53 protein-coding genes and 1 pseudogene are annotated in these 51605 nt (G+C 54.6%); 22 read left to right on the top strand and 32 right to left on the bottom strand.

The genetic code is table 11. The features are described from left to right. Positions 1–218: 218 nt before the first annotated feature. Together ACYVRB_RS09255 and ACYVRB_RS09250 are read left to right on the top strand one after the other, a co-directional pair. Positions 219–1676, top strand: a pseudogene (locus tag ACYVRB_RS09255) (MDR family MFS transporter). After that, positions 1673–2155, top strand: coding sequence for a DUF4811 domain-containing protein (locus tag ACYVRB_RS09250; RefSeq protein ID WP_461214983.1), 483 nt, complete (start codon positions 1673–1675; stop codon positions 2153–2155). The pseudogene ACYVRB_RS09255 and the gene ACYVRB_RS09250 overlap by 4 nt, the downstream one beginning before the upstream one ends. A 44-nt stretch (positions 2156–2199) precedes the next feature. On the opposite strand, the gene arsC is transcribed toward ACYVRB_RS09250, so the two are convergent. Beyond that, positions 2200–2610 (bottom strand): arsenate reductase (thioredoxin), encoded by a 411-nt coding sequence (arsC, locus tag ACYVRB_RS09245; RefSeq protein WP_461214981.1) that lies wholly within the window; start codon positions 2608–2610, stop codon positions 2200–2202. Between the two features lie 118 nt (positions 2611–2728). On the opposite strand from arsC, the gene ACYVRB_RS09240 reads away from it, so the two are divergent. Then, positions 2729–3184 (top strand): hypothetical protein, encoded by a 456-nt coding sequence (locus ACYVRB_RS09240; protein WP_461214980.1) that lies wholly within the window; start codon positions 2729–2731, stop codon positions 3182–3184. 67 nt (positions 3185–3251) lie between these two features. Here ACYVRB_RS09240 and ACYVRB_RS09235 read toward each other — a convergent pair whose 3' ends face one another. From ACYVRB_RS09235 to ACYVRB_RS09165, 15 genes are all read right to left on the bottom strand, one after another. Next, positions 3252–4463 carry a phthiocerol/phthiodiolone dimycocerosyl transferase family protein gene (locus tag ACYVRB_RS09235; RefSeq protein ID WP_461214979.1) on the bottom strand — a complete coding sequence of 404 codons (1212 nt, stop codon included), beginning with the start codon at positions 4461–4463 and terminating at the stop codon, positions 3252–3254. A gap of 90 nt (positions 4464–4553) precedes the next feature. After that, positions 4554–5276 carry an alpha/beta hydrolase gene (locus tag ACYVRB_RS09230; protein ID WP_461214977.1) on the bottom strand — a complete coding sequence of 241 codons (723 nt, stop codon included), beginning with the start codon at positions 5274–5276 and terminating at the stop codon, positions 4554–4556. Next, positions 5273–5806, bottom strand: a complete 534-nt coding sequence (locus ACYVRB_RS09225; protein WP_461214976.1) for a DUF6933 domain-containing protein — start codon at positions 5804–5806, stop codon at positions 5273–5275. Before ACYVRB_RS09225 ends, ACYVRB_RS09230 begins: the two co-directional genes overlap by 4 nt. A 570-nt stretch (positions 5807–6376) precedes the next feature. Then, the gene (locus tag ACYVRB_RS09220; RefSeq protein ID WP_461214974.1) at positions 6377–6850 is read right to left on the bottom strand and encodes an S-ribosylhomocysteine lyase; all 474 of its coding nucleotides are present in this window, start codon (positions 6848–6850) and stop codon (positions 6377–6379) included. 82 nt (positions 6851–6932) lie between these two features. After that, positions 6933–8045, bottom strand: a complete 1113-nt coding sequence (locus ACYVRB_RS09215) for a 5-methyltetrahydropteroyltriglutamate--homocysteine S-methyltransferase (RefSeq protein WP_461214972.1) — start codon at positions 8043–8045, stop codon at positions 6933–6935. Between the two features lie 393 nt (positions 8046–8438). Next, positions 8439–8621 carry a hypothetical protein gene (locus ACYVRB_RS09210; protein WP_461214971.1) on the bottom strand — a complete coding sequence of 61 codons (183 nt, stop codon included), beginning with the start codon at positions 8619–8621 and terminating at the stop codon, positions 8439–8441. A gap of 174 nt (positions 8622–8795) precedes the next feature. After that, complete coding sequence (locus tag ACYVRB_RS09205) at positions 8796–9695, bottom strand: sortase domain-containing protein (protein WP_461214969.1); 900 nt, start codon at positions 9693–9695, stop codon at positions 8796–8798. 431 nt (positions 9696–10126) lie between these two features. Next, positions 10127–10966 carry a hypothetical protein gene (locus ACYVRB_RS09200; RefSeq protein ID WP_461214967.1) on the bottom strand — a complete coding sequence of 280 codons (840 nt, stop codon included), beginning with the start codon at positions 10964–10966 and terminating at the stop codon, positions 10127–10129. 5 nt (positions 10967–10971) lie between these two features. After that, the gene (locus ACYVRB_RS09195; protein ID WP_461214966.1) at positions 10972–11910 is read right to left on the bottom strand and encodes an alpha/beta hydrolase; all 939 of its coding nucleotides are present in this window, start codon (positions 11908–11910) and stop codon (positions 10972–10974) included. A gap of 24 nt (positions 11911–11934) precedes the next feature. Further along, positions 11935–12627 (bottom strand): hypothetical protein, encoded by a 693-nt coding sequence (locus ACYVRB_RS09190; protein WP_461214964.1) that lies wholly within the window; start codon positions 12625–12627, stop codon positions 11935–11937. A 10-nt stretch (positions 12628–12637) separates the two neighbouring features. Further along, positions 12638–13294 carry an HAD hydrolase-like protein gene (locus tag ACYVRB_RS09185; RefSeq protein ID WP_461214962.1) on the bottom strand — a complete coding sequence of 219 codons (657 nt, stop codon included), beginning with the start codon at positions 13292–13294 and terminating at the stop codon, positions 12638–12640. Positions 13295–13367: 73 nt separating this feature from the next. Beyond that, the gene (locus tag ACYVRB_RS09180) at positions 13368–14519 is read right to left on the bottom strand and encodes a cation:proton antiporter (protein WP_461214960.1); all 1152 of its coding nucleotides are present in this window, start codon (positions 14517–14519) and stop codon (positions 13368–13370) included. Between the two features lie 25 nt (positions 14520–14544). After that, positions 14545–15063, bottom strand: a complete 519-nt coding sequence (locus ACYVRB_RS09175) for a GNAT family N-acetyltransferase (RefSeq protein ID WP_461214959.1) — start codon at positions 15061–15063, stop codon at positions 14545–14547. A gap of 82 nt (positions 15064–15145) precedes the next feature. Then, a complete protein-coding gene (locus ACYVRB_RS09170) occupies positions 15146–15565 on the bottom strand; it encodes a hypothetical protein (RefSeq protein WP_461214957.1) in 420 nt (139 codons plus the stop codon). A 32-nt stretch (positions 15566–15597) separates the two neighbouring features. Next, positions 15598–16500 carry a proline iminopeptidase-family hydrolase gene (locus ACYVRB_RS09165; protein WP_461214955.1) on the bottom strand — a complete coding sequence of 301 codons (903 nt, stop codon included), beginning with the start codon at positions 16498–16500 and terminating at the stop codon, positions 15598–15600. 163 nt (positions 16501–16663) lie between these two features. Here ACYVRB_RS09165 and ACYVRB_RS09160 point away from each other — a divergent pair, with 163 nt between their 5' ends. Continuing rightward, positions 16664–18991 carry an HAD-IC family P-type ATPase gene (locus ACYVRB_RS09160; protein ID WP_461214954.1) on the top strand — a complete coding sequence of 776 codons (2328 nt, stop codon included), beginning with the start codon at positions 16664–16666 and terminating at the stop codon, positions 18989–18991. Between the two features lie 47 nt (positions 18992–19038). On the opposite strand, the gene ACYVRB_RS09155 is transcribed toward ACYVRB_RS09160, so the two are convergent. Both ACYVRB_RS09155 and ACYVRB_RS09150 read right to left on the bottom strand, forming a co-directional pair. Further along, positions 19039–19497, bottom strand: a complete 459-nt coding sequence (locus ACYVRB_RS09155) for a universal stress protein (RefSeq protein WP_461214953.1) — start codon at positions 19495–19497, stop codon at positions 19039–19041. 114 nt (positions 19498–19611) lie between these two features. Continuing rightward, a complete protein-coding gene (locus ACYVRB_RS09150; protein ID WP_461214952.1) occupies positions 19612–20406 on the bottom strand; it encodes a LysR substrate-binding domain-containing protein in 795 nt (264 codons plus the stop codon). Between the two features lie 127 nt (positions 20407–20533). Here ACYVRB_RS09150 and ACYVRB_RS09145 point away from each other — a divergent pair, with 127 nt between their 5' ends. After that, entirely contained in the window at positions 20534–21547 is a 1014-nt protein-coding gene (locus ACYVRB_RS09145; protein WP_461214951.1) for a YeiH family protein, read from the top strand. Positions 21548–21606: 59 nt separating this feature from the next. On the opposite strand, the gene ACYVRB_RS09140 is transcribed toward ACYVRB_RS09145, so the two are convergent. Next, positions 21607–21954, bottom strand: coding sequence for a hypothetical protein (locus ACYVRB_RS09140; RefSeq protein ID WP_461214950.1), 348 nt, complete (start codon positions 21952–21954; stop codon positions 21607–21609). 166 nt (positions 21955–22120) lie between these two features. Here ACYVRB_RS09140 and ACYVRB_RS09135 point away from each other — a divergent pair, with 166 nt between their 5' ends. Further along, positions 22121–22912: a transporter substrate-binding domain-containing protein gene (locus tag ACYVRB_RS09135; protein ID WP_461214949.1), complete on the top strand. Its 792-nt coding sequence runs from the start codon at positions 22121–22123 to the stop codon at positions 22910–22912. 85 nt (positions 22913–22997) lie between these two features. Further along, positions 22998–24800 carry an oligoendopeptidase F gene (gene pepF, locus ACYVRB_RS09130; protein ID WP_461214947.1) on the top strand — a complete coding sequence of 601 codons (1803 nt, stop codon included), beginning with the start codon at positions 22998–23000 and terminating at the stop codon, positions 24798–24800. A gap of 49 nt (positions 24801–24849) precedes the next feature. Here pepF and ACYVRB_RS09125 read toward each other — a convergent pair whose 3' ends face one another. Further along, a complete protein-coding gene (locus tag ACYVRB_RS09125) occupies positions 24850–25815 on the bottom strand; it encodes a biotin--[acetyl-CoA-carboxylase] ligase (protein WP_461214946.1) in 966 nt (321 codons plus the stop codon). A 176-nt stretch (positions 25816–25991) separates the two neighbouring features. Here ACYVRB_RS09125 and ACYVRB_RS09120 point away from each other — a divergent pair, with 176 nt between their 5' ends. The 3 genes from ACYVRB_RS09120 to ACYVRB_RS09110 all read left to right on the top strand — a co-directional run bounded on the left by ACYVRB_RS09120 (position 25992) and on the right by ACYVRB_RS09110 (position 28675). Continuing rightward, positions 25992–27680, top strand: coding sequence for a GDSL-type esterase/lipase family protein (locus ACYVRB_RS09120; protein WP_461214944.1), 1689 nt, complete (start codon positions 25992–25994; stop codon positions 27678–27680). Between the two features lie 102 nt (positions 27681–27782). Beyond that, a complete protein-coding gene (locus tag ACYVRB_RS09115) occupies positions 27783–28376 on the top strand; it encodes a YdeI/OmpD-associated family protein (RefSeq protein ID WP_461214943.1) in 594 nt (197 codons plus the stop codon). After that, positions 28376–28675, top strand: a complete 300-nt coding sequence (locus ACYVRB_RS09110) for a hypothetical protein (RefSeq protein WP_461214942.1) — start codon at positions 28376–28378, stop codon at positions 28673–28675. The genes ACYVRB_RS09115 and ACYVRB_RS09110 overlap by 1 nt, the downstream gene beginning before the upstream one ends. 3 nt (positions 28676–28678) lie before the next feature. On the opposite strand, the gene ACYVRB_RS09105 is transcribed toward ACYVRB_RS09110, so the two are convergent. After that, positions 28679–29164: a flavodoxin domain-containing protein gene (locus ACYVRB_RS09105; RefSeq protein ID WP_461214940.1), complete on the bottom strand. Its 486-nt coding sequence runs from the start codon at positions 29162–29164 to the stop codon at positions 28679–28681. Between the two features lie 125 nt (positions 29165–29289). Here ACYVRB_RS09105 and ACYVRB_RS09100 point away from each other — a divergent pair, with 125 nt between their 5' ends. Further along, positions 29290–29793: a thiol peroxidase gene (locus ACYVRB_RS09100; protein WP_461214938.1), complete on the top strand. Its 504-nt coding sequence runs from the start codon at positions 29290–29292 to the stop codon at positions 29791–29793. 55 nt (positions 29794–29848) lie between these two features. Here the strand turns inward: ACYVRB_RS09100 and ACYVRB_RS09095 are convergent, their stop codons facing one another. Further along, positions 29849–31645 carry a malolactic enzyme gene (locus ACYVRB_RS09095; RefSeq protein WP_461214937.1) on the bottom strand — a complete coding sequence of 599 codons (1797 nt, stop codon included), beginning with the start codon at positions 31643–31645 and terminating at the stop codon, positions 29849–29851. Here ACYVRB_RS09095 and ACYVRB_RS09090 point away from each other — a divergent pair. Both ACYVRB_RS09090 and ACYVRB_RS09085 read left to right on the top strand, forming a co-directional pair. Beyond that, positions 31612–32481 (top strand): LysR family transcriptional regulator, encoded by an 870-nt coding sequence (locus tag ACYVRB_RS09090; protein ID WP_461214935.1) that lies wholly within the window; start codon positions 31612–31614, stop codon positions 32479–32481. The genes ACYVRB_RS09095 and ACYVRB_RS09090 overlap by 34 nt on opposite strands. Before the next feature lie 17 nt (positions 32482–32498). Further along, positions 32499–33869 (top strand): class II fumarate hydratase, encoded by a 1371-nt coding sequence (locus ACYVRB_RS09085; protein WP_461214934.1) that lies wholly within the window; start codon positions 32499–32501, stop codon positions 33867–33869. A gap of 62 nt (positions 33870–33931) precedes the next feature. Here the strand turns inward: ACYVRB_RS09085 and ACYVRB_RS09080 are convergent, their stop codons facing one another. Beyond that, positions 33932–34864, bottom strand: a complete 933-nt coding sequence (locus ACYVRB_RS09080) for a magnesium transporter CorA family protein (RefSeq protein ID WP_461214933.1) — start codon at positions 34862–34864, stop codon at positions 33932–33934. Between the two features lie 121 nt (positions 34865–34985). Here ACYVRB_RS09080 and ACYVRB_RS09075 point away from each other — a divergent pair, with 121 nt between their 5' ends. The 3 genes from ACYVRB_RS09075 (at position 34986) to ACYVRB_RS09065 (ending at position 37695) form a co-directional block, all read left to right on the top strand. Beyond that, entirely contained in the window at positions 34986–35954 is a 969-nt protein-coding gene (locus tag ACYVRB_RS09075) for a hypothetical protein (RefSeq protein ID WP_461214931.1), read from the top strand. A 128-nt stretch (positions 35955–36082) separates the two neighbouring features. Then, a complete protein-coding gene (locus ACYVRB_RS09070) occupies positions 36083–36703 on the top strand; it encodes a flavin reductase family protein (protein ID WP_461214930.1) in 621 nt (206 codons plus the stop codon). Between the two features lie 44 nt (positions 36704–36747). Continuing rightward, positions 36748–37695 (top strand): AEC family transporter, encoded by a 948-nt coding sequence (locus tag ACYVRB_RS09065; RefSeq protein ID WP_461214928.1) that lies wholly within the window; start codon positions 36748–36750, stop codon positions 37693–37695. A 47-nt stretch (positions 37696–37742) separates the two neighbouring features. Here the strand turns inward: ACYVRB_RS09065 and lexA are convergent, their stop codons facing one another. Together lexA and ACYVRB_RS09055 are read right to left on the bottom strand one after the other, a co-directional pair. Further along, positions 37743–38369, bottom strand: a complete 627-nt coding sequence (gene lexA, locus ACYVRB_RS09060; protein ID WP_461214927.1) for a transcriptional repressor LexA — start codon at positions 38367–38369, stop codon at positions 37743–37745. A 176-nt stretch (positions 38370–38545) separates the two neighbouring features. After that, a complete protein-coding gene (locus ACYVRB_RS09055; protein WP_461214925.1) occupies positions 38546–38743 on the bottom strand; it encodes a hypothetical protein in 198 nt (65 codons plus the stop codon). A gap of 297 nt (positions 38744–39040) precedes the next feature. Between ACYVRB_RS09055 and ACYVRB_RS09050 the strand changes: the two genes are divergently transcribed. Further along, complete coding sequence (locus ACYVRB_RS09050) at positions 39041–40171, top strand: AI-2E family transporter (RefSeq protein WP_461214923.1); 1131 nt, start codon at positions 39041–39043, stop codon at positions 40169–40171. Between the two features lie 16 nt (positions 40172–40187). Beyond that, entirely contained in the window at positions 40188–40661 is a 474-nt protein-coding gene (locus ACYVRB_RS09045) for a hypothetical protein (protein WP_461214922.1), read from the top strand. A gap of 34 nt (positions 40662–40695) precedes the next feature. Here the strand turns inward: ACYVRB_RS09045 and ACYVRB_RS09040 are convergent, their stop codons facing one another. Then, entirely contained in the window at positions 40696–41049 is a 354-nt protein-coding gene (locus tag ACYVRB_RS09040; protein ID WP_461214920.1) for a hypothetical protein, read from the bottom strand. A gap of 110 nt (positions 41050–41159) precedes the next feature. Between ACYVRB_RS09040 and ACYVRB_RS09035 the strand changes: the two genes are divergently transcribed. Continuing rightward, the gene (locus tag ACYVRB_RS09035) at positions 41160–42164 is read left to right on the top strand and encodes an alcohol dehydrogenase catalytic domain-containing protein (RefSeq protein ID WP_461214919.1); all 1005 of its coding nucleotides are present in this window, start codon (positions 41160–41162) and stop codon (positions 42162–42164) included. On the opposite strand, the gene ACYVRB_RS09030 is transcribed toward ACYVRB_RS09035, so the two are convergent. Further along, entirely contained in the window at positions 42147–42440 is a 294-nt protein-coding gene (locus ACYVRB_RS09030; RefSeq protein WP_461214917.1) for a hypothetical protein, read from the bottom strand. The two genes, ACYVRB_RS09035 and ACYVRB_RS09030, sit on opposite strands and share 18 nt — an antisense overlap. A 125-nt stretch (positions 42441–42565) precedes the next feature. On the opposite strand from ACYVRB_RS09030, the gene ACYVRB_RS09025 reads away from it, so the two are divergent. Beyond that, on the top strand, positions 42566–43255 hold the full coding sequence (locus tag ACYVRB_RS09025) for a response regulator transcription factor (protein WP_461214916.1): 690 nt from the start codon (positions 42566–42568) through the stop codon (positions 43253–43255). Then, positions 43256–44554 carry a sensor histidine kinase gene (locus ACYVRB_RS09020; protein WP_461214914.1) on the top strand — a complete coding sequence of 433 codons (1299 nt, stop codon included), beginning with the start codon at positions 43256–43258 and terminating at the stop codon, positions 44552–44554. Positions 44555–44600: 46 nt separating this feature from the next. Here ACYVRB_RS09020 and ACYVRB_RS09015 read toward each other — a convergent pair whose 3' ends face one another. Together ACYVRB_RS09015 and ACYVRB_RS09010 are read right to left on the bottom strand one after the other, a co-directional pair. Then, complete coding sequence (locus ACYVRB_RS09015; RefSeq protein ID WP_461214912.1) at positions 44601–45023, bottom strand: GNAT family N-acetyltransferase; 423 nt, start codon at positions 45021–45023, stop codon at positions 44601–44603. Positions 45024–45097: 74 nt separating this feature from the next. Further along, a complete protein-coding gene (locus ACYVRB_RS09010; RefSeq protein ID WP_461214910.1) occupies positions 45098–45451 on the bottom strand; it encodes an iron-sulfur cluster biosynthesis family protein in 354 nt (117 codons plus the stop codon). A gap of 369 nt (positions 45452–45820) precedes the next feature. Between ACYVRB_RS09010 and ACYVRB_RS09005 the strand changes: the two genes are divergently transcribed. Continuing rightward, complete coding sequence (locus tag ACYVRB_RS09005) at positions 45821–46813, top strand: NAD(P)-dependent oxidoreductase (RefSeq protein WP_461214908.1); 993 nt, start codon at positions 45821–45823, stop codon at positions 46811–46813. A 51-nt stretch (positions 46814–46864) separates the two neighbouring features. On the opposite strand, the gene ACYVRB_RS09000 is transcribed toward ACYVRB_RS09005, so the two are convergent. The 3 genes from ACYVRB_RS09000 to ACYVRB_RS08990 all read right to left on the bottom strand — a co-directional run bounded on the left by ACYVRB_RS09000 (position 46865) and on the right by ACYVRB_RS08990 (position 51228). After that, positions 46865–48037: an amidohydrolase gene (locus ACYVRB_RS09000; protein WP_461214906.1), complete on the bottom strand. Its 1173-nt coding sequence runs from the start codon at positions 48035–48037 to the stop codon at positions 46865–46867. Between the two features lie 143 nt (positions 48038–48180). Next, positions 48181–49671, bottom strand: a complete 1491-nt coding sequence (gltX, locus tag ACYVRB_RS08995) for a glutamate--tRNA ligase (protein WP_461214904.1) — start codon at positions 49669–49671, stop codon at positions 48181–48183. A gap of 102 nt (positions 49672–49773) precedes the next feature. Beyond that, positions 49774–51228: an APC family permease gene (locus tag ACYVRB_RS08990; protein ID WP_461214902.1), complete on the bottom strand. Its 1455-nt coding sequence runs from the start codon at positions 51226–51228 to the stop codon at positions 49774–49776. Positions 51229–51605: the final 377 nt, after the last annotated feature.

Raw genomic sequence — 51605 nt, 5'->3', positions numbered from 1 at the left:
CTAGCTTTTGGTTTCGACGCTTAGAGCATAGCATGGGTAGCTTTGTAGGTGTCCTTTTAATTTGTCATTTTAAAAAGGGCCTACACTCTCGGCGTTGGATTTCTCCAACACCAGAAAGTGTAGACCCGTTTTTGTTTGCGCCGAATTTGTCTGCGGAAAAAAGCGAACAGTGCTAAAATTATAAGTTGATTTGTAATAAGAAAGGAAGCGACTCCCGCTTGGACACCCCATTAGACGTCAACGGCCGCCCGTATAACCGCAATCTGGTCGTGGCGACGCTGCTTGTCGGTACCTTCACCACCTTCATCACGCAAACGATCCTCACCACCGCTTTTCCCACCTTGATGGCGGATTTTCACATCACCGCCAGCTCTGTGCAGTGGTTAACGACCGGCTTCATGCTGGTCATGGGCATCATGATCCCAGTCTCTGCTTGGCTACTCAGCAAATTCAACGTCAAGCACCTGTATATCACTGCCATGTCGATTTTCTTTGCCGGCACCTTGCTGTCACGCTTCGCGTGGAGCTTCCCGGCGCTACTCGCCGGGCGCTTGATCCAAGCCGTCGGGGTGGGCATGTCGGCGCCAACGTTTCAAAACGTCATGTACGCCATCTTCCCACCCAAGCGTCGCGGTAGCGCCATGGGGCTTGCCGGCATCGTGATCGGGCTGGCGCCTGCGATCGGCCCGACGCTTTCCGGCTGGGTCTTGCTCCATCATTCCTGGCGCACCTTGTTCACGATGCTGTTGCCGATCGTGGCGATTGTCATCATTTTGGCGAGCTTTTCGATGCACAAATTGCTGGAGACTTCCAATCCCAAAATCGACACGGCTTCGGTAGTCGAGTCGACCATCGGCTTTGGCTCGCTACTTTATGGTTTCTCCGAAGTCGGCACCCGGGGCTGGGGCGATCCGGTCGTGCTCGGGTTCTTGCTCGTTGGTGTGATCGTCGTCGTTTTGTTCTGCCACCGGTAGCTACATATGACCACCCCGTTGTTGGAGTTGCGAGTCTTCACTAATCCCACCTTCACCTTGTCGACGATTTTGACCGCTGTGGCGTTCATGTCGATGGTCGGCGTGGAAATGGTCTTGCCGATGTACATCCAGACGATCCGCGGTGAATCTGCCTTCCATTCTGGCCTGATCCTTTTCCCAGGGGCAATCATGATGGGGATCATGAGCCCCATCACCGGGCGGATCTTTGATCGCATCGGGGCCAAACGGCTGGCCACGACCGGCTTGTTTCTGCTACTTTGTGGGACGTTCCCGCTGATTACCTTGACGGCGGATTCACCGATCTTGTTTGTCACGATCTTATATACCGTGCGGATGTTTGGGATCACCATGGTTACCATGCCAGTCACCACTGCTGGGATGAACGCCTTGCCATACAACCTGATCACCCACGGCACCGCGGTCAACAACACGATCCGCCAGATCGCCGCTTCTATCGGGACGGCGATCATGATTTCCGTTTTGTCTGCCGTAACCAGCAGTCAGGCCCCTCAGGCTGGCTTGAAAACCGCCGCACCGCTGGCATTTGCCCGGCAAATGCGACAGGCAACCGTCGCCGGCTACCGCGCGGCGTTCATTGTTTCCTTATTCTTGTGTGTGCTGGGCTTTCTCTTGAGCCTGCGCCTCAAACGTGATGAAATCGATGGAGGTGCGCGCTCATGATCATGTTCTTATTCGTCCTCGCCGCCTTGGGCTTTTTCTACCACCGCGTCTTGGACCAGCACGACCGCGCCCGCACGATCGGCACCATCGTTACCGGCGCGGTAATCGTGGCATCCGTGCTTGCCATTGCCGCCAACGATGTGTGGCATGTCGGGATGCACGAGCACACAACCAGCCAAACCACCGCGTTGGTAGGCAACCAGGTGGCGGCCATTGCCATTGGCACCAACAAGCACGAACAGGCCTATGTCGCGCGTCTTGCTTCTGGTAAAACGGTCACCGTCAAGCCTGGTTTGACCACCACCACCGCACTCAACACGAATGCGGCCAAGGCACGCTTGGTGACCAGCAAAACGGTCTTACGTTTCGACAACCCGTTTGCAGCAATCATGTTCGCCGGCTCCGGCCTGCAAAACAAGCGCGTCGCCACTCACGTCACGGTACACATCCCCAACACCTGGCGAATCTCTCAGCGCTAAAAAAGATGCCTCCTCTGTCAATTCGACGGAGAGGGCATCTTTTTTTAAACCTGCTCGTGGCTGAGTGCTTCGACACGCCGGCCGATTTCATCGCGCACCTGGCGAAACACCGCCATGATCTCGGCGTCGTTGCCCACTGCGGCGGCTGGATCTGGCAGCGGCCAGTGTTCCCGCTTGACGTTTGGCGGCGTCACCGGGCAACGGGCTTCTGCATCGGCACACAAGGTGACGACCAGATCTGCGTGGTTCAGATAATCCCGATCGATCCGCTTAGAGTGATAATATGAGATATCGATACCCACCTCGGCCATTGTGGCGACGGCACGCGGATTGAGGCCGTGGGCTTCGATGCCGGCGCTAGCGACTTGCCATTGCGGTAGCAGTTGGCGGGCAAACCCTTCTGCCATCTGGCTCCGACAAGAATTGCCGGTACAAAGAAAATAAACTGTTGGCAAACTTGACCCACCTTTCGTGAAGCTAATGTCCCATTAGTATACCATCCGTGCTTGATTGCCGGTAACATCAAGTCTAGACTTAACATATCGAAACTTTGATGCCATTGGAGGCTTTTGAATGCGATTTACACGCTTGTTGATGCCACTGCGACTGCTTTTGTTGGGGGTCCAGCTCTTGATCGTCGCGCTCGCCCGGCACTCACTGGGTCATGTTTTACCGATGCAGGTGGGGATGTTCAGCGGTCATGTGACGGCGTCGAATACTTATGTCGGCTCGATCTTCTTACCGACCGTCTTGATGGTCCTCGCCTTGAACATCATCAGCTGGGGCCTGCAGATGATCGCCCATTCACCGCGGATGAACCCCTTCGTCCACGCATCACTTTGGGGCCGGTTGTTGCTACTCCTCAGCGCGTATCTGGCGCTGGTGAGCTTCGGCTTCATCGCCTATGCTTTCAGCCTCAACGTGCTGGGCGTTTGGGTGATCAGGATTCTCACCATCGTGGCCGTGATTTTCGCCGTCCTACTCATTTTTGCAGAATATGTGAAACAGGTTGGCAAACGCCGCCAATAATATATCAAAAAAGCAAGTCGCAACTGCGACTTGCTTTTTTGCGACTCTTTATTCACACCCAGAAGCCTTAAGCTTGCGCGGCGCTCATCGTACCTAGCGTAAAGTTTTGCACCAAGTCGTGTTGAATGGCTAACAACGCCATGCCAAAGCGGTATTCGGCATCTGAACCGATCATGTTGAACGCCATGGTCAAGCGGCCATCATAAGTCGCCATCGCCGTTTGAAACGATGGTGCCCGCCGGAAGCCACCGGTCATCACGACGTCTGTCAGCGGAATGCCAAAGTCGACCTGCTTAGCCGACAGCACCCCAAAGTTCGTGTACGCGATCGCACGCATATGGTAGTTGGCAGCCACGATCTGCTGCAACTCACTGATTGGTTTCTTTCCTATCTGTGTCAGCAGGCCTTGAACCGAGTCAAAGCACTGGTGTTTGGCCTTGTTGGCCGCCATTGCATCGTGAACGTCCCGCACCAGCGCCGCAAACGGCAAGCTTGCCGGCGCTGCTACCGAGAAGTTATACCGCGACGTAAAGTTAGCAATCCGCCGCTTGTTGTCTGGCGCAAACTTGCGCATATCTGTCGGGCACGGCAACGCGATCGTCTCCGTGGCTGCGAAGCGTTGCACCGCGCGCCCAAACGCACTCATCACAACGTCGTTGACCGTCACGCCGGCAAGATGTGTCGCTTTGACCAGCTGAGTCGTCGCCGCCTTGGAGAAACTCAAACGGCCGACGCGATAAGTCTGACCATCGTGATCTGCCAACTGTGGCAACAACAGCTCTTGGGCAGGATGATCGCTACCGGACTTCACGACTTCATGCTTGGTAACCAGCGGCATCAGCCAATCGCTGTTCGTCGAATTGGTTTCGCCTGCCAAAGTCTGCGTGCGATAAGCCTGTGCGATCAATGCCAACAGCGCCTTGGCGCCGGCACCGTCGCTGAAGACGTGGCTGACATACACGACCAAAGACGTCGCAGACTGCCAATAAATCCGCAACTGTGGAGATTTTGTCAGATCCCAAGCGACCGCATCCACGTCTGGCTCTGCAACGCCGGTCACCAAAATATCGCCAGAAACCGGCACATAACTGTTGTCAGCCAATTCATAACGACAAGCCAGCTCCGGTACCACCTCGACCACTGCGGAAAGTGCCTTTTTAAACCGTGCCATGTCTAGCGGTGCCCCGAACGTTAATGCCACGCGCACCACCGGTCGCACAGTTTCCAAACCGACCGTGTGAATGATATCTAGTGGATCTCCTGCATATTGACGTGCCATGATAAAGCCTTCTTCCAATAATGTTAACGCTAACACCATTGTATCGCTTTCGCGTTCGCTTGTGCACGTGCAATTCAAAAAAATCCAGCGCTATTGGCGCACACGCGTTTTCAGCCATTCACTCAGCTGGCTGGCGACCCACCGCTGTTGTTGCGTGTTGCTGACGGTGGCTGAACGATCGCCGCGCTGGGCACCATAACTACCAAACCCGGCGTGATTGCCACCGGTTAGTTGCACGTACTGCGTCTTGGCCGGCAAGAAGCGTTTGGCTGTTTGCCACGCGTGCCAGTCCAACACGCCGTCGCGAGACCCTGTCAACGATAACACTGGCAAGTCGCTGTGCCGCAAGCTGCCTTTTTGATCAGGATAACTCGCCAACAAAAACACACCGCGTCGTTGCTTGGCATGCGCGGCCGCGTACCGGCACGCCATCACCCCACCCAGCGAATGGCCGCCGATCACATAACCGTTGTGCCCGACCGGCACTGTTGCCGCGGCGTTACCGTTCAACACCGCCAGATCCAGTGGAAAGTTGACGATAGCGACCGGATAGCCCGCGTCTGCGATCTGCTTCGCCCAAACGCTATAGCTGGCAGGCGCCACCAACGCCCCTGGGTAAAAAATCACCGTCGGCCCCTGGATCCGCTTCGGCTTAAAATAGATGCCATAATTGGTCTTCGTGGCCTCAGTTGCAAAATGCGTCGCGCTCGCACTCGGCGCATAGGTTTGGTGGTGCAGCACGCCGACCCCAATGCCGACGATGGCGATGACGACAATCACGATGCCAGCAACGATCCGCCGCCAGCGCCTCATGCGTGAAAGTCCTTGGCCGCAGCTTGTTTCAGTGCTTCGATCGGCCAAGTCGGGAGCGCCTTTTTGGCACTGGTATAAGGGGTCTCGCTTCCCCATTTGCTTAATTCGAAGCCGATTGCCTGAGACCAGTCAACGGATCGTTTTTCTAAAACGTAGGTAAACAACGTGATGCGATTGTTTACCACGCCCATGACGGGCCGACTGTATGTCGAATTCACTTGCAGTGTCCCTGCTTGCTCAAGGTATGGGGTTGCATCGACGCCAACCGCCGCAAACGTCTGCTGGATCTCATCACGGATCAACGTTGCCAAGGCTTTCTTCCGAGTGGCATTGATATCGCCTAACACCACCGTCATCCCCGTTGCATCTTGTACGAGGACAATGATCTTTTTGCGCCGCCACGTCATCGTGTTGGCGTGCCAAGACCATAGTGGTGCAGCCGCTGCAGCGGCGTGTGCTTGCTGTTTGTCCGCCACTTCGGGTAATGCGCGAAACAACACCCGGGATTTTTCGGTCACATTAATGAACAATTCACTTCACCCCCGCGTTAATCATACCTTACTTGGTCGACGGCGTCTTCACTGACCCTTGTGGATAAGCGGTGAATCGCATTAACAATGATGAATTTTCACCATAACAATTGGTACATGCTAATTCTTTGCAATCGATTACATCTCAGGCAATAATTTAAGCAGGCGTTGGGTAGGGGCATCTATTGACCGGTCCTCCAAATGTTCCTTGTTTTCCCAGCAGACCAGTGAGACCAACCGCAGTTTCTCGATCCTGGGAAGCTGAATCTCCAATTCCAGTACATCGATGACTTGAACGGCCGGATACAAAGCTACGGCCAATCCACACCGGATGCTTCTTTAAGTGTGCGTCACCTCCAAATTTGCCTAAGTCAAAAAATGCGACCCGAATTGCTTATTTGAGTTGCCCATAAAAATATGCCACGATACCCAAGCGGAACCATGGCTTTCGTGCGTCCAAAATCAAATCGCATGGCCGGACAAACCTAACCGTGATTGTTCACCAACACCACACAAAAAGGCGCAAGCCACTTCGCAGGAAACTGAAGTAGCTTGCGCCTAATAGATGGTTTAGATCACGTTACGCTTGAATGGATCGTCAGAGATGCCGCGGCTTAAGATCAGCTTGCACCATTCCTTAGCGGAAAAGAGGCTGTGGTCTTTGTAGTTCCCGCAAGTCTTGATGGTCGTACCAGGAACGTCATCCCAGGTGATGTCGTTGGCGATGGCTTCAAGACTACCCTTGAGCGCCTTGGCAACTTCAGTTGTTGAGTGTTCGCCCCAAGTAATCAAATGGAACCCAGTGCGGCAGCCGAATGGCGAGCAGTCGATGACGCCGTCCATGCGGTCGCGCAACAGACTTGCCAGCAGGTGTTCGATGGTGTGCAAGCCGGCGGTCGGAATGGCATCAGTGTTTGGCTGTACCAGACGCAGATCGAAGTTGGAGATCTTGTCGCCTTTTGCGCCTTCTTCAACGGTGATCAGGCGCACGTATGGTGCCAAAACCTTAGTATGATCCAATTCAAAACTTTCTACTTTTGCCATGAATGATTCCTCCTATTTGTCTAGTCCGCTTAACTGACGGACCAAAACATTTACGCTTACCATGATACCACCGAAAACGTGGTTAGTCTTTCCAAGTCGCCTTGGAAATCTTTTGGACAAGGGCCAGCTTCGCCCACTGATCAGTATCGGTGATCTTGTTGCCTTCTTCAGTCGAGGCGAACCCACATTGCGTCGAGATGGCCAGATTTTCCAACGGCACGTATTGGCTTGCGTCTTTGATCCGTGCTTCAACGGCGGCTTCGTCTTCGAGATCAGCAAACTTAGAGGTGATCAGCCCTAAGACGATGATTTTGTTCTTGTCGCCGTTCCAAAGCTTCTTCAATGGTTCGAAGCCACCAGAGCGTTCGTTGTCGTATTCAAGGAAGAGCCCGTCGTATGGCAGGTCTTTGATGTAGTCGGCAACATATTCATAGCCGCCTGCAAACAAGAAGGTCGACTGGAAGTTCCCACGACAGATGTGGCTGGTGATGGTCAGGTCTGCCGGCTTGTTTTCGAGGACCTGCTTGATGATGTCATGGGCGGTTTCAGCCAATTCGACGAATGGCTTTTGGGCTTCGGCATCACCGTCTGTCTTCTTCAGGTTATCGATCAAATATGCCCAGTTCGTGTCGTCGATCTGCAGGTAGCGCAACCCGAGGTCATAGAAGTGTTGCACGGTGTCACTGTAAGTCTTGGCAACGGCTTGTTTGTAATCGGCAAAAGAGTCATAGAACTTCGCCCAGTTATCAGAGCGATGGTCACGGAACAACAAGCCTGGGCTTGGGATCGTGAACTTCGGCTCGTGGCCGGCTGGCGTCACCGACTTGAGATAGTCAAACGCGTCGTAGAAAGGATGGTGCGGATTTTCTGCGATTGGGGCAGTCAGCGTGACGTTATCTGCGGTGTTAATGTTGCCGACGAAGTTGCGTTCGTACTGCGCGTTGTTCAACTTATCGACACCGGTCAGTCCCCAGAGAAAATCGAGATGCCAGTATTGGCGGGAAAACTCGCCATCGGTGACGGCGGTGAACCCAGCAGCTGCCTCTTTGGCAACGAGGTCTTTGACCGCGGCGTGTTGGATCTCGACTTCGCGGGCGTTGGAAATTTTACCTGCCAAGAAGTCTTTGTGAGCCTGCTTTAATGCTGCTGGACGTAGGAAGGAACCGACAAGATCTGCGCGATATGGTTTAGTCATAATGATGATCTCCTTGTATTCTATATTGTAAGTTCGGATATGATGGCGAAAAAAAACGCCCCTCGAGCAAGCCTAAGCTTGTTCAAGGGGCGAATCGATCGCGTTACCACCCTAAATTCGTGGATCACTGATCCACCTCAACAGCACCAACTGATGCCTGGCAAAGTAACGGTTGCGACCGACACACAAGCGTAAACTTGCGCATAGCTGTTAGGAGCTCATCTTCACCTGCTTGCCGTTTGCCCTTTTCCACCTACCGGGTTCTCTTTGCAACAGCGCCTAGGCTACTCTTCTCCGCGAAGCCATATCCGATTAACGTATGGGAACATCTTAACGATGTTCTCTCATGAAGTCAACACTAAAATTAGAAAAAGGTGAGAACTTCGATTGATATCAGGCTTCTCTGCCTGCACGCCAGATATCAAAGGTAATCACGATCGCAATGAACGCGCAACCCATGAAAATCTGCCAGAGCAGTGTTTGGCCGAGCGTTTTTGCTGCCACCGTCAACACTGCAAACACAACGATTGCCACGAGGCCGAGATACATTTTTGCTTTAGTGCTTATTTTATGCATGTCACACACTCCTCACCAAGCCGCCGCTCGCCACCTAATAGGTGCCTCACTGAACAACTTTTTTCCCATTCATCATAACACAATGTAAACCGTTTTCTCAATGGCATTTGCGACACAAAAGCCTCGGCGAAACCCACAAGATGGGTACGCCGAGGCTTTATGCAATACATGTTTTTAATGTGCCCAAACGATCCGGTTGACCGTATTGGAGATACAGGTTTGTAAAACGACCGCTTCGCCTTGGCCGGCGCTAGTAATGGCGTTGTATTGGTCTTTACCATTTTTCACAGAGTAAGAATCATCGTTCACATCGTCTGTGGCATAAACAGTATAGCTGCGAGAATTACCATTGCTGTCGGTGACAGAAACGGTGCTACCCACACCCAGGCTCATGATCCAAGAGAACGTCGTGCTCCGAGCGTGACCGGCGATTTCTGAGGTCAAGCCATCGGTTGTGGACAACCGGGTAGCGCCACCCCAAGTCATTGCCAAGCCAGGTTGCGCAGGCGCAGATGTCCGGCTCATGCTGCCTTGAACGACATCGGTCGAATGACCGGCACCAGAAATCGTGCCGACGTAAGTTTCGCCGGTCGTCGCGCGGATGCTGGCTGCTTTAGCGGCTGCCTTTTGTGCTGGTGTTTGCACTGCTGGCGTCACACGCGCTTGCGTGCGGACAGCAGTGTTTTGGCGAGTCGCAGTACGTTGACTGGTTGCAACGCTACTGGTTGACTGGCTGTTGACGTGTTGGTTAGTGACGCCATGTTGCGCTGTACTTGTTTGCGACGCCTTGCTTGCTGAGGTCGCAACACTGGCCGCTTTAGCTTTAGCTGCGGCTGCTTTTTTCGTTGCTACTTTCTTTGCAGCGGCCTTCTTAATGGCAGCCTTCGTCGCAACAGCTTTTTTAGTCGCAACTTTCTTAGAAGCAGCTTTCTTCTCGGAAGCCTTTTTGACGGTCACCGTTTTTTGCTTTGCAGACACACTAACCTTGCCGACCGTCTTATTTGATTTTGACGTCGACACACTCGTCGATGTAGGAACAGCCCCGACATTTGCTTGCGCCGTTACTGTTGCCACACCAAGACCACCGGCAACTAATACTGTAGCTCCCAGAGCGATCATTTTGTTCTTAAAATTCATCAAGTCCCCTAACTTGTGATGTGCGGCAAAAGCCGCTACTTACACACTGCTGGCAATAACTGATGACCACCGCCGTCCCCCCAGACATTGGTGATCGTTATCGCCTATTGCGACATACACTCCATGCGACCCGACTACGGTCGCCTTATAGTCACAATACCTCACTTTCCTCAAACCATTATTACGACTGATCATGTTGTGTGCTTTCAACTTTGCAACTATAGCTTGCGGCGATAGGTTATGCAAGTATTTATCGCAAAAATAGATAGAATCTCATTTTAAAAATGGCTTATCCTTGGTAACATTGGCTTGTTAAGTAATTAAATAACACCTACGATTTTTTATCATAGGTGTTAAAAACGATATTTTTATGAACTGATTTTATATTTTTTAGAATTGTTCCTGAAAAGATACGCCGTCCCGGCCAACAGTAACCCAACAAGCACAACGCCACCTGCGACGTGTTGCCAAGTGGGCGCAAACGCCTGCATCAATTGACTGACGATGCCAACAGGAGACTTCGCCAAGCGCCACGTCGCACTCAGCGCCGGGACGCCGGCAAGCAACGCCCCAACGCCACCGAGAAAACCAATCCCATACAGTATCCGGCCGTTGACCCGCAGCCAGCGACGAAAGCTGTGTGCCGTCAAGCCCATCAACCCCATGGTAATGACCATCAGGATCGCCGCGACGATCGTCATCGTCTGAAAGATCAACACGACCATGCCGTAAGCCACACCAACGCCGGTTTGCATCAAATCGGTCATTGTCTTGGTCAACCCGGTCTGAATCGACGCGTCGATCACCCGCCATTGCGCCGAATCTGGTGTTAAATGATGCTCCCTTGCCACCTGCCGAGCGCGCCGTTGGGCCACAGCGATGGTCGGCTGCACCGCCACTTCCCGTTTAAAATCAGCGCCGGCGGCAACCGTCTGCCGCACCAAGGTTGCGGTTTGCGCTTCGGTGACCAGCGTCGTGTGTGCCGGCAACATCAAGCCGCCGGCCTGGGCGTCTTTGACCAGTTGGTGATTCAAGGCAGTCGTCAACGCCGCGCGACTCTGCCCGCGCGTCAGTTCTGCGGTGACGCGCTTAGGCGTCCCGATGGTCAAGGTGAACCCTAAGGCGGTGGCAAACACCACCACCAACACGCACTGAATCAATCCGAAAAACGCCAGCCAACAGCGGCTGGTCGCAGAAATCTCCCGCATTTTCCTTACTCCTTGCCCGTTTGTTGGAAGCTGGTTTCGATCCAGCCGATGACCCGCTTGGCATAAAGCTTGGGGTCATGATAATAGCTCTGGGCGTGACCCGCACCTTTGACCAGCCACAGCGTTTTTTTCGCATGCGTCGCCTTGTAGTTGGTCTTGACCATATACGTTGGCACGAACTTATCGTTGGTGCCGTGAATGAACATGATCGGCCGCGTGTTTTTGGCGAGTTGCTTTGGCGCCACAGCCGCACCAACATCATATCCTGTTTTGAGCGAGGCATACGCCACGACCGCCGGCACCAACGGCCACTTAGGCAAGTGATACATGCTTTTGGCCTGGTAGGCCAGCTCGTCTTCGATACTGGTGTAGCCGCAATCTTCGACGATCGCCTGGACCTGCTTCGGTAATCTTTCGCCGGCCAGATACATCACCGTCGCCCCACCCATCGACTCGCCGTAAAGCGCAATGTGCTGGTTAGCCCCGACGTTTTTGATGAGCTTATGTAGCCACTTCAGATAATCCAAGCGATCGGGCCAGCCGTAACCGATGTATTTGCCTTGAGATTGGCCGTGGCCGCGATCATCCGGCGCCAGCACGTTGAATCCAGCGTCGTGAAACATCCGGATGCGAGCAGCCATGTCTTCTTTTTTGCCCATGTAACCATGAGCAATCACGACGGTTTGCGTGCTTTTGTGCGCAGCCGGGACATAATCCGCCACCAGCCGCAATTTCGCGCCAGCGGCTTCTTCAGTCCAGGTCTGCTTAGGGACGGTTTTTAACCACTTTTCAGCAGAGCGCTGGATGCGCGGTGTGCTGGTGCTCAAAAAACCTTTTTTGCTAGGCACAAATGCCACCTGATAAAAATACATGCTGGCCGCCAAGACCCCGATCAAAACGATCACGATCACACTAACGATGGTTATGGTCAATTTTCGACGCACCTCATACCTCCTGTAAAAACTTTCTTAGTCGACTCGGGTCAGCTCGTCTAGCGTCTGCCCTGAATCGTTCACGAGCTCGAGCCACCCGTTGGTATCACCATAATATAAGAATAAACCCACTTCATTAACACTACGCAACCCAATATCTTCGGTCGTGGTGAAATCTGTGATCTGGTCTCGATGATCGTCGCGTAGCTTGTCACCATACTTCGTGCCGTAGCGCGGTGAACCGTCTTTGTTCATGATCTTCTCGGCCGTCAGCTTCGCGCCGGCCTTGATTGTCATCTCGTTGCGGGCCGTCCAATACACGGTGGCAACGCTGTTGTTGCGGGTCACGTGAAAAGGCATCGTGCTCAGGCTTTTGACGAAGCGGTGGCGCGCTTTGGCAGGCTTTTTCTTCGCCGGTGCGGCCAAGGCCACGCCGAAGCGGGTGAGGATCTGCTTGAGCGCATCGACATACGCCACTTGGGCCGCAGGAATGGCTTCGCCGGCCAAGCCGCGCTGGACATACGCCGGCTCGCTGGTCCAAGGCACGCTGATGAAAACCATCTCGGTGGCTTCACCGTCGCCAAAACCAGCCAGATGCCCATCGCTCACGTTCAGGCGCAACTCGCGGGCGTCAAGCGGCCGCGCTTTTGTGGTAAATATCACCTGGCCTTGGTTGTCTGGCAACACGACGGTCGTCGCTGTTGGCGTTAAGTTGACTTCTAACTGCATGCTTGTCCTCCTAGGCGTAAAGCTTGGCGACGCCGGTCGGCAATTCCGCCGGTTGTTGAATGATCGCGGTTGCCTGAGCCTGTCTGAGTTCGGCATCGCTGCCAAACCCGTAAGTCACCCCGAGCGTGCGCATGTGGTTGGCGCGCCCGCCTTGCATGTCGGTGTCGCGATCGCCGATCATCAGACTAGTCGCCGCCGTGGCGCCACTTTGGGCGAGTCCGTAGGCCAGCACGGCAGTTTTGGTGGAGCGGATCGATTCATCGAGCGTCGCACCATAGATCCCCGCGAAATAATGCCCGAGGTCAAAATGCTCGACGATTCGCTTGACCATCACCTCAGGCTTGGCCGAGGCGATATTCAGTTGATAGTCTGCGCTTTGCAGCCGCTCCAGCGCCGGCAACACCCCGGGATACAAGGTCAGCTCGAAGATCCCGCTTTGGACATAAATTTCTTGATAGAACTTGACGGCCTGGGTACAATCCGCGTCAGACAGCTGTGGAAAATAGCGCTTGAGACTACTGGTCAACGACGGCCCGATAAACGTGCGGTATTGCGCCGCCGTCAACGCCGGCAGGCTCATTTTTTGCAACATGTATTGGATACCGTGCACGATGCCGGGCTCAGAATTGGCGATCGTGCCATCAAAATCAAAAAATAACTGTTTCATAAGGACTCCATTTTCAATGTGATATGTCGATTATAGCCGAAAACAGCCGTCGCAGAAAGTGCGACGGCCGCGTTCAAGCTTGCAGACGTCTGAGCGCCCCTTTTAATAAAAACGGTGCGATCAACGTCGTCAAGATGATGACGATGATGACGCTGGAATAAAAGTCTTCGTGCAACAAGTGGGCGTCAAAACCGATCTGTGCGACGATCAGCGCCATTTCTCCGCGTGACACCATACCGGCGCCGACAACGTTGGCATCCCCCCAAGACTGGTGTGCGAGTCGCGACCCCAAGCCGCAACCGACCCACTTGGTCACCAAGGCCAAGCCCGTCAAGATGACAATGAACCAGACATCGCGCGCCAAGCCATCTAAGCGCATGTTTAAGCCGATCGACACGAAGAACACCGGAATGAAGAGCCCGTAACCGATGGCCGTCAAGCTGCTGTCGACTTCATGGCGATAAGGCGTCGTAGAAACTGCCACACCGGCAAAAAAGGCCCCGATCACCGCCGACATCCCCAACCCATCGGCCAGATATGCCATGCCTAAACACAACAGCAACGACATCACTGTCACGGCAGAACTCGGGAATAGGCGCTCAGCCAGATGCATCAGATACGGCGCCGCCCACTTCACGACCAGATAGATCACGCCAAAATACGCCAACTGCGCCACTAGCGACAGCCACAGCGGCATGGTCGTCACCTGCTTGCCGGTGCCAAAGATCCCGACAGCGACACTCAAGATGATTACCGTCAAAATATCGTCGACCACCGCCGCGCCGAGGATCGTGGCGCCGCTTCTGGTGTCTAGCGCCTGCAGTTCTTTGAGGACTTCAACAGAAATCGATACTGACGTCGCCGCAAAGGTGATGCCCAAGAAACTCGCCGCCACGAAGTTGAAGCCCCACAGCCGGCTGAACGCAAAAATGGTGACTACCGGCACGATTACCCCGATCACCGCGACCAGCATGCCCGGACGGAAATACTTTTTCAACATCGATAGGTCGGACTCCAGCCCAGCGATAAACATCAAAAAGATCACGCCGATTTCAGCAAAATCACCGACAAACGTCGTGGGCTGCACCCAATTGAGCAAAGCCGGTCCCAACAAGACGCCAGCCAAAAGCTGGCCGATCACTGCCGGGATACCAAATTTGAGGCTGAAGTGGCTAAAAAACAACGTCGTGACCAAGATCAACGCTAACGTTCCCAGATAACCCAAACGACCCCTTCTTTCTTACCCACCATCAATCTAATAACAGCTGATAGGCGTTGCGTTCCGGCACTGGTTCATCGAGATAGACGATGCCGCGGAATTGATACCCCGCCGCCGCAATCACGTGTTGCATGATCTGATTCTGCGCGTGCGTGTCGATTCGCAGATCGCGATAGCCCAGCGCGTAGGCCTCAGAAGTCAGGTTGCTCATGAAAAACCGACTGAGCTGTTGGCCACGATAATGGCCGTCAAGCGCAAAGCGGTGGATCATCATATACGGTTTCGATCCTTGCCAACCGTCGCCATCGATCCGCTTGTAAAACGGATCCGGCCCGTCGAGCAGACTGGCCGTGCCGGCAACACGGCCGTCGACCACTAACACGCGGTTGGTTTCGTCGGCAATGTCTTGTTCGACAGCCGGCTGGTCAGGGTAAGTCCCTTGCCATTGATTAATGCGTTGGGCGCCCAAAAAGGCGCGTGCAGAAGCAATGATCGCCATGATGGCGGGAATATCAGCCGTCGTTCCTGGACGGACAAAAATAGCGGGCATAGTGCAACCTCCAAATAAGTGATTGCAACTATTGTCCCGCAATTGAGATGAGAATTCAATTAGGAATGTGTCTGGGCTATCATCAAACCTCAGCTGGTGCCGGTTTGCCCGGGTGCTGACCCATCAAACGCTTAGGCATGTGGGGCATGTGGGGCATGTGACCGTGATGCTCATGAAACCCGTCGTGAGGGCCATCGTGGTGATGAACATGATGCCCCCCGTGACAGCCGCCGTGATGGCCGCCTGGATGGTGCTTGCCATGAAATTCTAGCATCGCTTTGGCGCGGATCTGCTTGGTTTGTTCCTTGGCGATACGCACCTGCTGGGCCCCGCAGATCACCGCTGTGGCCGCCGCGATGCTGGCGACGACAACGCTGGCATGCAACGCCGCCAGCGGCAACACCAGCTCTGGGTTATCCCTCACAGTTTGATCGAACGTCTCGATCGGTTCCGTTGTTGTGTCGACGACTTTGGTAATGAGTGCCTTCGTATCTTTGAACATATCGTTCTCCTTTACGCTTGTCGTGTGTGACCTCATTTTACCTGTTGTTGCAACCACGCCCCCAAATGTGCAAAGTAATCATCTGGGTTGTCGAGCATCTGACCGTGTCCGGCATCAGGCGTGATGTGTAAAGTGGCATCGGGCAACTCTTGGGCCATCCGCTCGGCCGCGTCAAGCGGCATGGTGTCGCGCGCGCCAAACGTCAGATAAGCCGGAACGTGGATATCTTTGAGATCACCGCGGCGATCCCAGTCTTTCAACGCGCCAACCATCACGAACTCGTTGTCGCCTTGAAAATGATTGTACACCGGCTTCGCCAGCGTCGAGAGCAAATGCCGCGGCTGCGGATCTGCTTGCCGGTGCAGGTGTTGCTCGCCTAGTTTTGCCACCAGCTGCTGATACCGCGGTTCGGCAAACGCGTGGCGGGCTTCGACATCATGCATATAAGCCAGCGTGTCCGCGTCAAACATCTGCTCGCGGATCGCGTTGACGTTGACGATGTATTCCTCAAGGTTGTCGATCATGCTCGACAAGATCACCCCTGCCAGGTGCTCGGGATAGCGCAGTGCGTATTCGATCGCCAATACCCCGCCCCAAGACTGTCCTAATAGGAAAAACTGCAACAGCCCGAGCTTTTGACGCACGGCTTCGACTTCTTGGACATAATAATCGATGTTCAAAAAGCGCGCGCGATTCTTCGGGTCGGTGAAATCCGGTTGATCTGAGAACCACGACCCCAACTGATCGTACCGCGTCACCCGCACGCCGTATGGTGCCAGACACGCACCAAAGTTTTCAAAGACTTCGTTGGTGCCGCCGGGCCCGCCGTGCAACGTCAACAGCTGAATCTCACCGCTACCGGTGGTTTGTGTCCACAAATGGTACCCGTTATCCAAGGTGATAAACCGCGTGCCATCTGGATTATACTTTGCCAATCCGACCACTTCCTTCATCCGCCAGACACCATGATCTGATGTCTCTATAGGTATTTTACAGCGCTTACCTACAATTTTGCAAAAGTTGTGTTAACTCGGTCCTCCGCCGCACCACAAACCCGCCGTGATTGAGTACAATAGAAACAAGAAGGAAGGCGAAGCGATGGCAACCATCACAGATCCCCGATCCGGGTTAGATGAAGCGGCGGTGCAAGCCGCCGAGCGCAACACGGCACTGGCGCCTTTGACCGCCAGTGTCGGCCAGATCATTGCCCAAAACACTTTGACGCTGTTCAACTTCGTCAATCTCGCCCTCGGGGCCCTTATTGTCACCACCGGTAGTTACAAGAATCTCTTATTTTTAGGCGTCGCGATCATCAACACCGCGATCGGGACTTTCCAAGAGATCCGCGCCAAGAAAAAGCTCGACGCCATGCAGATCCTCGCGGCAACACCGGTCACGGTTCGCCGTGGCGGCAAGGAACAACAGATCGATCAGGCTGACCTTGTCGTCGGCGATATTTTGCTCTTGCATCGCGGCGATCAGATCCCAGTCGACGGCTTTGTTTGCCAAACCGCTGGCGTCGAAGTCGACGAATCGCCGCTTACCGGCGAATCCGACCCCATCGCCAAACAAACAAGCGACAAATTACTGTCTGGCAGCTTCATCGTCGCCGGCAACGCGGTCATGCAGGTCACGGCGGTGGGTGCTAAGACCTTTGCCGCCAAGCTGTCGCTGGAAGCCAAGCAAGGCAGTGAAACCCGCAGCCAGCTGTTGGCGACGATCAACCGCATCATCCGGGTGCTGACCTACGTCCTCATCCCCTTGGGCGTCGCGCTGTTTACCGTGTCGATGATCCGGCGCGGGGTCTATAACCGTGCGGTATTGTCGACCAGCGCCGCGGTGATCGGAATGATTCCAGAAGGGCTGGTGTTATTGACCAACGTCGCCTTGGCGGTATCATCTCGCAACCTCGCCAACCAAAACGTGCTGGTGCGTGCCTTGCCGGCGATCGAGTCGCTGGCGCGCGTCGACACGATCTGTCTGGACAAGACCGGCACCATCACCTCCGGCCATCTCAAGGTGACAGACGCCCAGCCCGCTTCCGGCGTGACTGAAGCCGACTTGACCAAAGCCGCCTCAGCTGTGATCTATACCTTAAACGACAATAACGAAACCGCCATGGCAATCAAGGCGGCATATCCAGATCCGCAGATCGCAACCACTGCCACCCTGCCGTTTTCAAGCGCCCGCAAGTATTCCGGCGTCACCTTGGCCAGCGGCCAAAGCGTGGTGGTGGGTGCACCTGAGTTCGTCTTTGGTGATCGCCTCGACGACGCCAGCCGCCAACGCGTCGCCCATGCCGCCCGAGAAGGCCTGCGTGTGCTGGCCGTCGCCCAAGGGCTTGGCGCGCTCACCCCGACGCTACCCAAGCTACAGCTGTTGGGCTTTATCATCATCGCCGATGAGATCCGCGACACCGCCGCGAGCACCTTCAAGTTCTTCAATACTCAAGGTGTCGATCTCAAGGTCATCTCCGGCGACAGTCCCTTGACCGTCGCCCACATCGCCCAAACCGCCGGGCTGACCACCGCGGATGCGTTCGTCGACATGTCTACCGTCGCCGACGACGCGGATTATCAGGCGTTGGCCACCAGCAACACCGTCTTCGGGCGCGTCACGCCGCCGCAGAAAAAACGGTTGATCGCCGCGCTGCAAACCGCCGGCCACACCGTTGCCATGACCGGTGACGGGGTTAACGACGTGTTGGCCTTGCGCCAAGCTGACTGTGGTATCGCGATGGCCAGCGGCGCGGAAGCCGCCAAGAGCATTGCCGATTTCGTGTTGCTAGATTCCAACTTTGACGCGATGAACGGCGTCTTGAACGAAGGCCGCCGCGTCATCAACAACATCGAGCGCGTCGCGTCAATGTATCTGGTCAAGACGATCTTCTCGGTCATCCTCACGGCGATCTTCGTCTTTTTGCCACTTGATTATCCGATCACGCCGATCAACTTGACGCCGGTATCAGCGGTCGCAGTCGCCATCCCGTCATTTTTCCTGACGCTGGTGCCTAATTTTTCCCGGGTGGAAGGCCAGTTCATGCAAAAGGTGATGACGATCGCGGCGCCTGGAGCCGTGGCGATCGTGATCTACACCTTGGTGTTGACCTGGGGCGAATATTTCTTCCATTGGAGCTTCGCCACCACCTCGACTTTGGTCGTGTTGCTGATCGGCGTCATCGAGTTTCATGTCTTGTTCTTGGTCGCACGCCCGTTTAACCGCTATAAGTCCGCCATGATCATCGTGTTGGTGTTCGCCTTGTTTGGCATTTTCTTCATTGCCGGCAACATTTTTTCGCTCACCGATCTGTGGCGCTTCGATCGCTTGTTGATCTACGGCCCGCTGATTGCCACCACGCCGATCGTCTACACGCTGTTGCAAGAATTCCTGGGCAAGCGCGTATTAGCACGCATCCACTGGCGCTAACAAAACGCGTTCAAGTCCGCCCCATGTGGCCGGCTTGAACGCGTTTTTTAATCTTTTGCCACGTCAGGGTTGGCGACGATCAAGACATCGCACGCCGCGTTTTCCACGACGAAGCTGGCGACAGAACCGATAAACATCCGACTGACTAATTTCTTGCTGGAACGCCCAATGACCACGAGCCCAGTGTGATAATCCTTCACCGCGTCAAACGCGATAACCGATCGTGGCGACCCGAAGCGCAGGTGCGGCTTGGCATCGATGCCTTGGGCGATCAGCGGTTGTAGCAGATCGTCGAGGTGCTTTTGGGCACGTTGCTCGGCATCATAGAGCAACTTGCCGTCCACCGACCCGGTTTGGCCAAATCCAGCCGTATATTGCCGCGTGTCGATCACATTAAGCAAGTCGATCCCCCAGCCTTCATCAAGCGCGATCATCGCCGCTTTTTGCAGCGCCACCGCAGAGGAATCAGACCCATCAGTTGCCACTAAGATTCTTGTATCACTCATCAGTTGCCACTCCTTTCAGCCACAGCCTTCACCCGAATATGTAAAGGCTATCATGCTCCACCTCTATTATACCAAGACGCGGCGGCAGAACATGAGAACAAAGGATGAATTCGCTTATTGTCGCTTCTTGGCCCACGCCTCGACCGCTTCTGCACAACCGGGACGATCGGCTTTACGCGTCAGCAAATAAAAATGGCGGACATACGCCGGCCCTAACGACACCGCCGGCAGGCCTGCAGTCGCACGCGACGACACGATCGACTGGCCAAAGCCCGCCTGCAACAATTGGGTGATTACCGCATTAGACGCCACTTCAAGCACCGGCGCTTGATTGTTCAACTCTGCCAGATACCGCCGGGTGTAATAGGCCACCCCTGATTCCGCCTCGCGCACCAGCCAAGGCCCGCCGTGCCCGACCCGCACCAGCTGATCAGGCATCAGCGTCAGCCGGGCTAACTCGCGCGATGCTAACGGTTTTTCGATGAAACCCAGGTCCGCGTCGTGATTCAACAGCGCGGTTTGGACCTCAAAAGAGTTGGCCATCGTGACAGAAAACGCCACTTCCGGATAGCGCGCGTACAGTAGCGGCAACAATTCCGGTAACAGATACATCGCAAACGTGTGTGAAGCGGCCAGGCGCACGCGACTGTGCTGGCGGCTGCTTCCTAAGCGCAGGTGGAGCTCATCCCAATCTGCCAAGATCTGGGTCACTTCTGCATACAAATCGTCTGCGGCGGTCGTTAGCCCCAGTTCGCCGCGCCCGTTGCGAATAAACAACTGGGTGTGAAACTCGGCTTCCAGCTGTTTGATTTGGGCCGAGACGGTCGGCTGGGCGATGAACAACATCGCGGCGGCCTTGGAAAAACTTCGAGTCTCATAGACCATTTTGAATGTCGCCAGATTCTTCAATCGCGTTCTCCCTTCGCGTGCTATCCATCACATTTATTGATAGCTGTTATTATAGCAATCAATCCCGCCGATGGAAAATCCCTCGTATAATAAGTTTCATCACTTATTGAAATGGAGAACGATTTTAATGGAAACTACGACTTCTGCTACCGCTTCGATCCGCGGCGTCTTACCTGGGCTCGGCCTGTCTGTCGTCGTGGCCGTTGCGGCCAAAGGACTGGGCCTATTGTTGCCGCAAGTCGGCGGCGCCACCATCGCCATCTTGTTGGGCATCTTGTTGGGCAACGTTTATTTCAAACAGCCCAGCTTGAGCGTGGGCACCAAATTCGCTGAAAGCCGACTGCTGGAATACTCGGTCGTCTTGCTCGGCTTGACTGTCACCTTCCAGACGATCGCCCAAATGGGTTGGCGCGGTTTGATCTACGTCTGGGCAATGATGACCATCGTGATCTTTGGTGCTTATCAACTCGGCCGCCGCCTGGGCTTCAGCGAAACCGGCGCCTTGATGATGGCGGGCGGCAACGCCGTGTGCGGCTCGAGTGCCATCGGCGCGATCGCACCTGCCATTGGCGCCGACGACGAAGAAAAAGGCCAGATCATCACCTTGGTCAACCTGTTGGGCACCGTCATGATGCTGACACTGCCTTGGCTTGGCGTTGCCGTTTTTGGTGACAACCTGCTGGCCAAAAGCGCCTTGCTCGGCGGCACGCTGCAATCTGTCGGCCAAGTCGTCGCCGGGGCCAGCCTGCTGAGTGCCGCCACCGTCAAATACGCGATGTTGTTTAAGATCACCCGCATCATCATGTTGGTGGTGGTCGTCACCGTTTTCTCCCGCAAAGTCCGCCACGGCCAGCCGCAAAGCACCACGGCCAAACGGCGGTTACCGATTCCTTGGTACGTCTTGGCGTTTCTCTTATTATGCGTGCTGAACTCCGCCGTCGACCTCCCTGCGTTGTTTGGTTCCGCCGCCCACGGGGTTTCCGGCTGGTTTGAAACCACCGCCTTGGCCGCCATCGGGTTGCGCCTGAATTTCGCCAAGTTCATGCAACAAGGCCGCAAGTTCTTGTTGTACGGTCTGGGCGTCGGTACCTTGCAAACCTGCGCCGCCTTGATCTTGCTTTCACTGTTGAAACTGCATTAATCGTCAAAACAAACAGGCGCCACATCGGAAAATCCGGTGTGACGCCTTATTTTTGGCGATCAATAATAACGGCTGCGGTTACCAAAGTTGAGTTTGGCAACGATCGTATTGGGATCAGACTCCTCTTGCGGTTGAATCCATAGCCCCAAGCTATCGACCGTCTTCAACACATAATTAGTCACGGCGATCTCGGCTTCCGCCGGATCCAGCTTCAAGCCGGCTTTTTCTGCGGCGGCCATGGCGTCGTCGAGTTGAAAAACGACCGTGTCCGCGAAGCTGACCAACAGATCATCATACAGTTCCCCCAGTTGCGACATAATGTAGTCGTTGACCGCAGCAAAAGCGCCTGCATTTTGTGCCTGCAGATCATAATAGCGTGCCACGAGTTGATTATTATCAATTTCCATGCTACACCCTCCCAAGCAGATTAGAATCACTACAGCCAGTTTACCTTTTCTATATTCGTTTGAATAGATACTGATGAGACTTTTCTCAAGAAAGTTGCCGACTAAAAGTAAGTCCGGTATACTGAATCTTCGGGTCATCATGTGATACTTATGAGGAGGCACTATTTTGTTTAAGAAGTTAACGCTGGCACTCGCCAGCTTTGCGCTATTGTTCGGGCTGGCCGCCTGCGGCAAGACAGCCACGAAAACATCCGGCATCGATTCTGAATTGGTGAAGCCGGGCACGCTCACCATCGGGCTGGAAGGCACCTACCAGCCTTACAGTTACCATAAAGATGGCAAGCTCACCGGCTTTGAAGTCGAACTCGGCCGTGCTGTTGCCAAGGAGATGAAGCTGAAACCCGTTTTTGTTGAAACCAAGTGGGATTCTTTGATCGCAGGACTTGATGTCGATAAATACGACTTGATCCTCAACAACGTCGCCAAGACACCGCAACGCGCCAAGAAGTACGCCTTCACTCAGGCTTACACTTCTGGCAAGTCGCAACTGGCGGTGAAGAAAAACAACACCACAATCAACGCCATCAGCGACATCAAAGGCAAGAAAATGGCCGAAGCCGTGACGACCAACAACGCAGCCAACGTGCGCAAGCTCGGTGGTAAGGTCGTGCCAGTCGATGGCTTCTCGCAAGCAATCGCCTTGGTCGAACAAGGTCGCGCAGACGGTACCGTCAACGATGCGGCATCGTTTTATGCGTATCTCAAGCAAAACCCAAAGGCCAACATCCGCTTGATCTCGGTCGGTTCAGCAATCACGCCGATGCCGGCACGTGGGCTCTTGCAGAAAAAAGATCCCAAGCTCCAAGCAGGCGTCGACAAAGCCCTCAAGAAGCTAAAAGCCAATGGCACTGAATCCAAGCTTTCCAAGCAGTTCTTCGGCGGCGACGTCACGAAATAAGTACGCAAACAACAGCCAATCCGTCACGCACGGGTTGGCTGTTGGGCTATACTGGAAGCAACCTAACCCAAAAGGAGAGGATCAGATGGCATTACCGACCCGACAAGAGATCGATCCCAAAGATGCTTGGGATCTCACAGCGATTTATCCCAACGAAACGGCGTTTGAACAAGCCATTCGCCGCCTGCAAGAACTCACCGCTGACTTTATCCACATCTATACCGACCGGCTGAACGAACCGGCGGTGATCATCGACGCCTTAGACGACTATGCCAACCTGCTGACGATCGCGGATCACCTCGACCACTACGCGTTTTTGCCCCAAAGCGCTGACTCGACAGACCCAACCGCGGCAAAACGGGCCAAGCGCGTGGAACGCTTGCTCGCCCATCAAGACGCCCAGCTGAATTTTGTCGAAGCAGAGCTGATCGACCAGCCGCAGGCGACCCTTGAAGCCGTCGCGCAGACTTCCGTCGACCACGCGGCGTTCATCCGCCACATTGAACAGGCGCAACAAGCGCGCCTGGCGCCTCAAACCGAACAGGCGCTGGCCGAGCTGGCGCCAGTGCTGGACACCCCTGATGCCATCCGCAGCCAAACCGTTGGCGCCGACATGGACTTTGGCACCTTCACCGTCGCCGGTCGCGAATATCCGCTATCGTTCACGCTGTACGAAGAGCGCTACCAAAAACATCCCGACCCCGAAGTTCGCCGCGCGGCCTACCTCAAGTTCTGCCAGGTCTTAGCCCAATTTCAAAACACGATGGCCGCCGGTTACTACGCGCAGGTCACTAAAGAAAAAACCTTGGCGACGCTGCGCGGGTATGATTCCGTCATCGACTATTTGCTCGCGGAACAAGAGGTCCCGAAAAAATTATTCGATCGCCAAATCGATGTCTTAATGAACGATCTGGCCCCGGTCATGCGCCGCTACATCAAGCACCTACAGGACGTGCGCGGGTTAGATCGTATCACGTATACAGATCTGCAAGCAGACCTCGACCCTGACTACGCGCCGACAGTCACCCGCCAAGCGGCCCCAGATCTGATTAAGGCAGCTTTGGCGCCGCTGGGAGCGGATTATCAAGCACGGATCGCGGCGGCTTTTCCAGAACGCTGGATCGATTTTGCCGCTAACGTTGGTAAAGAATCCGGTGCCTTTGCCACCGCCCCTTATGGCAAGCATCCTTATGTGTTGATGACCTGGCAAGATTCCCTGCCGGCCTTGTACACACTGATCCACGAACTCGGCCACTGCGGTCAGATGACGCTTGCAGACGAGCACCACAGCATCCTCGGTCACGAACCGTCATGGTACATCGTCGAAGCCCCATCTACCTTCCACGAACTGTTGCTCACCAAGCAACTCCTCAAAGAAGCCGATGAACCGCGCCTGCGCCGTTTTGCCTTGTCGCGGCTGCTCAACGACACCTATTTTCACAACTGTGTTACCCACCTGCTCGAGGCCGCCTTCCAGCGTGAAGTCTACCGGCTCATCGACAACGGTGAAAGTTTCGATGCCACCAAACTCAATGCCATTAAGCTGGACGTCCTCAAGCAATTCTGGGGCGACAGCGTCGATCTGAGTTTTGGCGCACCGGAGCTGACTTGGATGCGGCAATCCCACTATTACATGGGGCTGTATTCGTACACCTATTCCGCCAGCATGGTCGTGTCGACCGGGGCCTTTTTACGCCTGCAACAAGGCGACTCGCACGCCGTTGCTGATTGGCTGGCCTTCTTGCAGCTGGGCGACAGCAAGCCGCCGATTGATGAAGCCGCCGTTGCCGGTGTCGACATCGCCAAACCGACGGCCTTGCACCAGATGGTCGCCTTCTTGGACCAAACCGAACAACAGATCGAACAGCTTTCAGCAACGATCGCATAAACCAATGCCGCTGACGCAGACCTTCTCGGTCGTGCGCCAGCGGCATTTTTTAACCATCGACAGCCACCTTGATCACCTCGCCGCTGGTGTAAGTTTCTTCACCGTTGGCGGTTTGCAGACGCAAGCCACCGTTGTCTGCGATGCCAAGCACCAAACCGGTGACCTCGCGAGTCCCCAGCGCTAACGTCACCTGCCGGCCGATTACCGTTGACAACGCGCGATACGTCGGCAAAAACGCGCCTGATCTGTAATCCACCGCCATCGCCAGCACGACTTGGCTGATGGCCGCGGCCAGCCGGTTGCGATTGCTAATTTCATGGCTGATGGCACCAGCGATTGCCTGCAGTGCCGGCGGAAAATCTGTCGTCGCCAAGTTTAACCCGATGCCAACGACAAACGCCGGGGTCGTCGCTGACTCTAACGCCAAGACGGCTTCACACAAAATACCGCCGACTTTGTGGCCGTTAGCGACAATGTCGTTGACCCACTTCAGCCCCAACGCCGCCTGGGGATAAAATTCCTGTAGCACCTCGACGACGGCGGTCGCCACCCCGGTCGTCAACAAGCCGACCTGGCTGAGGTCTTGGCCGGCGTTAGGCAACACCACGCTTAAATACAACCCGGTTGCCGCCGGCGAATAAAACGTCCGCCCGCGGCGTCCATAGCCTGCGGTTTGGGCATCCGCGACAAACACCGCGGGTTCAGGTGTCGCTTGATTTGCCAGCCAGCGCTTGGCGGCATCTTGCGTCGACGTGGCTTCAGACGCCACCTCCAGATGTGTCGTCGTGCGCATATAAAACCCGATCACGTCAGCGTCGAGATGGTCGCTGCCAAGATAGCGATAACCTTGACTCTTACGCGCTTCGATCTGGTGGCCTTGCTTGCGCAAAGTGGTGATCGCTTTCCAAACCGATTCCCGACTTAGCCCCAGTTCTTGAGCCAGGCCGTCGCCAGACTGCCATTCAGGCGCTCGGTCAAGTAACGCAGTCAAGACCCGCTGTTTTGTCGTTGCCATTGGCGTCCCTCCTTTTAGTTCAGTGTATAGCTGAACGCAGGCGCGAACAACCATGCGTTCAGTTTCTTTCGTCTGCATGACCCGGTGCAGTGGACAATAGTTCTGTAGTCTTGACCTGTTACTCTGTACGCGTGTCTTTTTGTAAGCGCTATACTAAAAACAAGGAGATGACTACTATGGGTTCTCAAACCTTTAATCTAACCACGGCCCTTTATGATGCCACTGTCGGGTTTGGCCTTTTGACCCCTGGCACGCCAGACGAACCGCGGACTTTCAATGCTAACGGTGGCTGGATCAGCACCGGCACCATTCCCGCCTTGGTTGCGCGCAACGAAGGCGTCTTCAGCCTGGCCGCCGGCGTCCCGGTGATCTTCGGGGCAGACGTCGCTGAACTCGGGAATTACAAGGTGGCGATCACGATCGCGGCGGCTGATCAACCGCTCACCAACTTGCAGGTCACGCTCGGCAGGCGCCACCTAATCGCCCGCGCGTTATCTGTCGCCCCGCACACGACAACCACGATCCACGGGGTCGTTCACCTCGGTCCTTACGTTCAAGAACCCGGCGGCAAACCTGCCACGTCACACCTGCTGGCCGTCAGCGTCTATTCGCTCGATGGGGAAGCCGGGATCAAAAGCGTGACGATCACGCCGGCCAAGGTGCCAACGCTTTTCATCGCAGGCGATTCGATCGCCGCCGACAACGAAGCCGGCGTCCCTTACACGCCTAGCGGCCATGGGTGTGGCTTCGGGCAACAACTAGAATTAGTTTTGCACGACGTCGCGGTGGATAATCAGGCCCACAACGGCATGACATCACAGACGTTTAGCGATTGCGGCCACTGGCAATTGATCTTAAACCAACTGCAACCAGGCGACATCGTCATGTGGCATTTTGGGCACAACGATCAAAAACGGATGGCCTTGCAACCATTTTCCGGCTACGCCACCAACCTGCGCAACTTCATCACCACTGTCCGCAAAGCGCAAGCGCAACCGCTACTGGTGACCTCGCTGAGCCGCCTGCCGACGACCGGGCCAGACGGGCGCTTTGATTATCTCGACGATTACGCCGCCAGCATCCGCCACATTGGCAAGCTCATGCACGTGCCGGTGATCGATCTGCACCAGCTGTCGTTTTCCGCGCTTTGTCAGCTTCAAGACCAGCTCGATTTACATCAATATTTCATCGATGGGGCCCATCCAAACGACGCCGGTGCCGGTTTTGTCGCCACCTGGATCGCCCAGTTATTATTGGCCACGCCCAATCCCTTGACGCCTTATGTCGCCCACACGCCAATGTTGCGCTTAGATCAGCCGACCAAAGCACAACAGCAACGGGCCAAAGCCCAGCCCTTGAACAAAAACACCGGCTGGGACCGCACCGGCTTGACGCACCTTGATGCCTTTACCACCCAAGCCGTCACCTGGGCCCGCCAACTTGGTTTGATCGATCCGACCGTGCCGTTTTATCCCGACAAGCCGCTTTCGCGAGGAGAATTCTTATATCTCTTGCCTCACCTCTTGCCAGACTGGCACAACCGCTATTACGTCGCCGATTACGCCGATGTCGATGCAGATTCGTATTTTGCGCCTTATGTCCAAGCCGCCGCAGACTTACACCTGCTCGACGCGGCGACAATGCCAAAACATTGCGTGCGCTTAGCGGCTGCCTTGACTCCCAGTGAGCTGTTCAGCATCTTGATGCGCAGCCGCCAGCCGCTCGCTGACCGCAACCTGAGCCTCAGCGATTGTCTCGCCCAAGCCCAGGCGCTGGAACTATTGTGGCCGGGCTTTGCCGCAGAGGGTCCCTTGCCACGTCTGCAGATCATCAAGACACTCGCGCAACTGTTTCAAACCGCTTAACGCCAGCCGCCGTTGTAGCACGCCCACCAAGTCGGGTTATGCCACAACGGTGCTTTTGTGTACAATAGAGGCAACGCGTCACCACCAATGGGAGGATTCGTCATGGCAGATTTTCATCAGCTTTACCTTACTCGTTTTCACAACATCGCCATGCCTGCAAGACTGGCCGCTCAGCTCAACATCACGACCTTTTCGACCACACCCACGGCAACTGTCGATCTGCGGGTCATGATCGCCAAGGATCTCAAAGCCTTGGCGGCCCAAATCAAGACGCTGGCAAGCGACCGCCTGTTGGCCAAAACCGGGCACGCCTACTTGTTATATCCCAACCGGTTTAGCAAAAGCGCTGTTCTCAAAACCCTCAGCCCCGACAAAACCACCGGCCAGATCGACCACACCGGCCTGAAATATTTGCGAACGGTCGCGTTTGATGACGCAAAAAATCTGGTCGACATCTGCTGGCTTGCCCAAGACGATTACGCCCAGCGCATCCCCGAGCTCAAAGCGCGTCTGCATCACACGGCGCCGCAACACGACGCCCACTTCGCCCAGCTTTCAGCCGACCAGCAGCGCGACTGGGCACGCTACATCTATTCTGCCAAGCGCCCGGTGACCCAAAACTCACACTTCGAACAGCTCATCATCGTGCTGGCTTCCGGGCTGAAGACGCTGAACGACTATAAGGGGCGTTTCTGATGCGCGTTTTAGATCTGCTTCAATTGTTGCACGACTATCCCAAAAACACCCAAGTCCGCATTAAGGTTGCTGACACCACGCAAAACATCGCGACCTTCCAAGAAACCCGCGTCAACGAACAGCTGCGCCTCGTGATCCAACCTCGACCTGCCGGCAAGCCCATGAAATGCTGGGAGTTGCTCCTGCTCTTGGACAAACCCGAATGGCGCCAGCGCTTCTTGTACACGGCTGAACCGGGTGGCGTCCGTCCGCTTTTTGGCTTTCAAGATCAAGCCGCAAAAGGGCTGATCTTGAACTGATCCCTACAACGCTGTGGGATCCATGCGGGCAACCGCGTCTAACACTGGCTGCACGGCACGGCGGCCGGTTTCACAATCGTCGTCGTCACGATAGCCTTGCACATGCAAGCGAACGCGTAACCGCAACGGCAACGGGGCCAGCGTCGCTTGGCCGCGCAGGTAGTAAAACTGCGGCGGCAGCTCACACTCGCGGAAGTTGCGGGCCCTGATGCGCGCGACTTCATACGTCGGGAGGCGCAACACGCCGGTGCCAAAAACCATCAGCGCTTCTGGCAACAAGGCTTGATACTGCCGGTAAAAATGATGAAAACCCGCGATCTGTTTGCCCATCACGTGACCGCCATAGATGACGAGTTCGCAGTGGGTAAAATCTGCTTCGGTGACAAATTTGGTATCCAGTAATTCACAATGAAGCCCCTTGGCCAGCCACAACGCAAACTGCTGGGTGAACCCAGTCTGCGATTGGTACACGACTAAAATCTTGGCCATCACGGTCACCCTTTCTAACTGCTTGATTCAAGCATAACAAACCAAAGGCGCGTGACTCAACTTTAATCCTCATGGTAAACTGAACATAGTATTTGTCGACCAGTCGCATTCAAGGAGGGGCAATCATGGAAATCACCCGTCACGGCAACCCACAGCAAACCAACGCGCAACCACCACGCGTCGGCCAAACATTCCCAGATTTTTCGGTGACGATCGCCACCGATCAGCCGTTTAACCCTGCTGAATTGGCGGGGCACTACAACCTGATCAGCGTCGTGCCAGACATTGACACCCGCGTCTGCAGCATTTCGACCAAGCATTTTAACCAATCGATGGACCAGTTCCAAGGCATCGGCTTTTACACGATTTCGACCAACACCGTCGCCCAACAACAGAGTTGGTGTGCGGCTGAAGGCGTCGCCAACATGCAACTGCTGGCAGATGTCGATGGCAATTTTGGCAAAGCCCTCGGGTTATTCGTCGCAGAAAATAACACCGACGCCCGCAGCGTTTGGATCCTTGCACCAGATGGGACGATCGCCTATCGTCAGCTGATCATCGAGCAAACCGAAGAACCAGATTATGCCAGTGCCTTGGCATTTCTGGAAGCCCACCAGCCCGTCAACTAAAACAAACAAGCCCCGACCGAAAAATGGTCGGGGCTTGTTTTGTATTCATAGGGATTTAATCGCTCATAGTCACATCGAGCGGTTGATATTCGGGTTGCCACTGCGCGGCTTCGACCGCCTGGGACACAGAAGCGATCGGCATTTCGTTCAGCCCATCTGCGACGGCTTGTTGAGCGACGGCGAGCGCAACGGTCTTAGAGAATTGATCGAGCTTGGTCACCGGTGGCAGTACCGCGGCGCCTGGTTTTGTGGGATCAACAATGCCGCCTAGGCTGTGCGCGGCAGCAGAAATCATCGCATCCGTCAACAACCTGCTGGTGGCTGCGATCGTCCCCAGCCCCAAGCCGGGATATACCAACGCGTTGTTGGCCTGCCCGATCTCATACGTCACGCCTTGATACGTCACCGGCGCGGCTGGGATCCCGGTCGCGACCAACGCCTTGCCATCGGTCCAGCGGATCAGATCTTCCGCCTTGGCCTCGGCCAACTTGGTCGGATTCGACAGCGGGAAGATGATCGGTCGCTTGGTGTGGGCCGCCATTTCCTTGACGACGGCTTCGGTGAAGGTTCCCGGCTGCGTCGATGTCCCGACCAGAACATCGGGGTGGATCGCCGCCACGCAGGCTTCCAGCGTCGTCAACGCTTCGGGATGGGCAAATTCAGAACGCTGGCGCGCAAATTTGCGCTGGGCCGGCGTCAGCGTCGGATCGTCTGCAAACAACAACCCTTGTTTGTCGACCAAATAAAACCGCTGCTTGGCTTCTTCAGGTGTCAGGCCTTGTTCGAGATATTCTTCATACACCCGCGCCGCGATCCCAGCCCCTGCCGTGCCGGCGCCGAAACTCATGTAAACTTGGTCGGTCATAGGTTGCTTGGAGATGTTTAAAGCCCCCAGCATGCCAGCCAAGACAATGATGCCGGTGCCTTGAATATCATCGTTGAACGTCGTGATCTGGTTGCGGTATTGTTCCAGGATATCAGCGGCATTGTCGCGCCCAAAATCTTCAAAGTGCAAGTATAGATGTGGGAAAAGCTTCTCCGCAGCCGCGACGAACTTATCGACAAACGCGCGATAGGCCTTGCCTGCCACCCGGGGATGCCGATTGCCGAGGTACTGCTTTGAATCCAGCAACGCTTGGTTGTCTGTGCCGGCGTCTAACACCACAGGCAACACCTGCGACGGGTCGATCCCGGCAGCGGCGGTGTATACCATCAGCTTGCCGACGGCGATATCGACGCCTTGCGTCCCCCAGTCGCCGATGCCTAAGATTCCTTGGGCATCCGTCACCACGAGCAGGCGGATATCGCGGCCATTGGCAGAATGGCGCAAGGCCGATTCGATCTCATCTTGGCGATCGATGGACAGATAAGTCGCGTTTTGCGGCTCAACAAACAGCTCTGAATAATGCTCGATGGTGTCCGCGATGGTCGGGTCGTAGACGATCGGCATGAATTCTGCGATGTGTTGGGAGAACAGCTTGTAAAACAACACGTGGTTCGTGTTAAACAGCTGCATCAAAAACAGCCGCTTGGCCAGCGCGTCTGCCTTGCTTTGATATTGGGCATAGGCCTGGGTCACCTGCTGGTCGAGGGTTTGGATCGCCGGTGGCAGCAAACCGTTCAAACCATAGCGATCGCGTTCGGCCTGGGTGAACGCCGTGCCTTTATTCAAAAACGGATCATGCAAAAGTTGCTGTGCGGTATATGTCATCATTGTCGCCTCCGAGTTAATTACGTGCTCATCATAAGCCTTCGAAAAAAAAATAGTCAAACCGCGCAGTTGTGATAAAATCTGCTTATATGACAAGGAGGCGGCGCATGAACACGCGTGATTTGGAATACTTTGTGGCATTGGTCGAACAAAAAAACTTCTCGCAAGTCGCCACGCATTTTGGCGTGACGCAACCGACGATCACCATCGCCTTGAAGCGGCTGGAAAAACACTTTGCGATCCAACTCATCGATCGCGACCAAAGCCACGGCCATCTCGCCGTGACGCCGGCAGGCCAGCAACTTTATGACCGGGCCCGCGCCATCAACACGCAACTGCACCTGGCGGAAAAAGAGCTCCAAGCCGCGCGCCAACCCAAGATCCGCTTCGGCCTGCCACCGATCAACGGTAGCTTTTATTTTCCCACGCTGGCGCCAAAGCTTGTCGCCGCCGGCTTGATGCCGAGGCTAGAGACGATCGAGGCCGGCAGCCAAAGCCTGCTCCAGTCGCTGCGAGCCGGCGATCTCGACATTGCCTTGCTCGGGTCTGACGGACCGCTGATCGCACCTGAGCTCAACGTTCAGCCACTGACGGATTCGCCTTTTACCATTGTTGTCCCCAAGTCTCATCCCCTCGCCAACCAGTCAACATTGACCTTCGATCAAGTCGCCACGGCCCCGTTCGTGAGTTTGTCTGCAGGCTTCGTCCATGCCCAGGCCTTCGCTTGGTTCAGCCGCTCCACCGGGGTGACGCCACAGATTGTTTATCGCACGACCAACGTCACCCTGCTCAAACAGCTGATTCAAACCGGCGTTGGCATCGCGCTATTGACGGCGATGGCGGTTTTGCCGCAAGATGGGTTAGTGGCGTTGCCGCTTCGCGCCACCGGTCAACCACGGTTTTGCATTTCCGTCGTCACTCGTCGCGGCCAGCGCCAGACGCCGGCAATGACCCAGCTCTTACAAATCATTCACTAACTCTCTGGAGGCTTTTGATGCGCATTGAAAATGATTCTATCGGTCCCGTCGAGATTCCCGACAACGTCTGGTGGGGCCCTCAAACCGAACGCTCCCGTCACAATTTTGCCACCGGTCCGCAGATGCCTGTGGCCGTCATCAAAGCGCTGATCACGATCAAATCTGCCGCGGCCAAGGTCAACGGCCAAGCCAACACGATCGATCAGCCTGTCGCTGACGCGATCGTCGCGGCCGCCCAAGAACTGCTTGGCCTCGACGACGCGTCATTGATGACCCATTTTCCCTTGCGCGTCTATCAAACTGGTTCCGGGACCCAGACCAACATGAACGTCAACGAGGTGTTGGCCCATCTGGCCAGCCACAACAGCGGTTTGACCGTGCTGGCCAACGACCACGTCAACTGCGGGCAAAGCTCCAACGACACCTTTCCGACAGCGATGCACATGGCGGCCTTTGACGCGATCACGGCAGTCATCCACACCATGGAAGGATTGCTGGACAGCCTGGAAGCCAAGCAGGTCGCCTATTGGTCGACCGTCAAGCTCGGTCGGACCCACCTGCAAGACGCCACGCCGCTGACTTTTGGCCAAGAAGTCTCTGGCTGGGTCGCAACCTTGCAACAAGACATCACCACTTTGCGGCAACTTCAGCCACAACTCGCCCAGTTGCCTCTAGGTGGCACCGCCGTCGGCACAGGCTTGAACACCACCCCTGAAGCCACCCACGCGATGATTACCACCATCGCTGCGCTCACCAAGCAGCCTTTCGTCGAGATGCCCAACAAATTTCACGGGCTGGCCGCACACTCTGAGCTCACTGTCGTCCACGGCGCCTTGAAGACCCTGGCGGCCGATCTGCTCAAGATCGCCAACGACATCCGCTTCTTGGCAAGCGGTCCGCGCGGCGGCTATGGCGAGTTGACCATCCCCGCCAACGAGCCTGGCAGCTCGATCATGCCAGGCAAGGTCAACCCGACGCAAGCCGAGGCACTCACGATGATTGCCACGCGCGTTTTAGGCAATGACGTCACGATCGGCGTCGCAGATTCTCAAGGCAACTTCGAGATGAACGTCTATAAGCCGGTCATCATCGCCGCGTTCTTGGAATCGACCAGCCTCTTGATCGGCGGCGTCGACCAGTTCAACCGCTTGTTGGTTCAAGGCCTGCAGGCTAACGAAGTCCGCATGCGCCAGCTCGTCGACCAATCCCTCATGCTGGTGACGGCTTTGTCGCCACACATCGGCTATGAAGCCAGCGCCAAGATCGCCCAAACCGCCCAGCAAAATGGCAGCACCTTAAAAGCCGCCGCTTTGGCGTCAGGCAAGGTCACCGCTGCACAATACGCCGCCTGGGTCGATCCGCTTAAATTGACCAATAGCCAAAAATAACGCGAACGGCTCGCAACCATCGTCCAATAAATGGGCAGTGGCTGCGAGCCGTTGGCATTCATTCAAAAATAGTCTTTACGTTTGAGCAGCCAAGCGCACACGCCACACAAGATCCACATCAACGCCAGCAAAATGACAAAGCCGGCCTTGCCGGAACGCAGCGGCAACCAGGTGTTCATCCCCCAGATGCCCGACACGATCGCCGGGATCGTCATGATGATCGACACACTGGTCAAGACCTTCATGATGAGATTCAAGTTATTGCCCACGATTGCCGACACCGCGGTGTTGTACTGGTCGAGCAACTCCCGGGCACAATTGGCCACGGTCAAGACCTGGCCGCACTCGACGTTGACGGCATGCAAGCGGTAGAGATGCTCGTCGGTGGTGAAATAACGGGCGGAGGCCACCAGCTTATGAACGACTTCTTGCGTCTGCGTTAAAGCAGAATCAAAATACACCAGACTGCGCTCTAAGGCGATGATCTCATACAAGATCGTGTTACGACTCGCCGAAGCCAGTCGCCCTTCCATCGCGCGCGTCTGCGCATCCATAGCGTCGACATCAGCCACGAAGGCATCCAGAATCGCTTGCATCAGTGCCAACGCCAAGTCTTCGGCGTCTGCCACCGGTGTGGGCTGGGTCACAAAATCGTCGATCACCTCAAGTGGCGCCTGGGTCACACTGATCAGCTGCTTGCCGCTTAAGATCAGCGCCACCGGCCGCGTCTCAAACACGCGATCGCCTTGCGCATTGCTGGTTTCGACAGGGACGCGCATCACCACCAGTCCGGGATGCTTGGCGTTTTGATGGACCCCGACCGTCCGCGGGTCTTCGTGCGGATCAAGGCCGGCTGAAAGATAATCAAAAGGTAGCCGGTATGCCGAATCAAGGGCAGTCAGCTCCGCTTGCGTCGGTTCGGTCACCCGCAACCAGACTGCCGGGGTTGTTGTCGGGCGTAATTGATTATCTTGAATCATGTAGTGTTGTTGCATCACGTTCACCTCGCCAACATCTTACCATGTTTGCATCAATTAAAAATAATTAAGAATATCGGTTTGTCACCCGAATTCGCGGTACAATGGACGGTATCTAATCTACTGGAGGAGGACAACTATGCGACGACGCAGACGACGCAGACGGCACACAGGTCTGTGGATATTGGTATGGAGTTTAGTCGCCATCGCGGCGGTGACGTTATTTTTGATCTATCGCGGGGCCAAGGTCTCGGGGCCAGATGCCGAAGACTCCGCATCGAGTCATATCATCGACACCACCCCAACTGCCACTCATGCCCAAGCCGGCACCTACACAGCTAGTGGTGCTGCCAACGATCCTGATGGCGAAGCGCTCAGCGTCCGGGTCTATCTCCGGATCCAAGACAACGGCCATTTTCGCCGCGAGCAACAGATCAAAGGCGACTCTGTCCGCACGATCATCGACACTGGCACTTATACCGGCACCACCAAATCGCTCAAGCTCGATAGTACCAGCGCCGTGATTTTCACCTACCACAGCGCTAAGGCCATGAGGGCGCAAACCCCGGCCACGACTTCACGCTACGGTGGCAGCCACGCGAGTTATCCGACTTATCTCACCACCGTGTTGAACAACCGCGTCACCTTGAAAAAAGGCCTCGCGCAAACGTATCATTACGTGCACAAATCACTGACGCTAAGCACCAGCATTCACGCCGTGCCGACCATTGACGCCGCCCTCTCGGCCCAAGGCGGCAGCACTGACACCAGTAGCGATAGCACGAGCAGTCAAGCCAGCAGCCAATCTAGCCAAACAAACGAAACGCCGGCAAGCACGCACAGTGAAAGCCACACTAAACGAGACAGTGCTTCGCAATCCAGCGCCACCAGCAGTAGCGATTCAAGCAGTTCAAGTAGTAGCGATTCGAGCAGTGATAACCTGACCGTTGAATCTGCACAGGCGATCGTTGAACAACAATATCCAAGTAGCGACAATACCATCACCGCGATAGGGCAAAGCGGCGACAACTTCACATTCGTCGTGATCAACAAAGACACCCGTGACAATCAATATGTCACCGTCAACGCTGACGGTGAGCTTCAATAACCGTCAGCGACCGATAACGCCGGTACAGGGCAATCCGAACTGGGTTGGCTTGTACCGGTTTTTCTCATTGTTTTCACCATCTCTATTAATCAATCTGCAAATGCGCTACACTCAATATGGAGGTTAAGATGTACGATATCGATGCAGCAACCCTCAGCGAAGCGGACCGCTACAAGCTTTTGTCCGCCACGATCGTCCCTCGCCCGGTGGCTTGGGTAACCACCCAAAACCCAGCAGGGGGCATCAACCTTGCGCCGTTTTCATTCTTCAGCGGAGTTGGCGGCGGCCTGTTGTCGCTTGCCATCGGCCGGCTTGGGGACGCGCTGAAAGACACCCCTGCGAACTTACTGCGCACGCATGAAGCTGTGGTGCATCTCGTCTCACAATCAGAGGCTGGCGCGATGAACCAAAGTGCCGCCGGACTCGATCCAACGATCAGCGAAGCTGACTTGTTGCATCTGCCCCTGATCGCCAGCGATAAGTTGACGACCCCGGGCTTGGCCGACAGTCGCGCCCGCCTTGAATGCCGGCTTCAGCAACACATCCCGATCACCGCGCCAACCGGTGGCCGCTACGACATGCTGATCCTAGAAGTCGTTGCGTTTCATTATGCCCAAACCGTCTTATCTCCTGATTCACTACACATCGATTTTGACCAGCTCGACCCACTGGCGCGCTTAAGCGGCAATCATTATGCCGGCTTGGGCACAACCTTCACGCTACAACGCCCGCAAGACCCGCGACGCTGATTATTTTAACGCCGCGTCATTTTGATTTGATAAGGAGTCCCAACTTGACTGCATTTATTTCCAGTGTTTTCGGGGTGCTTGAGATCTTGATCTTGATCGCCATCGGCTACATTCTCACTGCTATCGGCTGGTTCAACGATCGCTCCAGCCGCATCATTGCCAAAACTGTCACCCAAGTCGCCTTACCGGCCTACATGATTGTCACGATTACCAGCGACTTTTCCGCCAAACAACTCGCCACGATCCTGCCAGACCTGCGCTTTCCGGTGATGTCGATGGCGATCCTTTTTGGCCTGTCGTTTGGCGTCTGCCGCGCACTGGCGGTACCAAAAGGCCGCCGCGGCTTGTTCAAATCGATGTTTTTCAACTCCAACACCGTCTTCATCGGGTTGCCGGTGAACATGGCGCTTTTCGGACCGAAAAGTCTGCCTTACGTGCTGGTTTATTACATGGCCAACACCACGATTTTTTGGACGATCGGCGTCTACCTCATTCAAGCCGATGGCCCGCAACCCGCTCGCTTTGATTTGAAAAAGGTGATCGGCAAGGTCTTCTCCCCGCCGTTACTTGGGTTTATTGTCGGCGTCATCTTGGTGTTGATCCGCGTCAAATTGCCTGATTTCTTGATGAGCGATCTGACCTATGTCGGTGACCTCACGATCCCGGGCTCGATGTTTTTCATCGGGATCTGCATGTATCAAGCCGGACTGCGCAACATTCGCTTTAACCGCGAGCTCCTCGGGGTTTTTGCCGGGCGCTTCGTGTTCGCCCCGATCATCATGTTCCTGCTTGTTTTTGCCGCGCCGGTACCGACGCTGATGAAGCAGGTCTTCTTGTTGCAATCCGCGATGCCGGTGATGACCAACGCCCCAGTCGTCGCCAAGCTCTATGGCGCAGACGCCTCCAACGCGTCGATCACCGTCAGTGCAACAACGCTGTTTTCCATGGTCGTGATTCCGATCGTGATGCTCGCCGTGCGCACCTTACACTGACTAAATCAAAAAATCCCGACTCTTCTATTGAGAAGTCGGGATTTTTTCTATACGAGCGCTGGCCGGTAAAGGCTGACCACAACACCTAAGATGGTGACGGTATCGAAATACATATCGTCCATGTCATCATTTTCGGGATGCAACCGCACCCGGCCGTCTTCTTTGTAAAAACGCTTGACGGTTGCTTCGCTGTCTTGCGTCATCGCCACAACCACTTGGCCATTTTCAGCGGTCTGTTGTTTTTTGACGATGATCTGATCCCCATCAAGGATCCCCATCTTGATCATCGAGTTGCCAGAAACCCGGAGCATGAACAGCTCGTCGGCTTCATAGCCGAGATTATCCGGAAGCGGAAAGTAATCATCGATGTTTTGAATCGCGGTGATCGGCACCCCTGCGGCAACGGTGCCGACGATCGGGATCCCGCCGTTGGTCACGCCGATGTAATCGCGTCCTGCCTGTGTCAACATCAATGTCCGCGGCTTGGTCGGATCTTTGGCGATCAACCCTTGCGCTTCCAACCGTGTCAGGTGTGCGGCGACCGTGCTGGAGCTAGACAGGCCGACCGCCTTCCCGATTTCTCGCACCGTTGGCGGAAAACCGCGGTCTTCAATTGAATGATGAATAGTTTTGAGAATCTCTTCCCAACGTTTCTCAGTCTTGCGGGTAGGCATGGGCCCACTCCTTTCTATCACCTGCACGGCAAGCCGTGACGAGTCTGTGTCTCGCAGTATCGCACCTGCGTTTGTATACCCATAGCGTACCAGAACGAACAGGCGTTTGCAAGCAATTGTTCGCACAAAAATAACCTTCCAAATAAATTTGGAAGGCCCTGTTGTCGCTGAAAGGATTACATCCGGTGAGTCACCGGGATGTGTTTAAGTTGGCGACGATCGCACTTGTTACGCGTCATTTCGTAGAAAACGCCGAAGTGCACATCGACGGCTAACAGTAAAATCGCGGCGGTCGCCATGTGGGTAAACATGAGAACAGCGGTTAAAACGACCAACGCGCGTAAACTCCACTTCATAATTGTAACTGATGTCATTGATGACACTCCCTTCCACCTGTCTGGCTTACTATGTTACTTAGTATACAGCATTCAGGCGGAATGTAAAGGAGAATTATACATTAATTTTACATTAAGTGCCCGTTTCAAGGCATTTATTCTAAATGTATCGTCTTGTAACGATTTGAATTTACATTATGTAAAAAAACGATACATATTATTTTAGGATGACATCTCCAAATGTAAACGGTTACTTTTATAATAGCTCTCAGTGGCATCTTCTGCGATAGTTCGGTATGATGAATAATGTAACCACTTGCCACACGAAGGAGGCCGTTGATGGAAAAGAGATCCTGGTTTTACCGCCGCTTCTTAAATAACAAATTCACCGCCGCCTGCCTGAATGTGGTGTTGGTGCTGTTGGCGATCTGGATCTTTACCCAGATCTCATGGGTCTTTGCACCCGTGGGCACTTTCTTCAAAATCGTCGCCCCACCGTTTATCTTTGCAGGCATCTTATTTTACTTGTTGAATCCCTTGGTCAATTGGCTGACGCGTCGTGGGATGCGACGCACGCTTGCCGTTGCCTTGATCTTGTTGGCGGTGCTGACATTATTGGCGCTTGCCGTCATCAAGCTGGTGCCCACCATCGAGCGCCAGTTCAGCAACATCGTGCAGTCGTATCCGACCTACTGGCGTGATTTCACCCGCTGGTTAACAGATCTCAACGCGCACCAGGACTTGATCTCACAACAAGATCTCAACAACCTCGCCACCGAGTTCATGGACAGCCTCAACTTGAAACGAGGCAGCTGGTTGAGCGGCACTGTCGCCCAGCTTCAAAATTTTGTTGGCATCGTCGGCAACGTCTTGGTCACCATTTCCACCGCCCCGATCATTTTGTTCTTCATGCTCAAAGACGGTAGCAAGTTCGCCCCGAAGATGGTCGTGCTGTTTCCGACCAAACTACGCGCCAGCATCATGCAGATGCTGCAAGAGATGAACGCCAAGGTCGGTTCCTACGTCCAGGGCCAACTCACCGTCGCGCTGGCGGTGGCGATCATCTTCATGACCGGCTTTTCGATCATCGGCCTGCGCTTTGGGTTGATCCTTGGCTTGATCGCCGGTCCGTTGAACCTGATCCCGTATTTTGGTTCTGCATTGGCGATGATCCCGGCCTTGATCGTCGGCGCGGTCACAAGTCCGAAAATGCTGATTGCCGTCATCATCACCTTCTTTATTGAATGGCTGATCGAAACGCAACTGATCTCACCGCTTGTAATGGGCTCCAAACTTGAGATGCATCCCATCACGATCGTGGTCGTCTTGTTGACCGCCGGCAATCTGTTTGGACTGGCCGGGGTGATCCTCGGGATCCCGGGGTTTGCCGTGTTAAAAATTGTCATCACCCGCTTGTTTAGCTGGTATCAACAAGTGTCCGGGCTTTATCACGAAGCCGACAACTGAAAGGAACGATATCATCATGTTTGAACTCTTCTTAATGATCATTGACGCCGGACTACTCGTCGCCGGGATCTATTTTCTCTACTGGCACCGCCAAATCGACGTCCGGGCCAATTACTCCGGCTTCCAGCTATTCTTCGCCGCCGTTTTGGCCATGTGGTTCGTCACCGCTGGCATCAACAATCTCCCTTACATCGTGATGATCGCTGCCTTCATCACTTTAGTCATCTTGGCCGGCAACAGCGGGCTGACGCCAACGCGGGTGATCGCCTCTGGCGTTTTCTCGCGGGTGATTCCGTATACCAAGCTGACCGCGATCACACTGACGCCGTTAAGCTTGCCTGACGGACGGGAACTTGTGGTGGCTATTTTCAACATCACCTCACGTCGCTTCGTCCGCCTGACCTTCCGCGCAGACCTCAACTCGATCATCACCACGTTGCGGCCGCGCCTGCCAGAAGGGGTCAAGATCGCCGTGCAACACGTCCAATAATTTTGCAAACAAAAAGCCGCCGGTTGGCGGCTTTTTACATATGCCGGAATGAAAAAAGAAACGCGAGCACAAAGACGATGGCGACGGCGCCAAAGGTGAAGAGCCAATCAAACGTCAACCCGAGCATGAACAGATAAATAAGAAGCATCATGCAACCACCGACGATAATATCGACCCAGAAGCGGCCTTTGCGGGTTTGGCAAGAATCATCTAATCCCACCAACAGCCATACGCCAACGGCTAAACCGACGCCAAGGCTGATCGTTGACACTTTAGCCAACCAGTCCTGCGGATTTGTCGCAAACCAGCCGATCCAGCTGAAAACGACCGCGGCAAGCACCAAGATGATCAATAAGCCGTAAGCATGGCTTTTTTTCACGTGCGTCATGTGGGACCTCTTTTCACGAGTATTGTGCACCTAGTTTACCAGACAGGCGGGTTGAATTACACTAGGTAAAGAAAACTTAATAATCCGCTTACCAACAAAGGAGCCTCTATATGCCAACTAATCTTGCTTTTGCCGCTTACGAAGGCCTGCCCATCTCCGACCCCAACTGCTTCACTCAAGTCGAGTTGCCGATGCCCACGCCTGCGGCCAATGAAATCGTCGTCGCCATCCAAGCGCTGTCGTTGAATCCGATCGACACCAAACTTCGCGCGAGCCTGCCAAAGCAAACCGATCCGAAGATCTTCGGGTATGATGCCGTCGGGCGCGTCGAAGCGCTGGGAAGCGCGGTGACCGAATTTTTCGTCGGACAACGTGTCTTATACGCCGGTACCACTAAAAAAGCCGGTAGCTATCAACATTACCAAGCCGTGCCGGCTAATCTGGTCGCTTCAGCCCCTGCCGCTGCCCCGGCTGAAGAGCTGGCGGCCTTGCCCCTTGTTGGCCTGACCGCTTGGGAAGTCTTGTTTGAAAAAATGGGCTTCATCCCCCACGCCGACGCCAACGCCGGCAAGACAATCCTCGTTATCAACGGTGCCGGCGGCGTGGGCTCGATGCTCACCCAGCTGGCTCACTGGGCGGGATTGACGGTTATCGCCACGGCCAGCAAAGACCACTTCGACTGGCTCAAACAGCATGGCACAGATGTTCCGCTGGACTACCACGACGACTGGCAGCAACAGATCCCACGGCTAGTCGACGGCATCGCCATTTTGTACGCACCGGAACCTTATCTGGCCGCGGCCACACAACTGATCGCGCCGCTGGGGCATGTCGTCACCATCGTCACCCCAACGCAGCCGTTGGATCTAGCCGCATTGAAGCCAAAAAGTGCCAGCTTCGATCAAGAATACATGTTCACCAAATCCGACTACGGCGTCGCCTTCAAATCAACGCGCGCAATCCTAGATCGCATCGTAACGCTATATTCCGGCGGCAAGCTCGACGCCAGCGTCACCGCCAAGGCCGATTTGACCCTCGCTAATCTGGTCGCGGCGACCAAAGCCTTGGAAGCCGGACACAGCGTCGGCAAATCGGTGCTACTTGTGAAAGCCTAGCGCATAGCGGAGCTTGCGTTTGGCATCGACTTCATTGATGACTTCCGGATCGTAGATGATCACGCCGTCGCCCATGTAATAGTTGAATTTCTTCAACACGGCACGCTTAGACAGGCTGCGCAGGCGCAGTTCATCGTTGACCTGTAACAAATAATCGTTGCACCAATCTTTGTCCATCATCGCCGGTTCGTCGCGTTCCGTGATAAAGCCTTGCTCCAATAACTTGTTGGCGCCTTCTTTTTTCTGAGCGCGGGTGATTGCTTCTGTCGGTTCCATCGTCTCATCTCCATTATCATCGTTTAACCCTAATTCTACGTCAAACCCGGCGACTTGCAAGCGCCGTTTAAGGTACTTTTAGGCTTCAGCGGATATAGTAAGCAATAGAAAAGAGGTCCCCATCGTTGCCAGATAAACCTAAGATCCTCGTTGTTGAAGACGATCCTAACTTGAACCAAAGCATCTGTGATTTCATCAGCGAATTCGCTGAACCCACGCCTGCATTGACCGGCAGCGACGGGGAATTTTTGGCCGCTCAAGACATCTATGACGCCATGGTACTCGACATCATGTTGCCGGAGATGAACGGCTTTGACCTACTCAAAAGCATCCGCCACACCGGGGTGCAAACGCCAGTGTTGATCTTGACGGCCAAAGACGCCTTGGCAGACAAATTGCGTGGCTTCACGCTGGGCGGCGATGATTATCTGACCAAGCCTTTTCACCGCGAAGAACTGGTCATGCGTCTGAAAGCCCTGTTGAAGCGCACCGGCAAGCTCGCCGCTGACAACCTCTTGGTGTGTGGCCCGATCACCATCGACATCGCCAGCCACAGCGTCGCCGTTCAAGATGCTGAAGTCACCTTGAACGGCAAGGAATACGACCTGCTCGTCTACTTACTCCAAAACGCAGACACCATCATCACCAAAGATCAGATCTTTGATCGCCTTTGGGGGTTCGATTCTGATACCGCGATCTCCGTCGTAGAAGTCTACATGTCCAACCTCCGCAAGAAACTTCGCCAGACCCCGGCGGCTGCCATGATCCGCACGATCAGAAGCGTCGGGTACATCCTACAAAGTGAGGCAGATTAATTGCACAATGATCCCGCAATCGAACACCAACGCCGACGGTTGTTCATCACCCAATTTCTAACGTTTGCCGGCCTGTTCATCGCCTTGGGCCTGATCGTTTTTGTCATGTATGAACGCTCCGTGTACCGCGATATCGATCAAGCCTTAGTGCTACAGAAGCGTAAAATGCTCAACGCTAACGATAACGGCGACCTCGGCCGCCCGATGCGGGCCGGTAAACCGCAAAATACCGATACCAGCCCGTTTCGCACCACCATTGTGGTCTTCAACAACCAAGGCAAGATCACCAACCAAGCCCAGATCGGCATGGACGCATATTATTATCTGCAATACATCAAACTCAACAAGAAAAACCTCAACCAGATGCGTACCCTCACCACCACCAGTGGGACGTTTCGGACGATCTTGTTGAAGGTCCGCAAATCCAATCCCAATCCGTTGTACGCCGGCAAATACGTCATGGTCGTGCAAAACATCGACTCACAGATGTTTGCCTTAAAGTCGTTCCGCCAAGCCTTGATCTTAACGATGGTGATCTTTTGGCTGTTGGCGTTGGCCTTGGCCTATTGGCTGTCTAACCGCTCGCTCAAGCCGATCATCGTCGCCTGGCAACACCAACAAGATTTCGTCGCCGATGCCGCCCACGAATTGCGCGCGCCGCTGGCGGTGATCCAGAGCCAACAAGAAGCGATGCTCACCAAACCCAACGCCAAGATCATCGACCAAACCGAGGCCATCGCCACCAGCCTGAACGAAACCAAGCGGCTTCGACAGCTGACCGGCGACCTGTTGACGATCGCCAAGGCCGACTCCAACGCCCAGCAATTGTTGATCGAACCTCACGAACTGAGCCAATATTTCACCAAGCTTTTGCGGCCTTATGAAGACATCGCCGCCAGCCAGGACAAAACCTTCACCATCAACCTGCCTGAAAACGGCACCGCCATGTTTGACGCGGAACGGATCCATCAGTTGACGGTCTTGTTGCTGGACAACGCGTTCAAATATACCGCCAGCGGCGATCGCGTCTGGGTGAACGTCAAATGTTCAAGTAACGACTGGTCATTGGCAGTCGCCAACTCCGGCCCGACGATCGCAGACGACGCCAAGAAGCACATCTTTGAGCGCTTCTACCGCTTAGATCCCAGCCGCAATCGCACAACCGGCGGCAGCGGCCTCGGGCTGTCCATCGGTGCTTGGATCGTCAGCGCCCATCATGGCAAGCTCACTGTCAGCGACGTCAAGCCGCACGGCGCTACCTTTACTGCTAAGTTTCCGCGGTTACCCAAAATCGGCTAACGCCAGGTATCAAAAAAGAGACGCAGACGCGTCTCTTTTTTCATGCTTAATATTTTGGTTCCAACAACCGGCGCGGGCGGATCATGGTCGTGATCGCCGTGTCGTTTTCTGGAATGTAATGGGCGTCTGCGAAGAACGCCTGCATGCTAGGATCGTCAGTCACCACAACGATCCGTGCCACTTGTTTGAAGTACTCGTCGAACTGATCGAGCAGTTCATGGCCGATACCTTGATGTTGGTATTCTGGCAACACAACAAGGTCTTGAATGAACAACACCGTATGCATATCCGACACGCCACGAATGACCCCGACCAGGCTTCCCTCATCGGTACGCGCGGTCAGCATCGTGGAATTGGCGATACCGCGTGCGGTTTCGCCAATGTCACTAAGGTAATGGGTCCAACCCACTGCCCCGTAAAGCTTCTTGATTTCATGAATCGATAATCCAGATTCGAATCGGTATTGCACAATCTTGCCTCACAATCATCTTTTGTCATCGATGATTGTACCCTTTTTTCAATGAGAGCGTCTGGTGATAACGATTAGGATTCAGTAAAGTCAATGAAACCGACGTTATCGTCGATGTCGCCGCCATCACCGCTCAACGTAAAAATGGCCATGCTAGGGTTATAGTGGATGCTCAAATGCGGATCAAGGTCTTCTTGCGAATACCCTTTGATGCTTACCGGCCCGAGGTTGCTCGGCAAGTCGACATCGTAGTCTTCTGCCGGGGCGTCTTTTTTGATCACGTTCAGCGTGAACTGTACCTGCATGTGGATCATCGCGTGTTGCGAATAAGGTCCGACCCCGTCTTCAAACGTTAACAACAGCCGCTTATCAGCCCCGAGATGCGGTGTCAGCTTCTCGACGGCTTGCGGATCAAACTGAATTGCCATGTTGATCTCCTCCTTTTGACGTTACCGGTCTACCCCTCAAGCTTACGCATCAATTACCGATTAAGCAATTAATTTGCTCACACAATTTTTCCAAGATTTATTAGGCATCGTCACACTTTCTTCACATTCTCAGATTATATTATAAGCATGGAAACGAGCCACCCACTCATTTCCATACCCATACCCAACTTTTTCATTTTTACTCCTCCAAGTAAAAATCGCCAGGCAGCTACCCACTGCTTGGCCAATCCTTACTCCTTGGTCGCCACCACCCATGGCGGCCATTTTTTTAATATTGTTTTAAAACCGCTTACAAAATTGCGGATCCATGCTAAACTGAAGTTTCTATTTCAACTCGGAGGAGCAATCATGAAGATCTGTGCCTATGGCGTGCGCGGTGATGAAGTCACGTATTTCCAACAGTGGGCTGCGCGTACCGCCAATCAAATCGCCTTGCATCCTGACTACCTCACCCCGCAGACCCTGCCGCTGGCCTATGGGTTCGATGCGCTAACCAGCTTTCAAACCGTGCCTTACGCCAGCGACTTGTTTGCGCTGATGGCAGCCCATGACCTGCCTTATCTCGCGCTGCGCAACGCCGGCTATGAAAACGTCGACTTGACCGCCGCGAGCGCTCACCACATCCGGGTCAGCAACGTCCCTGCATACTCGCCAGAAGCGATCGCAGAATTCACCGTGATGAGCATGCTCTACCTGTTGCGCCAAGCCGGTGCGGTGCAAACCGCGCTGCACGACGCCGACTATCAACTCGCCAAAACCTTCATGGGTCGCCAACTCGGTCACTGTACTGTCGGCGTGATCGGTACCGGACGTATCGGCCAGGCGGTCATCCGCATGCTCAGCGGCTTTGGGACGCGGGTCCTGGTCACCGACGACCACCTGCCAGCACGTTCCGATCTGACTTTCACTCCGGTGCCAATGGCAACCTTGTTGGCCCAAAGCGACATCGTGACGCTACACGTTCCAGGCACCAGCGCCAACAATCATCTGCTCGACGACAAGGCGATGACGCTGATGAAACCCGGCGCTTTGATCATCAACACCGCGCGTCCCAACGTCATCGACACCACTGCGTTGCGCCACCACTTGCGCAGTGGCAAGCTAGGCGGCGTGGCAATCGACACCTTCGAACACGAAGCTGAAGATCTCCTGCAGCTGACCACCGGCGAAACTTTTTCTGATCCGCTGTGGGATGAGCTGTTGGCGATGCCCAACGTGATGCTGTCGCCGCACATCGCCTATTACACCGACATCGCCGTCGCCCAGATGGTCGAACAAGCCCTCGATAACCTGCTCGCCTTTTGGCAGGGCCGACCCGTCGCCGCAGAGTTGCATGAATAAATCGCAATGGCCCGCAAACCCTCACCGGTTTTGCAGGCCATTGTTGTTTGATCAAACGAGATATGCTTCCACGATCCTGGCAAAATAAGTCGCCATCTTCGGGATCAGGCGGTCATCGAAATCAAACGTCGACGTGTGCACATACGGCTTATCTTTGCCACCACTCATCAAGGCGTAACACCCCGGGACGGCATCTAACATATACGCGAAGTCTTCAGACGCCATCACCGGTTCAAACTGTTTGCGTACATACCGCTCACCAAACAGCGTTGTGGCGACGGTTTGGGCCAGTGCTGCCGGTTGGGCCGCGTTACGTACTGCCGGCGAGATTTGAAAATGTTCACACGTGATCTGGGCACCATAAGCGGCCCCGATCCCCGTTGCAAGCGCGTCGATCCGCTGAATCGTGGCATCGCGCACCGCCGGATCCAGCGTGCGGATACTCAACAACAGCTGCCCAGAATCCGGGATCACGTTGTAAGTGGCTTCAGCCCCAGCCAGAAAACTGCCGACCGTCACCACTGCAGACGCCAGCGGGGCGGTGTTGCGTGCCACCACCGTCTGCAGGCTCTGCACCAACGCCGCTCCGACCACGATCGGATCTACCGTGCGCTCAGGCGCGCTGGCGTGCCCGCCGTGCCCGTGGATGGTAATGCGCATGCGGTCTGAGCTTGCCATCACGGCACCTGGCTGGATATAGATCGTATCGTCATCGAGATGTGGCCAGTTGTGGTAGCCAAACAACATGTCGCAAGGAAAGCGGGCAAATAAGCCGTCTGCGAGCATTTTGGCCGCGCCGTGCACCCCTTCTTCACCGGGCTGGAAGATCACGTTGACGGTGCCATCAAAATGTCCGGCGGCCGCCAGATACCGAGCCGCCGCCAGCATCGTCGTCATGTGGCCGTCGTGCCCGCAGGCGTGCATCAAACCAGGAACCGTGCTGGCGTATGCCAAACCGGTCGCTTCCGTGATCGGCAGACAATCCATATCCGCGCGCAGGCCGATCGTTTTGGTGCCAGTGCCGCGCCGCAGTTGCCCGACGACGCCATTACCTCCGATACCGGTTGTGACTTTGTAGCCATAAGCGCGCAGCTTGGCCGCAACCGTCGCGGCAGTATTCACCGTCGCCAAGCCGAGTTCGGGATGGCGGTGGAGTTCGTGCCGCAACGCGACAAACGCCGGTTGCCATTGTTGTAACAAAGCTGGGATCTGGATCATGGTCATTCCTGTTGCCTCCGAATATCATCAATGCATTCGATTGTACCGCAATTATGATAATAAAGTGAGGACTACTTAACAATTTCTCACAACTAGCATTGTTGCCAAAAAAACTGCCCTTTCCGCAGAAAAGGCAGTTCGTTGAAAACCTATTTTTCAATCAAAGCCAAAACCCGATCGATGTTAGCCATCACTTTGGCCCGACCCATCAATTCCATTGTCTCAGCCAATTGTGGCCCGTGCATATGGAAGGTCGCGGCGATACGGACTGGCATGTAGAGCTTGCGGCCCTTGACGCCGGTCGCCAAACGGATCTGGTAGACCTCTTGGTTGATGAAGTAAGCGGTGAACAGATCAAGATTTTCGAGGCGTTCCTTGAGCATCTTGATGATCGGCAAGGCGTTGTCGTCTGCCAGCTCCTTCATCTCGTCTTCGGTGAGCTCGGTGCGATCTTCAAAGAAGATGCTCGACAAGTCAACGACTTGTTGCGTGTAGCTCATCTGAGGGATGTACAAGCTGATCATCTGGCGTGCCCATTCAACCGTCGACGCATCTGGATCCTTGGCGAAGCGGCCGGCTTCGATCAAGTTTTCCAACGCCAAAGCGGTCAGTTCAGAAGGCTGCGTTTCTTTGATGTACTTGTTGTTGACCCATTCCAGCTTCTTTTGGTCAAAACGGGCTGGCGACTTGCTCAGGCGGTGTTCATCGAAGATCTTGATGAATTCCTTCTTCGTGAAGATCTCGTCTTCACCTTTAGGCGACCAGCCAAGCAACGTGATGAAGTTGAACATCGCGTTCGGCAGGTAACCGAGTTCACGATATTGTTCGATGAACTGCAAGACGTTTTCGTCACGCTTGGACAGCTTCTTGCCGGTCGCGCCGTTGATGATAAGCGTCATATGGCCAAACACAGGTGCTTCCCAGCCGAGGGCTTCGTAAACCGCCATCTGCTTCGGGGTGTTGGCGATATGGTCATCCCCACGCAAAACATGTGTGATCTGCATCAGATGGTCATCAACGACCACGGCAAAGTTGTAGGTCGGCATGCCGTCGCGCTTCAAAATCACGAAGTCGCCGCCGATGGTGTTGCCATCGATGCTGATGTCGCCTTTGACGATGTCGTTCCACTCGTAAGTCTTATCTTGCGGGATGTGGAACCGGATGACCGGAGTCAAACCTTTGGCCTTAGCCGCAGCAATCTTGGCTTGCTTCTGGTCTTCCGTCAGGCCTTCATATTCGTAGACGTAATGAGGCATCTCGTGGTTGGCTTGTTGGGCTTCACGATCTGCTTGCAGTTCTTCTTCAGTCTTGTAAGACTCGTAAGCCTTACCTTCTTCAAGAAGCTGGTTGATGTATTTCATGTAGATGTCTTTGCGTTCAGACTGCCGGTACGGCCCAAAGTCGCCACCCTTGTCTGGACCTTCATCCCAATCGATCCCTAACCAGTGCAGGTTTTCAATTTGGCTCTTTTCACCGTCTGCGATGTTACGCTTGGTGTCTGTGTCTTCGATCCGCAGAACCATCGTGCCGTTGTTGTGACGTGCAAAAAGATAGTTAAACAGTGCCGTCCGGGCATTTCCGATATGAAGATGGCCGGTAGGACTTGGTGCATAGCGCACCCGAATTGGTCGATCTGCCAATGCATTACGCCTCCATTTTAATTTAAACAATGCAGTAATAGTGTACCACAGACACGCCTCGCTTGCAGAAAAAGCCGTGCCTGAGCACGACTCTTCAGTAAACTATGCGATGCCTTTTTGCTTGCGTTCACGCCGGGCCAACAACGGCATGATGCCACCGACGCCAAACAAGACAGCGACGGAAACAATGTTCATCGCCAACTGCTGCCACCAGTAGCCGGACCAAAGCGTCCCGTCTTGCGGCAAAACGCCCAAGGTCGCGCAGACAAACGCGAACAAGAAGCCCCAGATGCCGACGGTGATTGCCAAGCCACGACGCTTGATGAAGACAAACGGTGAATCATGATCGCTTTCATGTAGCCGTAGCGCAATAAACCCGATGAACAACCAGCAAGACTTATATGGCGTCACGATCCCGTTGAGGTTCAACAGCCAATTAAAAATCGAGTTGATCGACGGCAACGTACCTGACAGCAGCAACAAGAACAGGCACAACCCAGCGGTCAGGGTGTAAGAATGGATCGGCCGGCCGGAGCGGTCTTTTTTGCGCATCCAACTTGGCATGTACCGGTCGGAAGAATCAGATGACAGCACCCGGCTAGACGCATCCAGCAACACGCCAAGTTGTGACAGCATGTAGATGAAGGAGACAAACGAGTAGATGTGCAGCATCAGCTTACCGACCCCGAGGCTTTGACCCAAGCGTTCGAATGCGTAGAAAGCCCCGTTCATCTTCAAATCGTTAGGCAGATCATGGGCGTTGAAGAACACGCCTAAAGCCAAAGAACCGAACACGGTCAAGAATACGGTCAGCACGATTAACAGATACATCGCCTTAGGGAATTCCGACTTTGGATTCCGCAGCTTAGTAATGTACGCCGCGCCCAGCTCCGCACCGGAAACCGCAAAGACTAATAAACCGGTCGTCGCAAAATAATGCGTGTCAAACTTAGGAATGAATGCGGACCATGTGAATGGCTGGGTAGCGATATGAACGCCTTGATGCAGGCCGACCACCGTCATGATGACAAACAGCATCGTCATGACAAACATCGCCCCACCGGCAAGCATCCCAAGGATCTCGAGCGACCGTTGAACCAAGTTCTGGAACAACAAGAACGCCCCGATCACAGCAAACGTGAAGACCCCGAACATCACATTATTCATGTATTTGTCCAGTGTGTTGTCGCCTAAGATCGTCCACGACAGCGACACGATCACAGAGTTGGCGACATCGACGGTGTAAGGCATCAGGCTGGCCCAAAACATCCAGCCGGTCCAATAGCCTGCGCCGTCCCCAATTGCCCGGCGAGACCAAGACGCCAGCCCACCGCCGACTTCGTTGAATGTCGATCCCATCTGTGCAGAGATCATCCCATAAGGCAAGACATAGGCGATTGCCATGAAGATCCATGAAAACACAACAGACAAGCCTTGGTTCTGGAACGGATAAATAACGTCTTCAAAACCGACGATCGTGGTAAACGTCAGTAATGTCAGCATCGGCCACTTCAGATATTTCTTTGGCGATGCGGTCAAATCATCATCAAGTTGCATGGTAGTCAGTTCCTCCTGAGATAGTCGACGCGCCTGCTCCATCGAGACCGCGTCTAAGACACAATGTATAATTGCCAATTGACAATCATACACTTTCTGAAAACCGCTGCAAACAAAAATTTGACATTTCCACAAATTTGATCCATTTCGACGTCTTCATGCCACCCTTTGGCTATGCGGCCTTCACCAACCAGCAACCACAAACTGTCAGTTATCTCTCGCAACTTCCACAACCCTGTCGTTGTCCGGCAGCGTAAGTGTTTTGGCCGTCCTCCAGGAGTAAGCGGTCTAGCTATGCTACGGCGGAAATGGCAGTATGCTGTGCGGCCGTCTTCAGCCTGCTTCGCAGTCTTACAACTAATTTTGAAGCCGCTTCG

It is taken from the genome of Lacticaseibacillus boliensis (assembly GCF_054784775.1).
This window is presented reverse-complemented; position numbering and strand designations above follow the sequence as displayed.

What these genes read in the sequence shown, in the direction of transcription:
- ACYVRB_RS09250 (WP_461214983.1), top strand. Translation starts at nt 1,673, where the DNA reads ATGATCATGTTCTTATTCGTCCTCGCCGCCTTGGGCTTTTTCTACCAC.
- ACYVRB_RS09240 (WP_461214980.1), top strand. Translation starts at nt 2,729, where the DNA reads ATGCGATTTACACGCTTGTTGATGCCACTGCGACTGCTTTTGTTGGGG.
- ACYVRB_RS09235 (WP_461214979.1), bottom strand. Translation starts at nt 4,463, where the DNA reads ATGGCACGTCAATATGCAGGAGATCCACTAGATATCATTCACACGGTC.
- ACYVRB_RS09230 (WP_461214977.1), bottom strand. Translation starts at nt 5,276, where the DNA reads ATGAGGCGCTGGCGGCGGATCGTTGCTGGCATCGTGATTGTCGTCATC.
- ACYVRB_RS09220 (WP_461214974.1), bottom strand. Translation starts at nt 6,850, where the DNA reads ATGGCAAAAGTAGAAAGTTTTGAATTGGATCATACTAAGGTTTTGGCA.
- ACYVRB_RS09215 (WP_461214972.1), bottom strand. Translation starts at nt 8,045, where the DNA reads ATGACTAAACCATATCGCGCAGATCTTGTCGGTTCCTTCCTACGTCCA.
- ACYVRB_RS09210 (WP_461214971.1), bottom strand. Translation starts at nt 8,621, where the DNA reads ATGCATAAAATAAGCACTAAAGCAAAAATGTATCTCGGCCTCGTGGCA.
- ACYVRB_RS09200 (WP_461214967.1), bottom strand. Translation starts at nt 10,966, where the DNA reads ATGCGGGAGATTTCTGCGACCAGCCGCTGTTGGCTGGCGTTTTTCGGA.
- ACYVRB_RS09190 (WP_461214964.1), bottom strand. Translation starts at nt 12,627, where the DNA reads ATGCAGTTAGAAGTCAACTTAACGCCAACAGCGACGACCGTCGTGTTG.
- ACYVRB_RS09185 (WP_461214962.1), bottom strand. Translation starts at nt 13,294, where the DNA reads ATGAAACAGTTATTTTTTGATTTTGATGGCACGATCGCCAATTCTGAG.
- ACYVRB_RS09175 (WP_461214959.1), bottom strand. Translation starts at nt 15,063, where the DNA reads ATGCCCGCTATTTTTGTCCGTCCAGGAACGACGGCTGATATTCCCGCC.
- ACYVRB_RS09170 (WP_461214957.1), bottom strand. Translation starts at nt 15,565, where the DNA reads ATGTTCAAAGATACGAAGGCACTCATTACCAAAGTCGTCGACACAACA.
- ACYVRB_RS09160 (WP_461214954.1), top strand. Translation starts at nt 16,664, where the DNA reads ATGGCAACCATCACAGATCCCCGATCCGGGTTAGATGAAGCGGCGGTG.
- ACYVRB_RS09155 (WP_461214953.1), bottom strand. Translation starts at nt 19,497, where the DNA reads ATGAGTGATACAAGAATCTTAGTGGCAACTGATGGGTCTGATTCCTCT.
- ACYVRB_RS09145 (WP_461214951.1), top strand. Translation starts at nt 20,534, where the DNA reads ATGGAAACTACGACTTCTGCTACCGCTTCGATCCGCGGCGTCTTACCT.
- ACYVRB_RS09140 (WP_461214950.1), bottom strand. Translation starts at nt 21,954, where the DNA reads ATGGAAATTGATAATAATCAACTCGTGGCACGCTATTATGATCTGCAG.
- pepF (WP_461214947.1), top strand. Translation starts at nt 22,998, where the DNA reads ATGGCATTACCGACCCGACAAGAGATCGATCCCAAAGATGCTTGGGAT.
- ACYVRB_RS09125 (WP_461214946.1), bottom strand. Translation starts at nt 25,815, where the DNA reads ATGGCAACGACAAAACAGCGGGTCTTGACTGCGTTACTTGACCGAGCG.
- ACYVRB_RS09120 (WP_461214944.1), top strand. Translation starts at nt 25,992, where the DNA reads ATGGGTTCTCAAACCTTTAATCTAACCACGGCCCTTTATGATGCCACT.
- ACYVRB_RS09115 (WP_461214943.1), top strand. Translation starts at nt 27,783, where the DNA reads ATGGCAGATTTTCATCAGCTTTACCTTACTCGTTTTCACAACATCGCC.
- ACYVRB_RS09110 (WP_461214942.1), top strand. Translation starts at nt 28,376, where the DNA reads ATGCGCGTTTTAGATCTGCTTCAATTGTTGCACGACTATCCCAAAAAC.
- ACYVRB_RS09105 (WP_461214940.1), bottom strand. Translation starts at nt 29,164, where the DNA reads ATGGCCAAGATTTTAGTCGTGTACCAATCGCAGACTGGGTTCACCCAG.
- ACYVRB_RS09100 (WP_461214938.1), top strand. Translation starts at nt 29,290, where the DNA reads ATGGAAATCACCCGTCACGGCAACCCACAGCAAACCAACGCGCAACCA.
- ACYVRB_RS09090 (WP_461214935.1), top strand. Translation starts at nt 31,612, where the DNA reads ATGAACACGCGTGATTTGGAATACTTTGTGGCATTGGTCGAACAAAAA.
- ACYVRB_RS09095 (WP_461214937.1), bottom strand. Translation starts at nt 31,645, where the DNA reads ATGCCACAAAGTATTCCAAATCACGCGTGTTCATGCGCCGCCTCCTTG.
- ACYVRB_RS09085 (WP_461214934.1), top strand. Translation starts at nt 32,499, where the DNA reads ATGCGCATTGAAAATGATTCTATCGGTCCCGTCGAGATTCCCGACAAC.
- ACYVRB_RS09080 (WP_461214933.1), bottom strand. Translation starts at nt 34,864, where the DNA reads ATGCAACAACACTACATGATTCAAGATAATCAATTACGCCCGACAACA.
- ACYVRB_RS09075 (WP_461214931.1), top strand. Translation starts at nt 34,986, where the DNA reads ATGCGACGACGCAGACGACGCAGACGGCACACAGGTCTGTGGATATTG.
- ACYVRB_RS09070 (WP_461214930.1), top strand. Translation starts at nt 36,083, where the DNA reads ATGTACGATATCGATGCAGCAACCCTCAGCGAAGCGGACCGCTACAAG.
- lexA (WP_461214927.1), bottom strand. Translation starts at nt 38,369, where the DNA reads ATGCCTACCCGCAAGACTGAGAAACGTTGGGAAGAGATTCTCAAAACT.
- ACYVRB_RS09055 (WP_461214925.1), bottom strand. Translation starts at nt 38,743, where the DNA reads ATGACATCAGTTACAATTATGAAGTGGAGTTTACGCGCGTTGGTCGTT.
- ACYVRB_RS09045 (WP_461214922.1), top strand. Translation starts at nt 40,188, where the DNA reads ATGTTTGAACTCTTCTTAATGATCATTGACGCCGGACTACTCGTCGCC.
- ACYVRB_RS09040 (WP_461214920.1), bottom strand. Translation starts at nt 41,049, where the DNA reads ATGACGCACGTGAAAAAAAGCCATGCTTACGGCTTATTGATCATCTTG.
- ACYVRB_RS09035 (WP_461214919.1), top strand. Translation starts at nt 41,160, where the DNA reads ATGCCAACTAATCTTGCTTTTGCCGCTTACGAAGGCCTGCCCATCTCC.
- ACYVRB_RS09030 (WP_461214917.1), bottom strand. Translation starts at nt 42,440, where the DNA reads ATGGAACCGACAGAAGCAATCACCCGCGCTCAGAAAAAAGAAGGCGCC.
- ACYVRB_RS09010 (WP_461214910.1), bottom strand. Translation starts at nt 45,451, where the DNA reads ATGGCAATTCAGTTTGATCCGCAAGCCGTCGAGAAGCTGACACCGCAT.
- ACYVRB_RS09005 (WP_461214908.1), top strand. Translation starts at nt 45,821, where the DNA reads ATGAAGATCTGTGCCTATGGCGTGCGCGGTGATGAAGTCACGTATTTC.
- ACYVRB_RS09000 (WP_461214906.1), bottom strand. Translation starts at nt 48,037, where the DNA reads ATGACCATGATCCAGATCCCAGCTTTGTTACAACAATGGCAACCGGCG.
- ACYVRB_RS08990 (WP_461214902.1), bottom strand. Translation starts at nt 51,228, where the DNA reads ATGCAACTTGATGATGATTTGACCGCATCGCCAAAGAAATATCTGAAG.